The organism is Streptomyces xiaopingdaonensis (assembly GCF_000262345.1).
Taxonomy (GTDB): domain Bacteria; phylum Actinomycetota; class Actinomycetes; order Streptomycetales; family Streptomycetaceae; genus Streptomyces; species Streptomyces xiaopingdaonensis.
Genome location: NZ_AJTQ01000071.1, coordinates 1 through 47,635, shown reverse-complemented (window position 1 = coordinate 47,635; position 47,635 = coordinate 1). Strand labels below are relative to the sequence as shown.

42 protein-coding genes are annotated in these 47,635 nt (G+C 73.4%); 24 read left to right on the top strand and 18 right to left on the bottom strand.

Translation table 11 applies throughout. The annotated features are described in order from the left end of the window. Nucleotides 1-114: 114 nt before the first annotated feature. Nucleotides 115-1,065 carry a MerR family transcriptional regulator gene (locus UWG_RS0106090; RefSeq protein ID WP_016906314.1) on the bottom strand — a complete coding sequence of 317 codons (951 nt, stop codon included), beginning with the start codon at nucleotides 1,063-1,065 and terminating at the stop codon, nucleotides 115-117. Between the two features lie 246 nt (nucleotides 1,066-1,311). Next, nucleotides 1,312-3,165 (bottom strand): SDR family oxidoreductase, encoded by a 1,854-nt coding sequence (locus UWG_RS0106085; protein ID WP_016906313.1) that lies wholly within the window; start codon nucleotides 3,163-3,165, stop codon nucleotides 1,312-1,314. Nucleotides 3,166-3,639: 474 nt separating this feature from the next. Between UWG_RS0106085 and UWG_RS0106080 the strand changes: the two genes are divergently transcribed. Genes UWG_RS0106080 through UWG_RS0106065 form a run of 4 tightly spaced genes read left to right on the top strand, consistent with a single transcriptional unit; the run spans nucleotide 3,640 to nucleotide 7,255 of the window. Beyond that, entirely contained in the window at nucleotides 3,640-4,650 is a 1,011-nt protein-coding gene (locus UWG_RS0106080; protein WP_016906312.1) for an ABC transporter ATP-binding protein, read from the top strand. Then, nucleotides 4,647-5,600, top strand: a complete 954-nt coding sequence (locus UWG_RS0106075; RefSeq protein ID WP_420235614.1) for an ABC transporter permease subunit — start codon at nucleotides 4,647-4,649, stop codon at nucleotides 5,598-5,600. The genes UWG_RS0106080 and UWG_RS0106075 overlap by 4 nt, the downstream gene beginning before the upstream one ends. Continuing rightward, nucleotides 5,597-6,514: an ABC transporter ATP-binding protein gene (locus tag UWG_RS0106070; protein WP_016906310.1), complete on the top strand. Its 918-nt coding sequence runs from the start codon at nucleotides 5,597-5,599 to the stop codon at nucleotides 6,512-6,514. Before UWG_RS0106075 ends, UWG_RS0106070 begins: the two co-directional genes overlap by 4 nt. A gap of 15 nt (nucleotides 6,515-6,529) precedes the next feature. Continuing rightward, a complete protein-coding gene (locus UWG_RS0106065) occupies nucleotides 6,530-7,255 on the top strand; it encodes an ABC transporter permease (RefSeq protein ID WP_016906309.1) in 726 nt (241 codons plus the stop codon). 601 nt (nucleotides 7,256-7,856) lie between these two features. Here UWG_RS0106065 and UWG_RS0106060 read toward each other — a convergent pair. Beyond that, nucleotides 7,857-8,522, bottom strand: a complete 666-nt coding sequence (locus UWG_RS0106060; protein ID WP_016906308.1) for a GntR family transcriptional regulator — start codon at nucleotides 8,520-8,522, stop codon at nucleotides 7,857-7,859. 216 nt (nucleotides 8,523-8,738) lie between these two features. Between UWG_RS0106060 and UWG_RS29540 the strand changes: the two genes are divergently transcribed. Then, complete coding sequence (locus UWG_RS29540) at nucleotides 8,739-9,242, top strand: hypothetical protein (RefSeq protein WP_016906307.1); 504 nt, start codon at nucleotides 8,739-8,741, stop codon at nucleotides 9,240-9,242. Nucleotides 9,243-10,008: 766 nt separating this feature from the next. On the opposite strand, the gene UWG_RS33330 is transcribed toward UWG_RS29540, so the two are convergent. The 3 genes from UWG_RS33330 to UWG_RS0106030 all read right to left on the bottom strand — a co-directional run bounded on the left by UWG_RS33330 (nucleotide 10,009) and on the right by UWG_RS0106030 (nucleotide 12,201). Continuing rightward, entirely contained in the window at nucleotides 10,009-10,317 is a 309-nt protein-coding gene (locus UWG_RS33330) for an MFS transporter (RefSeq protein ID WP_193386414.1), read from the bottom strand. 472 nt (nucleotides 10,318-10,789) lie between these two features. Next, nucleotides 10,790-10,984 (bottom strand): hypothetical protein, encoded by a 195-nt coding sequence (locus tag UWG_RS34090; protein WP_029391207.1) that lies wholly within the window; start codon nucleotides 10,982-10,984, stop codon nucleotides 10,790-10,792. Between the two features lie 473 nt (nucleotides 10,985-11,457). Next, on the bottom strand, nucleotides 11,458-12,201 hold the full coding sequence (locus UWG_RS0106030; protein ID WP_016906304.1) for a FadR/GntR family transcriptional regulator: 744 nt from the start codon (nucleotides 12,199-12,201) through the stop codon (nucleotides 11,458-11,460). Nucleotides 12,202-12,403: 202 nt separating this feature from the next. On the opposite strand from UWG_RS0106030, the gene UWG_RS0106025 reads away from it, so the two are divergent. From UWG_RS0106025 to UWG_RS0106015, 3 genes are all read left to right on the top strand, one after another. Further along, entirely contained in the window at nucleotides 12,404-12,790 is a 387-nt protein-coding gene (locus UWG_RS0106025) for an ArsR/SmtB family transcription factor (protein ID WP_016906303.1), read from the top strand. Further along, nucleotides 12,774-15,695, top strand: coding sequence for a magnesium-translocating P-type ATPase (mgtA, locus tag UWG_RS0106020; protein ID WP_016906302.1), 2,922 nt, complete (start codon nucleotides 12,774-12,776; stop codon nucleotides 15,693-15,695). The genes UWG_RS0106025 and mgtA overlap by 17 nt, the downstream gene beginning before the upstream one ends. Before the next feature lie 217 nt (nucleotides 15,696-15,912). Continuing rightward, nucleotides 15,913-16,788, top strand: coding sequence for a hypothetical protein (locus tag UWG_RS0106015; protein ID WP_016906301.1), 876 nt, complete (start codon nucleotides 15,913-15,915; stop codon nucleotides 16,786-16,788). A gap of 577 nt (nucleotides 16,789-17,365) precedes the next feature. Here the strand turns inward: UWG_RS0106015 and UWG_RS0106010 are convergent. Next, nucleotides 17,366-17,827, bottom strand: a complete 462-nt coding sequence (locus UWG_RS0106010) for a VOC family protein (RefSeq protein ID WP_016906300.1) — start codon at nucleotides 17,825-17,827, stop codon at nucleotides 17,366-17,368. A 126-nt stretch (nucleotides 17,828-17,953) separates the two neighbouring features. Beyond that, a complete protein-coding gene (locus tag UWG_RS29530) occupies nucleotides 17,954-18,244 on the bottom strand; it encodes a hypothetical protein (protein WP_157838536.1) in 291 nt (96 codons plus the stop codon). A 162-nt stretch (nucleotides 18,245-18,406) separates the two neighbouring features. Between UWG_RS29530 and UWG_RS0106000 the strand changes: the two genes are divergently transcribed. Together UWG_RS0106000 and UWG_RS0105995 are read left to right on the top strand one after the other, a co-directional pair. Beyond that, on the top strand, nucleotides 18,407-18,622 hold the full coding sequence (locus UWG_RS0106000; protein ID WP_016906298.1) for a winged helix-turn-helix domain-containing protein: 216 nt from the start codon (nucleotides 18,407-18,409) through the stop codon (nucleotides 18,620-18,622). Nucleotides 18,623-19,060: 438 nt separating this feature from the next. After that, on the top strand, nucleotides 19,061-19,636 hold the full coding sequence (locus tag UWG_RS0105995) for a TerD family protein (RefSeq protein WP_016906297.1): 576 nt from the start codon (nucleotides 19,061-19,063) through the stop codon (nucleotides 19,634-19,636). A gap of 280 nt (nucleotides 19,637-19,916) precedes the next feature. On the opposite strand, the gene UWG_RS0105990 is transcribed toward UWG_RS0105995, so the two are convergent. Then, nucleotides 19,917-21,167 (bottom strand): helix-turn-helix domain-containing protein, encoded by a 1,251-nt coding sequence (locus tag UWG_RS0105990; protein ID WP_016906296.1) that lies wholly within the window; start codon nucleotides 21,165-21,167, stop codon nucleotides 19,917-19,919. Between the two features lie 151 nt (nucleotides 21,168-21,318). Here UWG_RS0105990 and UWG_RS0105985 point away from each other — a divergent pair, with 151 nt between their 5' ends. Further along, nucleotides 21,319-21,735, top strand: coding sequence for an ATP-binding protein (locus UWG_RS0105985; protein WP_029391206.1), 417 nt, complete (start codon nucleotides 21,319-21,321; stop codon nucleotides 21,733-21,735). A 537-nt stretch (nucleotides 21,736-22,272) separates the two neighbouring features. On the opposite strand, the gene UWG_RS0105980 is transcribed toward UWG_RS0105985, so the two are convergent. The 3 genes from UWG_RS0105980 to UWG_RS0105970 form a co-directional block, all read right to left on the bottom strand. Further along, nucleotides 22,273-24,123, bottom strand: coding sequence for a glycoside hydrolase family 15 protein (locus tag UWG_RS0105980; RefSeq protein ID WP_016906294.1), 1,851 nt, complete (start codon nucleotides 24,121-24,123; stop codon nucleotides 22,273-22,275). Between the two features lie 648 nt (nucleotides 24,124-24,771). After that, complete coding sequence (locus UWG_RS0105975; RefSeq protein ID WP_016906293.1) at nucleotides 24,772-27,096, bottom strand: glycoside hydrolase family 3 C-terminal domain-containing protein; 2,325 nt, start codon at nucleotides 27,094-27,096, stop codon at nucleotides 24,772-24,774. Nucleotides 27,097-27,164: 68 nt separating this feature from the next. Next, nucleotides 27,165-27,497, bottom strand: coding sequence for a hypothetical protein (locus UWG_RS0105970; protein ID WP_016906292.1), 333 nt, complete (start codon nucleotides 27,495-27,497; stop codon nucleotides 27,165-27,167). A gap of 227 nt (nucleotides 27,498-27,724) precedes the next feature. On the opposite strand from UWG_RS0105970, the gene UWG_RS0105965 reads away from it, so the two are divergent. After that, nucleotides 27,725-28,942: a carboxylate-amine ligase gene (locus tag UWG_RS0105965; protein ID WP_016906291.1), complete on the top strand. Its 1,218-nt coding sequence runs from the start codon at nucleotides 27,725-27,727 to the stop codon at nucleotides 28,940-28,942. On the opposite strand, the gene UWG_RS0105960 is transcribed toward UWG_RS0105965, so the two are convergent. Further along, nucleotides 28,939-30,171, bottom strand: coding sequence for an FUSC family protein (locus UWG_RS0105960; protein ID WP_016906290.1), 1,233 nt, complete (start codon nucleotides 30,169-30,171; stop codon nucleotides 28,939-28,941). The two genes, UWG_RS0105965 and UWG_RS0105960, sit on opposite strands and share 4 nt — an antisense overlap. Before the next feature lie 24 nt (nucleotides 30,172-30,195). Continuing rightward, nucleotides 30,196-31,089: a SigB/SigF/SigG family RNA polymerase sigma factor gene (locus tag UWG_RS0105955; protein WP_016906289.1), complete on the bottom strand. Its 894-nt coding sequence runs from the start codon at nucleotides 31,087-31,089 to the stop codon at nucleotides 30,196-30,198. A gap of 414 nt (nucleotides 31,090-31,503) precedes the next feature. On the opposite strand from UWG_RS0105955, the gene UWG_RS0105950 reads away from it, so the two are divergent. From UWG_RS0105950 to UWG_RS0105930, 5 genes are all read left to right on the top strand, one after another. Then, entirely contained in the window at nucleotides 31,504-31,782 is a 279-nt protein-coding gene (locus tag UWG_RS0105950; protein ID WP_016906288.1) for a DUF5133 domain-containing protein, read from the top strand. Nucleotides 31,783-31,849: 67 nt separating this feature from the next. Further along, nucleotides 31,850-32,326, top strand: a complete 477-nt coding sequence (locus UWG_RS0105945; RefSeq protein WP_016906287.1) for an inorganic diphosphatase — start codon at nucleotides 31,850-31,852, stop codon at nucleotides 32,324-32,326. 214 nt (nucleotides 32,327-32,540) lie between these two features. After that, nucleotides 32,541-33,326, top strand: a complete 786-nt coding sequence (locus UWG_RS0105940; protein WP_016906286.1) for a VOC family protein — start codon at nucleotides 32,541-32,543, stop codon at nucleotides 33,324-33,326. 245 nt (nucleotides 33,327-33,571) lie between these two features. After that, nucleotides 33,572-34,666 carry a M23 family metallopeptidase gene (locus UWG_RS0105935; protein WP_078495593.1) on the top strand — a complete coding sequence of 365 codons (1,095 nt, stop codon included), beginning with the start codon at nucleotides 33,572-33,574 and terminating at the stop codon, nucleotides 34,664-34,666. 150 nt (nucleotides 34,667-34,816) lie between these two features. Next, nucleotides 34,817-35,200, top strand: coding sequence for a VOC family protein (locus tag UWG_RS0105930; protein ID WP_016906284.1), 384 nt, complete (start codon nucleotides 34,817-34,819; stop codon nucleotides 35,198-35,200). Between the two features lie 7 nt (nucleotides 35,201-35,207). Here the strand turns inward: UWG_RS0105930 and UWG_RS0105925 are convergent, their stop codons facing one another. After that, nucleotides 35,208-35,621 carry a DUF7144 family membrane protein gene (locus tag UWG_RS0105925; RefSeq protein WP_016906283.1) on the bottom strand — a complete coding sequence of 138 codons (414 nt, stop codon included), beginning with the start codon at nucleotides 35,619-35,621 and terminating at the stop codon, nucleotides 35,208-35,210. Between the two features lie 309 nt (nucleotides 35,622-35,930). Here UWG_RS0105925 and UWG_RS0105920 point away from each other — a divergent pair, with 309 nt between their 5' ends. The 5 genes from UWG_RS0105920 to UWG_RS0105900 all read left to right on the top strand — a co-directional run bounded on the left by UWG_RS0105920 (nucleotide 35,931) and on the right by UWG_RS0105900 (nucleotide 39,658). Further along, nucleotides 35,931-36,635: a dienelactone hydrolase family protein gene (locus UWG_RS0105920; protein ID WP_016906282.1), complete on the top strand. Its 705-nt coding sequence runs from the start codon at nucleotides 35,931-35,933 to the stop codon at nucleotides 36,633-36,635. Nucleotides 36,636-36,692: 57 nt separating this feature from the next. Beyond that, the gene (locus UWG_RS0105915) at nucleotides 36,693-36,908 is read left to right on the top strand and encodes a hypothetical protein (RefSeq protein WP_016906281.1); all 216 of its coding nucleotides are present in this window, start codon (nucleotides 36,693-36,695) and stop codon (nucleotides 36,906-36,908) included. A gap of 86 nt (nucleotides 36,909-36,994) precedes the next feature. Continuing rightward, nucleotides 36,995-38,368 (top strand): cryptochrome/photolyase family protein, encoded by a 1,374-nt coding sequence (locus tag UWG_RS0105910; RefSeq protein ID WP_016906280.1) that lies wholly within the window; start codon nucleotides 36,995-36,997, stop codon nucleotides 38,366-38,368. 250 nt (nucleotides 38,369-38,618) lie between these two features. Next, nucleotides 38,619-38,759, top strand: a complete 141-nt coding sequence (locus UWG_RS32965; protein ID WP_016906279.1) for a hypothetical protein — start codon at nucleotides 38,619-38,621, stop codon at nucleotides 38,757-38,759. Further along, nucleotides 38,756-39,658, top strand: coding sequence for a universal stress protein (locus tag UWG_RS0105900; protein ID WP_016906278.1), 903 nt, complete (start codon nucleotides 38,756-38,758; stop codon nucleotides 39,656-39,658). The genes UWG_RS32965 and UWG_RS0105900 overlap by 4 nt, the downstream gene beginning before the upstream one ends. Nucleotides 39,659-39,811: 153 nt before the next feature. On the opposite strand, the gene UWG_RS0105895 is transcribed toward UWG_RS0105900, so the two are convergent. Continuing rightward, entirely contained in the window at nucleotides 39,812-41,176 is a 1,365-nt protein-coding gene (locus UWG_RS0105895) for an NAD(P)/FAD-dependent oxidoreductase (protein WP_016906277.1), read from the bottom strand. 93 nt (nucleotides 41,177-41,269) lie between these two features. Next, nucleotides 41,270-42,793: a threonine/serine exporter family protein gene (locus UWG_RS0105890; RefSeq protein WP_016906276.1), complete on the bottom strand. Its 1,524-nt coding sequence runs from the start codon at nucleotides 42,791-42,793 to the stop codon at nucleotides 41,270-41,272. Between the two features lie 115 nt (nucleotides 42,794-42,908). Here UWG_RS0105890 and UWG_RS0105885 point away from each other — a divergent pair, with 115 nt between their 5' ends. Continuing rightward, complete coding sequence (locus UWG_RS0105885; protein ID WP_016906275.1) at nucleotides 42,909-43,760, top strand: VIT1/CCC1 transporter family protein; 852 nt, start codon at nucleotides 42,909-42,911, stop codon at nucleotides 43,758-43,760. A gap of 12 nt (nucleotides 43,761-43,772) precedes the next feature. On the opposite strand, the gene UWG_RS0105880 is transcribed toward UWG_RS0105885, so the two are convergent. Further along, the gene (locus UWG_RS0105880) at nucleotides 43,773-45,821 is read right to left on the bottom strand and encodes a PhoX family protein (RefSeq protein WP_029391204.1); all 2,049 of its coding nucleotides are present in this window, start codon (nucleotides 45,819-45,821) and stop codon (nucleotides 43,773-43,775) included. A gap of 198 nt (nucleotides 45,822-46,019) precedes the next feature. Between UWG_RS0105880 and metG the strand changes: the two genes are divergently transcribed. Further along, nucleotides 46,020-47,635, top strand: a 1,616-nt coding sequence (gene metG, locus UWG_RS0105875; protein WP_016906273.1) for a methionine--tRNA ligase, incomplete at its 3' end; no start/stop codon positions are given.

Sequence of the window (47,635 nt, the reverse complement as noted above, 5' to 3'; positions counted from 1 at the left end):
CAGCGGGCGGGCGCGTGCGGCACGACGCGGGGCAGCGGGCGGGCGCGGTGCGGCACGACGCGGGGCAGCGGGCGGGTGCGGTGCGACCGACGAACGCGTACCGCGTGCCGGCTGCTAGCCGTCCGCGGGCTGCGACGCCCGGGACGAGGCGTCGACTTCCGGGCCGCTGGCCGTGAGGTGGTCCATCGTGCGTGCGTTGACCTCGCGTTCGGCTGCCGCCGTGAGGAACTCCCCGACGTGTTTCTCACCGACGAGGCGGCCGACCGCCTCCACGGTGCCCGCCGGCAGGCGCACGGGAACGAGACGCTCCCCGCTCGGGGAGGGTGCCGCGGCGGCCGACCGCAAGTGGTCGCGGAGGTTGCGGGCGGCGAGAAGACGCATGGCGCGGGCGAGTTCGGCTTCCACCGCCTGCTGGGCGAGCGGGCGGAGGCGCCGCACGAGTTCGGCGGCCTCGGCAGCGTCCTCCTCCCCCGGGCGGCCCGCCAGGTAGCGGATGAAGACGTGCTCGTTGGTGAAGTCGAGGAACCGGGCCGCGATGTGTTCCATCTGGCCTCGCAGTTCCCGCAGATGCTCGGTGACGGCGAGCAACGGGACACCGGCACGGTGGAGTTCGGCGGCGACGGCAAGCTCCTGCGGGCTCGGCACGAGGAAGTCGCCGGGTGCCTCGGGGACCGGTACGAGCACCCCGAGGGCGACCGCCTCCTCGACGGCCTCGTCGTGTCGGCCTCCCTCGAAGAGCGCGTCGAGTTCGGCACGCGAGACCCTGCCGGAGACTTCGTCGGTCCACGGCCCCTCGACCTCGGCGACCAGGCCGAGCACTCCCCCGAGGCCCCGGCCCTCGTCCCAGGCGCTGAGCAGCTCCTTTATCGACGCCAGCGTGTATCCGCGCTCCAGGAGGTCCGCTATCTGGTGCAGCCGCGCGAGGTGGGTGTCGTCGTAGACGTTGGCCCGACCGCGGCGCTCCGGCCTGGGGAGAAGACCGCGATCCTGGTAGGCCCTTATGGTCCGCACGGTGGCGCCGCTGCGTTGCGACAGGTCCTCTATGCGGTACTCGGTCTCCGCCATCGGGTCTCCCTTCTCCTCACGGGCCGTCCTCACGGGCTGGTGCAACCAGTCTCCACAACAAGCGCGTCGGCGCGTCCGGTGGCTGCCGCCCGACAGCCCTCGTGGTCGTCGACGACGGACCGCACCTGGCGGCCTTGCAGCCGGCCACCGACCGCCGCTCGTGGCGGGCGGACAGCCACGGCGGCCGTCCCACCGGGGCTCCGACCATCCGCCGGCCCGGGGTGGAGGCAAGCCGGCGTGTGCCTTTCAGGCCCGCTCCCTCCCCGTGCGCTCAAACCCCTTGGCCAGGCCCTGCTTGGAGGCTCCGATCGGTGGATTCACCCTCGCGAACGCACGCAGCGATCTGGGCAACACCTTCGAGAGGAAGCGGGCGCTCCGGGCCTCCGGGGTCACGGCCACCACCGCCTGGTTGCGGACGACCGCGCGCACCACGGCCCGCGCCACCTTCTCCGGTGGGTAGTTGCGTATGCGGTACAGGCGGGAAGTGCGTCGGCGGAGGGTCTCCTCCTCCCTTTCGTCCGAGCCGACGAAGTGAGCGGTGCCGGCTATCCCCGTGCTGACGATGCCCGGACATATGGCGGAGACTCCGATGTCCTGGCCGGCCAGCTCGGCCCGTAGGCACTCGGAGAGCATGAGCACGGCGGCCTTCGAGGTGGCGTACGCGGGAAGGGCGCGCGAGGGCTGGAAGGCCGCGGCCGAGGCGGTGTTGACGATGTGTCCGCCCTGTCCGCGCTCCGCCATCTGCCGACCGAAGAGCCGGCAGCCGTGGATGACGCCCCACAGGTTGACGTCCAGAGTGCGCTGCCACTCCTCGACTTCCGTGTCGAGGAAGGAGCCCGTGACCCCGATGCCGGCGTTGTTGACGAGTACGTCGACGGTGCCGTACTCCTGCGCGACCTTCTCCGCGAGCTCCTCCATCGCCTGTGCGTCGGACACGTCGACGTTCTCCGACCAGGCTCGGGGAGCGCCGATCAGTCTGGCCGCGTCGGCGGCCCGCGCAGCACCCTCGGCGTCCCGGTCGACGGCGACGACGCGCGCGCCCGCCTCCGCGAACGAGAAGAGAGTGGCGCGCCCGATCCCGCTCGCGGCACCGGTGACGAGCACAAGCTGCCCGGCGAACCTGTCGGCGTGCGGGCTGCGCGGCTCCTCGGCGGGCTCCGACGTCCGGCCGCGATGCCGGGCGTCGACGAACTCCTCGATCCAGGAGGCGAGTTGGTCCGGCCTGGTGCGGGGGGCCCAGTGCCTCGTAGGCAGGGTGCGGCGCGTCAGCGAGGGTGCCCACTCGTCGAGGTCGTCGTAGACGTGCCGGCTGAGGAAGATGTCGCCTGTGGGGGTGATCAGTTGCACCGGGGCGTGGGCGTAGCAGTCCTGGCGGGGGCGGCGGAGCCTGGTGCGGATGTTGTCCCGGTAGAGCCAGGCTCCGTGCGAGGCGTCGCGCGGGAGCGAAGGCGTCGGGTACGGGCCGGCGGGGACCTTCTCAAGACGCTTGAGGATCTTGGGCCAACCCTTGCCGAGCGCTCCACGCCAGGCGATTTCGGGGAGTGCGGGGGTGTGGAGCAGGTAGACGTACCAGGATTTCGCGCTCTGGCCGAGGAGTTGGGCCGCCCGACGCGGGGTGGGGCGCGTGGCGCGGCGCTTCATCCAGTGGCCGAGGTGGTCGAGCGAGGGCCCTGAGACAGAGGTGAAGCTCGCGATACGCCCCGACGCCCGCTCCGCTGTGGCGAACTCCCATGCCTGCACCGATCCCCAGTCGTGGCCGACGAGGTGGACGGGCTCGCCCGGGCTCACCGCGTCGGCGACCGCGAGGAAGTCGTCGGTGAGCTTCTCCAGGGTGAAGCCGCCGCGGAGCGGCTTGGGAGCGGTGGAGCGGCCGCAGCCCCTGACGTCGTAGAGGACCACGTGGAACCGCTCCTGCAACCGCTCGGACACGAGTGACCAGACCTCTTTGCTGTCCGGGTAGCCGTGCACCAGGACGATCGTCGGCCGCCTCGGATCGCCGAGCTCGGCCACGCACAGCTCCACGTCGCCGCTGCTCACCCGGCGTTCGCGCGCTCCCTTCAGCAGGACGGCGCCCTCGGGGCGCCTCGTCGCCTTCCGCACTCTCCCCACCTCGCTCTCTCGCGGGGCACCGCCCCGCACCGCTGACCGGTCGCTCGCCCTTCCCGTCGCCCCGCGCGGCCCCGCGCCGGTGCACACATCCGGCCTGGCCCGCTACGCGCCGCGGGGCACGGCCCCGGCCGAGGAGCTGCCCCTCACCGACCAGGAGCCACGCTCGAACTACGTTGCCGCCGGGCCGACTTGGCCCGACCACCGCACAGCCGCGACGTTGACACCGATGAATGTGACAACGCCGTCTGAGAGAGTCAAGGGAGGCGCCACAGCCTGTGGATAACTCCGCCACTCCTGGGCGTGAACCTTCGGAACGGCGGAGCGGACCGCTCCGGGCGGCGCTCCTCGCTTCGTCGCAGGTCCCGTAGGGGCGGGTACGACCTACGGCGGAGAAAGGGCTTGCGGGACCGGTCCGTTCGTCGGACGCCACACGGTTCCGAGGCGGTTAGCGTCGTCGATGTGAATGTGATTGCGACAGACGGCCTCGGCAAGCGGTTCCCCGAAGTGACCGCGCTGGACCGGCTGACCGTCGGCATCGCACCGGGAGTAACCGGCCTGGTGGGCGCCAACGGCGCCGGCAAGTCCACCCTGATCAAGATCCTTCTGGGTCTCTCGCCCGCGACCACGGGAAGCGCCACCGTCCTCGGACTGGACGTGGCGCGAGAGGGCCGAGCGATCAGGGAACGTGTCGGCTACATGCCGGAGCACGACTGCCTGCCCCCGGACGTCACCGCCACCGAGTTCGTCGTCCATCTGGCACGGATGTCCGGGCTGCCGCCGGACGACGCGCGCGAGCGCACCGCCGACATCCTGCGCCACGTCGGCCTCCACGAGGAGCGGTACCGCGCCATGGGGGGCTATTCGACGGGCATGAAGCAGCGCGTCAAACTCGCGCAGGCCCTCGTGCACGATCCGCAGCTCGTCCTGCTCGACGAGCCGACCAACGGCCTCGACCCCGTCGGCCGGGACGAGATGCTGGCGCTGATCCGGCGGGTGCACGCGGAGTTCGGCATCTCGGTGCTGGTCACGTCGCATCTGCTGGGGGAGTTGGAGCGGACCTGCGACCAGATCGTCGTCATCGACGGCGGCCGGCTTCTCCGCGCCTCCGCCACCCGGGAGTTCACTCGCGAGGCAGCGGCACTCACCGTCGAGGTCACCGACACCGACGCCCATCCCGACGGCACCGAGACGCTGCACACCGCGCTCGGGGCGGCCGGTCTCAGTGTCACGCGCGGGGGTTCCTCGGCACCGGGCTCGCCCCGGCTGCTCACCGTCGAGGCGGACGCCGAGGGCGCCGTCCAGGACACCGTGCGCGACACGGTCGCCGAACTCGGCCTGGGGCTCGTCCGCATGGAACAGCGCCGGCACCGCATCTCCGAGGTCTTCACCGAAGGGGAGGCAACCGAGGGGACGGAGGCCGTCCCGCCGCAGAACGCGCCGGCAACCACCGAGACAGCTGCCGGGAGGCGACGTTGAACACCCCGAACACGCCACCTGACGCACGAGCGGCGGGCACCGGCGCCCCTGCCGGAGTGGCGCCCGGCACGGGCGACTCCGCGGCCTCGATCCACGACATCGGCTACCGCAACTACACGGGCCGGCGCCTCGGCGGCGGCTACATACTCCGCTCGCTGCTGGTGCAGACGCTCCGCGGTGTCTACGGCCTCGGCAGGTCGGCGAAGTCGAAGGTCCTGCCGATGTGCCTCTTCGCCGTGATGGTGCTGCCGGCGGCCATCGTCGTCGCCGTGACCGTGGTCACCGAAGCGTCCGACCTGCCGTTGAGCCAGTCCGAGTACGTCCTGACGATGCAGCCGGTCATCGGGATCTTCCTCGCCGCGGCCGCACCGCAGGCGATCTCGCTCGACCTGCGCCACCGCACCACACCGCTGTACTTCTCCCGACCGCTGGAGCGCAGCGAGTACGTCACCGCGAAGTACGGTGCGCTCGCCGCCGCGCTCTTCGTCTTCACCGCCGTGCCGGCGGTCGTGCTCTACGCGGGCGCCCTGCTGGCGAAGCTCGACTTCGCCGATCAGACCGGCAACTTCGCCCTCGGCCTGGTGATGTGCGCGCTCTTCTCCGTCCTCCACGCCGGGATAGCGGCCGCCATCGCGGCGCACACTCCGCGCAGGGGCTTCGGCGTCGCGGGCGTGATCGTCGCCTTCACCGTGCCGTACTTCCTCGTCAGCGCGCTCCAGGGGATCGCCTGGGACCAGGACGCGTTGGGGGTCACCGGCTGGATTGGCCTCGCCTCGCCGGGGAGCCTGATGGACGGCATCCAGGCCACCTTCCTGGGCGGCGGGTCGACCTTCCCTGGCGGCCGGACGCCGCCGCTCGGCGAAGGCGCGGTCTACCTGCTGCTCACCGCCGCGTTGATAGCAGGAAGCTACTTCCTTCTGCTGCGCCGCTACCGAAAGGCCGGACTGTGACCACCCTGCACATCGAAGGCGCCTCGCGCTGGTTCGGCAACGTCGTCGCCGTCAACGACGTCACCTTCGACGTCTCGCCCGGCGTCACAGGTCTGCTGGGCCCGAACGGCGCAGGCAAGTCGACACTGATCAACATGATGGCGGGCTTCCTCGCGCCGTCCAACGGCTCGGTGACGCTCGACGGCGCCGCGGTCTGGCGGAACGAGCAGGCGTACTCGCACCTCGGGCTCGTTCCCGAGGCCGAGGGGATGTACGACTTCCTCACGGGGCAGGAATTCGTCCTCGCCAACGCGGAGCTCCACGGGCTCGCCGACCCCGGCGCTGCCACCCACCGGGCGCTCGCCACCGTCGACATGGAGCACGCGCAGGACCGCCGTATCTCGACCTACAGCAAGGGCATGCGCCAGCGGGTCAAGATGGCGTCCGCGCTCGTCCACGAGCCGTCCGTGCTGCTGCTCGACGAGCCGTTCAACGGCATGGACCCGCGTCAGCGCATGCACCTCATGGAGCTGCTCAGGCAGATGGGCGAGCAGGGCCGGACGGTGCTCTTCTCCTCGCACATTTTGGAGGAGGTGGAGCAACTCGCCTCGCACATCGAGGTGATCGTCGCCGGCCGGCACGCAGCGAGCGGCGACTTCCGCCGCATCCGCCGGCTGATGACCGACCGCCCCCATCGCTACCTGGTCCGCTCCGACGACAACCGTGCACTCGCCGCGGCGCTCATAGCGGACGCGTGCACCTCGGGCATCGAGTTCGACGAGGCGGAGAACGCTCTGCGCATCCAGGCCGTCGACTTCGGCCGGTTCACGGCCGTGCTGCCGAAGCTCGCCGCGGAGCGGGGCATCAGGCTCCACACGGTCTCGCCCTCGGACGAGTCCCTGGAGAGCGTCTTCTCGTACCTCGTCGCGGCCTGAAGGGACTAAGCAGCGATGTTCGACCCCACCGTCGCCCGGCTCACCTACCGAGGGCTCCTCGGACGCCGCCGGGTGTTCCTGCTCAGCGGGCTGCCACTGCTCCTGCTGGTGATCGCGGCGCTGGTGCGCGCCACCGTCGGCGCGGACGACGCCGTCACCGCCAATCTCCTCACGGGCTTCGGCGTCGCCACGATGGTGCCGCTGATCGGCGTGATCGCCGGAACCGGCGCAATCGCACCGGAGATCGAGGACGGCTCCGTTCTTTACCTCCTGGCGAAACCGCTGAAGCGACCGACGATCATCGTCAGCAAGCTGATCGTGGCGATAGGCGTCTCGGTCGTCTTCACGGCGGTGCCGATGCTCCTCGCGGGCTTCGTACTCAACGGCAACAGCGGGCAGTTGGCCGTGGCGTTCGCCGTCGCCTCCGCCCTCGCCTCGGTCGCCTACAGCGCGCTCTTCCTGCTGCTCGGCACCGTGACCAGGCACGCCGTCGTCATCGGCCTCGTGTACGCGCTCATCTGGGAGGCGCTCGTCGGGAGCGTCGTGCCGGGGGCGCGCGTGCTCAGCGTCCAGCAGTGGGGGCTCTCCCTCGCCGAGCGGATCGCCGCCGACGGTACGGGGGTCAGCTCCAGCGTCGGCCCCGTCGCCGGTGTCGTGCTGCTCGTGGTCGTGACGGTACTCGGCGGCTGGTTCGCAGGTCGCAAGCTGCGGACGCTGAGCCCTCAGGCCGGGGAGGCGTAAGGGCCGCGCGCCCGTCGACCAACGGCCGGGCGCGGGCGGCCCCTTCGGGCCCGCGTCCGGCGGAACGCCGCACGGCCGCCGCCGGGGGAGCCGCGCCGACGGCCGAACGCCTCGGGCGCGGCTCAATCCGTCGAGGCGCGAGGCGAGTTGAGCCGCAGCGCACAAAGAGAGCCACCGGCCGCGCGGCAACAAGGCGAAAGGCGACGAGCCCGATCACGTCGTACGGGGACTCGGTCCAGCGCCGACGCGCCGGGAAAGCCACGCCGCCGCTGCCGTCCCGGGGGAGAGCGGAACCCTCGGTCCCGGCCCAAGACGCCGGTGTCCCAGGCGAGTTAGACCGCACTACACGACGAAAGCCGTCTCCACACGGGGAAACCAGCAAGGCGACAAGTACGCGCCGGCTGCTTCGGTCGCACCTCCCGGACTTCCGCACGTTCGGCCAGGCCGACCCGGACGCAATCACCCACGCTCGACCATCACTCGCGCAGGACTCATGGCTGTCGCACTCCCTGCGCCGACCTCCCGAAAAGCGTGATGCGCTGACCACTTGAGTTCGCCGCTCCCCACCGGCAGGACTTCCGCGCCGGCCACCGCGTACGGACTACGCTCCCTGTTCCTCGTCGAAGACGCGGAGAAAGGGCCGGTTCGATCCGATGATGTGCTCCTCGATCACGCGGGCGCTCTCCTCGGCGTCCCCGGTGCGGAGTACCTCGACGAGAGCCCGGTGGTCCTGCAGGAACTGTTCCAGAGCGCCCGTGCGGCCGGTCTGGAGCGCCAGATGCATACGGATGCGCATGTGGATGGCCTCCCACATGGTCCGGACGGCCTCGGAATCCGCAGCGCCCACGATCAGTGCGTGGAACCGGATGTCGGCGTCGTTGAAGGCTTCCACGTTCTCGCCGGCCACCGCCTGCTGCATGTCGTCCAGCACCCGGTCGAAGCGCTCGAAGTAGGCCGCGTCATAGCTTTCCAGGGCGGTGCGCAGAGCGAACTGCTCCACCTGTACGCGCACCGGCAGCAGAAGGTCCTCGACCTCCTCCCTGGAGACCGACGCCACCTCCGAGCCCTTGTAAGGGACGGAGACGATCAGCCCCTGGAGCTCCAGGACGAGCATCGCCTCGCGCACCACCGAACGGCTGATGCCGTACTCGTCGGCGAACATCTGCTCAGTCAGACGCGTCTTGGCTCTGAGCTCGCCGGAGAGGATCTTCGACCGGATCTCCGCCGCGAGCCGGTCTTTCATCGAGACCTGGACCAACTTGGCCATGCGGTGACCTCCTAGGGTTGAGTTGATTATCCACCGTCGATTGTCGACAATGACGCCCGGTCGACCGCTGCCGTCGCGGCGGGAACCGGGGCCCGGTGCCCACCGGCCCGGAGGGCGACAAGGCGGCTTCCCCGAGTGTGGGGCAGGAGCGGCAGACGGCTTCCCGGCCACGGCCAGGCGAACGCCCTGCGGGGATCATCACGAGGAGGAACCGAGATGCAAATAGCCTGGAAGTTCGGACAACTGGCGATCACGGCTGAGGAGATCGACTTCGTGGACCCGGCCGAGACGGGTCCGGACGTGCGGGAGCGGGGGTTGCGGATCGAGTTCCGCGTCGCGGATGAACATCGGGAAGGCAGCATCTACGCTTCTGACCGCTGGACGGTGCAGCCGGCGTTCTGCCGTCTCGACCTGCTGGAGTCCGGGCCGGGGCGCGGCGACCGCGTTCACTGGCACCCGGCCGTCGAGGACGGCGAGCCCGGAGACCGCGTATTCGACTCCGCCCTGACGGCCGACCCCGTCGCCTGGATACGGGAACAGCTCCAGGACCTCCCTGCCTTCCTTCGGCGTACCGGCAAGCCGGACCTTGCAGTCGACTGGGAAAGCCTGGACGCCGAACGGGACGGCATCATCGACTGGCTCCAGCACGCGCACAGCCGCTCGCGGCGCCCGTGGCCCGCCGCTTCCCATGACGAGCGGGGACTCGCCCTGAAGTCCTGAAAAACCGCCCTGCCAAGGCCTCATACGGACCATCCGCCCGGACGGATGGTTGTGGCCGCCCTACCTGCCGGGCGTGGCAGTCGTCACGCGCGTCCCCGAGGGACGCACCATCCGCCGGACGATCGCCGGTCTCGTCGCCGGAAGTTGCGCCGGCATCATGTTCTTCTTCGGCGCCCTCTCCAGCTATGCCCTCCACCAGACCACCGGCGGGGGGCAACGCGCCCAAGCCGCCGAGCGAGCGGGGCGACGACTCCGCCGTCGCGCAACTCCTGAAGAGCATGCCGGGCGGGCGTGTACCGGCCGTCGTCCACTTCGCATTGTCCTCGCCACCCACCTCGACACCACCTCGTTCAGCGTGGCGGCGGTCTCCGCGAACAACCTGCCCAGCGACGCCAATCCGCCCGCGTACTGCGGCTGTTCCTGGTCGCACGGAGCCGGACGCGTACTCATCAGCGGTGTCGAACCACCATCGGACCCGCAGCGGCGAGCGAGGTGGGAAGCTCCGCCGGACTTGTCCAACGCGCTTGCGACAGCCGCCCGTCGAGGCCGCGGACGCCGGTAGTCCGGCCCCGACGTCCGGCTCGGCACGGTGGCCGGACACTCCCGCACTCCGACCAGCTCGCCCGCCGGGGGCCACGCACGCCGCAGCCGTCACCGCCTCACTCGCCGACGGCCACCGTCCGGTCCATCCCCGCGCCCAGCCCGAAGAGCCCGAGGGTCACGCACACGCCCAGCATCAGCATGATCGGCACCCGCCAGCCGCCGGTCAGCTCATGGACGGCGCCGAGCGACAACGGGCCTGCCGCGGCGAGGAGATAGCCCAGGTCCGGGACATGCCGGAGAGCCGCGCCGTGGTGGCGGAGTCCGCCGAGCGAAGCACCATGAGGGTGAGAGCGAGCCCCAGCGCCCCGCCCTGCCCCGTCCCGATCAGTCCGGCCCGCACCCACGCGCCGCCGGACGGCGAGACCAGCAGGCCGGTCACCCCGGCTGCCATCAGCGACGACACCACGACGCCGAGGAGCCGTCGGTCCCGCATCCGGCCGGCGAGCGTCGGAACGAGGAAGGTGCCCAGCATCTGCATCAGCGTGGAGAAGGGAAGACAAGACCGGCAGTCCGCCCCGACGTGCCGTCGTCGGTGAGGATCGTCGGCATCCAGGCCATGGCGAGGCAGACCATCATCGACTGGAAGCCCATGAAGAGCGTGACCTGCCCAGACGAGCCAACTGCGCCCGAGCGTGCGCCCGTTGCCCCGGGCCGCCGGTGCCGGCCCCGGGACTCCGCTCGCACCGGCCTCGACGCGACCACACCGCATGACGGCGCCGCTGGGAGCGGAGCCGCCCCCGTCCGCCGTGACCCGCCGGAGACGCCACCGGCCCGCGCCCGTCGCCCACCACCCCGTCGACCACGCCGCGCGACGGCGACCCGGACCGGCCGCAGGAGCGCGGCGACCGCAGCAAGGAAGGCCCAGGAGAGGAGCGAGCCGCGCCACCCGCCGAGCAGCCGTCCGAGCGGCACCGCGAGCGCCGCCGAGACCGTTGCGCCGAGGATCATGCGCGTCGGGAGACGGCGGTCATGCCGGCCTCGCGGTCGGGGAACTCGCGCTTGATCAGCCCCGGCATCAGCACGTTGAGCAGGGCGATGCTCGCCCCGACGAGCGCGCACCCGCCGAAGAGCGCCGCCATCTCCGGCGCCACGGCGCAGCGCGACGCCCCGTCGAGGAGCACGAGCGACCCGGCGAGCACCGCCTCCGTGCCGAGCCTCCGCTCCAGCCACGGCGCGCGCGGAGGCGAGCCCCGTGGCGAGTACGGGAAGCGTGGTCACCAGGCTCGCGACGGTCGCCGTCATCCCGAAGCTGTCGGAGATCTCCCCCAGCACGGGCGCGACGCCGCCGAGCGCGGCCCGCAGGTCGAGGAAGGCGAGCACCACACCGACGAGGAGCAACAGGCCCCCTCGGAAGGGCGTTGGCCCTGCGCCGACGGGCGGGCGCCCGGCCGGCCGCGCGTCGTCCGGCGTTCGGTGGCGGGCAGCGCACTCGGGCCTCCGCCCGGTATCGGGGGGTGACGCCGTCGCGTGCGCGGCGCCGGTCGCTCTCTCCGCGCTGTCCGCCTCTGTCGCCATGTGCGTGCGGTCCTCTCCTCCACGTCGTACGGATGGCGGCCGGACGGGCGTCAGCCGCACCGGAGTTCCGGGCCCGTCGACCGGGCCGCGGGCCGCTTCACGCCGCTGGGCCGCCGTCGAGCAGCTCGTCCACGACCCGCCGCGGCTCCTCCAGCACGGCCCGCATCGCCCGCTCCGCACGCTCGGGGTCTCCGGCCTCGATCGCCTCCAGCACCGCCGCGTGGTCGCGCGGTGCCAGGGGGAGCGTCTGTTCGTCGCGGAGCGACGGACGGCGGGTCTCGCGGAGCGAGGTGAGGAGGGCGTCGCGCACGGAGCCGCTCAGCCACCGGTACGTGGCGCTGAGCGCGACGTTGTGCGCCGACTCGACGAGTGCGACGTGGAACGCGGTGTCCTGCTCGGCGAAGAGTTCGTACTGCCCCGCCCGGGGGCGCTGTTCACCGTCGACGTGCGTCCCCAGCGTCTCGAGCGCCTCCCGCATCCGCGCGATGTCGGCCGGCTGCCGGCGTGCGGCGGCCAGCCGTGCGGCCTCGGTCTCCAGCGCGATCCGGAGCTCCAACACGTCGCGTACACCGGCTCGTTGGACGCTCCGCATCACCTCGCCCGCGTCGGAGGCCGAGACGACGAAGGTGCCCTCGCCTTGCCGCGACCGCAGCATCCCGGCGTGGACGAGGACGCGTACGGCCTCCCTGACGGTGTTCCTGCCGACCTCGAGCTGTTCGGCGAGGGCGTGCTCGGTGGGTATGCGCTCGCCCACCTTCCATTCCCCGTCGGCGAGTTGGTCGCGTAGCTGAGCGACGACCGTATCGACGAGGGACTGCCGTCCCGCGGCACGCAGTACCACCCGGACTCCTCTCACGCAGCAGCGAGCCGCCCCGGCGGGCGCTCCCTCCGATTGCCCAGTCATCCTACGATTCCCGGCCAGCTCCCCCGATGCCTACACTGAGCGTCACCAGGGCGGGGCAGCGGTCCGGGAGAGACTTCCGGGGGCAACGGCGCCGAGGCAGCAGCCGCAGCGTCGCCGGTCCGGGAGAGGTGGGGTTTCGGTGGCGGCGCAGAACGGCGGCTTCGACGAACCGACGAGCACCCCGCACGGCGACCCGTCCAGCGAAGTGCTCGCCGAGGCGGCGGCCGCTTTCGGGCTCCTCGCCTCCCCCGCCCGCCTCCACCTCGTCTGGGCGCTCGCCCAGCACGAGTCCGATGTGAGCCATCTCGCACAGCGCGTCGGCGGCACCCTCCCCGCCGTCAGCCAGCACCTCGCCAAACTGAAGCTCGCCGGGCTCGTACGCTCCAGACGCGAGGGGCGCCGAGTGGTGTACCTCGTCGACGACCCGGACGTCGTGACACTCGTCCGCTGGCTCGTCGGGCGGCTGAGCGAACGCGGCGGCCACGGAACCGAAGCGCCGGGGACCGCGCATGGCCTCGGAGCCTGACCACCGCACCAGGCCGAACCAGCGCCTCCCGGGCCGCCGGACGGGCCCCGCGCCGCGCTCCCTGCCCGTCTCCTACGGAGCCACGGGCCCGCCGCGGACGGCACCGGACCCCGCAACGGCCGGCACCTCCCTCGAAACCCTCCGCCACCTGGGCACAGGACCGCGCGGTCTCCACGAGGCCGAAGCGGAGGGGCGGTTGGCGCACTGGGGCGAGAACGCGCTCCCCGACCGCGGGACCCCGTCGTGGCCGCGGCGGCTGCTGCTGGCGCTGCGCGACCCCTTCGCCGCGGTGCTGCTCACGCTCGCCGTCGTCTCGGCAGCGGTCGCCTCGTGGGGGACGGCGTGCACCATCTCGCTGCTGGTGCTCGTCGGGTCGGGGCTGCGGGCAGCGGGCGAGCACCGCGCCGACCGCTCGACGTCGAGGCTGCGCGAACTCCTCGCCGCCACCGCCACCGTGCAGCGCCGGGCCGCGGAGGGCGCGCCGTCCGCCGTACGGGAGCTCCCCGTCGACGAGCTCGTGCCCGGCGACGTCGTCCGCCTCGCTCCCGGCGACGCGGTCCCCGCCGACCTCCGCCTGCTGCGCGCCTCCGGGCTCACGGTGCGGCAGTCGGCGCTGACGGGCGAGTCGGCGCCGGTCCCCAAGTACCCGGTCGAGGAGCCCGACCGGGACCTCGGGCCGTTCGAGGGGCCGCACCTGTGCTTCCAGGGCAGCAGCGTCGCCGCCGGTACGGGGCGGGCCGTCGTCGTGGCGACGGGGGCGCGCACCCGCTTCGCCTCCGCCTACCGCCGGCAGCGGCGGCGGGGCGGCGGGGCCTTCGACCGGGCGGTCAGCCAAGTCGCGTGGATGCTCATGCGGTTCATGCTGCTGCTGCCGCCCGCCGCCCTCCTCGTCGACGCGCTGCTGCGCGGACGGGGCCTCGCGACGCTGCCGTTCGCGGTCGCCGTGGCCGTCGCGCTGACGCCCGAGATGCTCCCCGTCGTCGTCTCGACGGCGCTGTCGCGGGGCGCGGCGCGGCTCGCCGGGGACGGCGAGGTGCTCGTCAAGCGCCTGCCCGCGCTCCACGACCTCGGTGCGGCCGAGGTCCTCTGCACCGACAAGACCGGCACGCTCACGCAGGGCCGCCCCGTCCTCGACTGCTCGGTGGACGGTACGGGCACCGCCGAACCGCTCGTCGCCCACTGGGCCGCCGTCAACAGCCTGTGGACGCTCCAACTGGCCGACGCGCCCCACCCGGACGCACTCGACGAGGCACTGCTGGAGGCGGCGGAGGAGACCGTCGCCGATCCCGCCTCACCATGGGCGTACGAGGGCGTCGACGCGCTGCCGCTCGACCCGGCGCACCGCAGCGCCTGCGCCGTGGTGCGCACACCGCAGCGCGCCGGCTTCCACACGCTCGTCAGCAAGGGCGCCCCGGAGCAGATCCTGGAGCGCTGCACGGGCCTGCGCCTCCCGGACGGCACCGAGCGCCCTCTCGACGAGCAGGAGCGCAGCCGACTCCTGCGCCGTGCCGCCGACTTCGGGGACGACGGGCTGCGCGTCCTCGCCGTGGCGGCAGCGGAGCGCCCGGCACGGACGACGCGGTACACCCGGGCCGACGAGAGCGGTCTGACCCTCCTCGGCTACGTCGGCCTCCGCGACGCACCCGACCCCTCGGCCGCGGAGGCGCTCGCCGAGCTCGCATCCCTCGGCGTCTCCGTGAAGCTCCTCACCGGCGATCACCCCGGCACCGCGGCGCGAGCGGCACGCGATCTCGGCCTCGCCGCGCACGGGCCCGCGCACCCCGCGACACAGGAGTTCGGCCCTCCAGGCGTCCGCACCCCGGTTCTCACCGGCGACGCGACGGACCGCCTCGACGACGCCCAACTCGCCGACGCCGCCGAGCGAACCGACGTCTTCGCGCGGTGCACGCCGGAGCAGAAGGCCCGCGTCGTCACCGCGCTGCGCGCCCGGGGGCGCACCACGGCGTACCTGGGGGACGGCGTCAACGACCTGCCCGCGCTCCAGTCGGCGGACGTCGGCCTCGCCCCGCGCGACGCGGCGCCCGTGGCGCGCGAGGCGGCGGACATCGTGGTGGCCGTCGGCGCGGCGAAGGACCTCACCGCCGTCACCGGGGCCGTCACGGTGGGCAGGCGGTGCGGGGCCAACCTCGGTGCCTATTTGAGGGCCGTCCTCTCCTCCAACCTCGGCAACGTGCTGGCGATGCTCGTCGCCGGGCTCCTGCTGCCGTTCCTGCCCATGTTCCCCGCGCAGGTCCTCGTCCAGAACCTCTGCTTCGACGCCGCCCAGCTCGCCTTCGCGTTCGACCGGCCGGCCCCCGTGTCGCTGCGGAGGCCCACGGCGCTGCGCCCGCGCGAACTCCTCGGCTTCGTCGCGGGTTTCGGCCTGCTCAACGCTGTCGCCGACCTCGCGACCTTCGCGGTGCTCGCGCTCGCCGTGCACGGGGCGCTGGGACCTGGCGGGCAGGACGAGTTCCACGCCGGCTGGTTCACGGAGAACCTGCTCACCCAGGCGCTCGTCATCCTCCTGCTGCGTACGGGGCGCGCGCCGTACGCGCCGGGGTGCGGTGCCGTGCCGCGCCCCGTGCTCGCGGCCGTCGCCGGACTCGCCTGCGTCGGCGTGGTGCTGCCGCTCTCGCCGCTCGCCCCGCCGCTCGGCATGACGGGTCTGCCGCCGCTGTACTACGCGCTGCTCGTCCCGGTGCTCGGGCTCTACGCCGCCGCTCTCGTCGTGGCCCGGCGCCGGTACGAAAGACGGCGTGAACTCGCCGCGTACAGTGAGGGATTCGGCCACCCCGCACACGGGGACGTCGCAGAGCGCGACGCCGCACGAGTCGCGGGCAGGGCGGTGCCCTCTCGCTTCGCCGCAGGTGAGGAAGGGACGCGGACGGGTAGGGATGTCGCGTGAAGGCGACGAGTCGGCAATCCACCCGACCGAGCGTGACCAACTCGCTTTAGGGATTGCGCAATCCGGGAAATAGAATGGCGAGTGCAGCACCGTTCACGCTCGCCTGCCGGAGCGGCTCCCCGCCGGCCGGTCGAGGAGGCGGAGCGGTGCACGCACCGCCGCCCGCAGCAAGGCCGCCGGGCGTACGCACGCCGTTCCACTGCAACCGGGGGTGTCCATGGACCGCGCCAACCGTCTCAAGGCGGAGGACAGGCCGGAGTTCGAGAGGGTACTCGACGAGGCGATCGGCTCCGATGAGATCGAATCCCTCCTCGACGCTCCCGAAACCCGCCTGGACGCCCGCAGGCTGCGCGCCCGCGCGCTCCGCGCGACCGACTCCGTGGCAGCACCGGCCGCCCCCGAGTACCGCGCCTACCTCGCCCGCAGGCGCCCCCGCCCGGCCCGCTCCGGCATCCCCCGCCGCAGACACCCCGACGAGCCGCACGCCCCCTGGACGACCCGCGCCGTCCTCCAGGCGCTCGGCGCCATCGTCCCCTCGCTCGCCGCCATCGCCGCGCTGGTCTTCCTCGCGGGCGGCTACGGCCTCCGGATACTCAGCGAACCCCCGCCGCTCGCCGACGGGTTGGTCACGGCGGGCTGGACGACTCTGGTGGTGGCGCTCGTCGCGCTGCTCGCGGCCCTCGTGGGCGTCGCCGTCGGGGCGCTGCGAAACCGTCCGCTCCACCGGCACGGCCCCGTCTCCCCCGAGGCGGCGCAGGCGGAAGACGAGGCACGCGAAGCGTGGCTCACCGCTCTCCGGGACCGCGGCGTCCTCCCGTACCTGCGCAAGCAGCTCAGGCCCGGCGGCGGCCAGCGCTCCAACACCGGTGATGCGCCCGCTCGTTCGGCGCCCTCCGCGGGCGTTACGCTCCCGCCGCAGCGCGGCACCGGCACCGGCACCGGCACCGGCACCGGCACCGACGAAACGGAGGACGACGGCACCGAGGACGGCCCCGGGTACGCCGCTCCCGACTTCTCCAGCCCCGACTTCGCCACCCCCGGCTTCCGCAGCCTGCGGAGCGCCCCGGGGGACTCGGAGCGGACGTCGGACTGAGACGGGACGACCGGGCGGCGGGGCGGGGACGTGGTTGTTTCCCGTGAGTTGGCGCGCGGCGACGCAGTCACGGCGGGCGTGCTCGCGTCATCGGCGGTCTCGCGCGGCCCCGTCGAGGCCGGCGTCCCGCGCCCGGCATGCGGCTTTCGGCATCCCGCGTCCGGCGCCCCACGTCTCCCGTTCCCATGTCCGGCGTCCGGCGTCCGGCACCCGACGTCCTACGTCCCGCGACCTGCGTCCCGCATCCAGTCCGGCGCCCGATGCTTGGCGCCCGGCATTCCACGTCCGGCACCAGCGTCCGGCGCCCCGTGTCCGGCATGCGGCTTGCCCGACACCCTCGGCGTCCATGCCCGGCGCCCTCTCGGCGTCCCGTGTACCGCACCGGCGGCCGGCACCCAATGCTCGCCCCGGCATTCCACGTCCGGCACCACGCGCCACGCACCCGTCGCCGGGCGTCTCCACGCCCGATGTCCGAGGCACCGCATCCAACACCGCAGCAGCAACCCGCGCTGGCCACTTGAACGTTGTGCCCCTCCGCCTGATCTCGCACGACCGCCCTCGACCCGGCGGCGCTGCTTCAGTGCACGCAGAACTCGTTGCCTTCCGGGTCCGTCATCACCGTCCAGCTCCCCGCCGGTTCCTCGACGTGCGCCTCGACGCGGGCGCCGAGGGCGCGGAGGCGCTGCACCTCCGGATCGCGGGCGCCTTCGGGGCCGTGCAGGTCGATGTGGAGACGGTTCTTCGCCGTCTCCTCCGGCAGTGGGACGCGGTTGAAGAGCAGGCGGCGGCCGAGTCCTGTGCCGCTCTCCGGGTCGTGCGGGTCGGCGGGATGGCGCACCGCGGCGGCGTCCCGCCAGGCGTCGCGCTCCCGGTGGCGGAGCACCAGTTCCGGGGTGATCGCGCCGAGCCCCAGGAGCTTGCCGATGAGGACGCTGTGGTCCTCGAACGTGTAGTGGAGTGCGGCGGCCCAGAACTCGGCCTGCGCGTGCGGGTCGTGGGCGTCGACGACGAGCTTCCAGTGCACGGGTTCCGGAGTCATGCGCACAGTTATAGGTCCCGGCACTGACACCGACGCCGCATCCGGGGAACGCGCAGCTATGGAAGCGGGTGCTCCGCCGCCGCTGCCCGGCGCCCAACGATGCGCACCCGTCGCCGGTTTGCGCGCCTACTCCTCCATTCCCAGGCGTTCGCCGCGCAGCTCAGCAACGTACAACGCATCCTGTAGCGACTGGTACAGCGTCTTGGCCAGGTAGCGGACCTCGATGGGCTCCGCGGCTCCCCTCGCGAGGACCGTGTCCGCGAATTGCAGCGTAGTTCTCGCGTTCTCGGTGAGCGTGGACTCAGCATTGTCCGCGAGTGCAGCAAGCATGCCGTCTTGGTCGTCGGAGACGAAGAACGCCGGTCCGCCGTTCGGCGTGCGCCACGGCGCGCGGCGCATGTCGCGAGGGTTGGACACGTCGATCGCTCCTCTTCAGCGGTTGGCCATGCCCCGGGCCGGTCACACGGTCGCGGGGGTTCTCCACGAGCCACCCACTCTATACCGCCACACTCCACTGTATGCCACACTACGGGACCACCTGTAGCGGCGTGCGGCGGCAGAGGGCCGCACTCTGGCACTGTGACAGAGATTCAGTACGAGTACGTCAAGGTCGCTGACGCCGTGGCGGAGGAGATCCGCACCGGCCGACTCCCGAAGGGTGCGCGGCTACCCAACGAGCGGGACATGGGCGCTCAGTACGGCGTGGCACCCGGCACGGTCCGCCGGGCGGTGCGGGAACTGCGTGACCGGGGATTGGTGGCCACGCTCCCCAACAAAGGGACGTTCGTCGTCTGACGGTTCGTACCTCCGCCGGCCAGGGCATGTAGCACCGCAGAACCGCAAGTGAGAAGCGTTCGGGTCTTCACCACCAAACTCCCCGAAGGGCTCGGCTCTCGCCGCGACCCGAGCATCGAGGGCGCGGAGGGGCTTCGCCTCCGATTCGCATTGCCTTCGAGGCCTTGCACGTCTGTGTGCGACGGCGCGTACTTCTCTCCGACAGGCCCCAGCTCGTCGAGCCGAACTACCCCGCGCACTCAACGAGTTCGGCGCAGGGTCGCCACAAAGCCCCGCGCGGAGCGGAACCCGCCGGTCAGTCGCAGTTAAGTGATTGCGCAATCTTGGAACTCCGCGCGCGCCCGGCCCGTTCACCACGCAGCAGCACACCACCCCGCGTATCACCCGCACCGCACGCGGGACGGTCCGCGGCGGCAGAGAAGCAGTGGAGGTATTCCCATGGGTGTGACCCTGTCCAAGGGCGGCAACGTCTCGCTGAGCAAGGAGGCCCCCGGGCTCACCGCCGTCATGGTGGGCCTCGGCTGGGAGGTCCGCACCACCACGGGTGCCGACTACGACCTCGACGCCTCCGCACTCCTCTGCGACGCGGCCGGCAAGGTCCCCAGCGATCAGCACTTCGTCTTCTTCAACAACCTGCGCAGCCCCGAGGGTTCGGTGGTGCACTCCGGCGACGACCTCACCGGCGGCAGCGGCGGGGACGACGAGCAGATCCAGGTCGACCTCTCCCAGGTGCCCGCCGAGGTCGAGAAGGTCGTCTTCCCCGTCTCGATCTACGACGCCGAGGAGCGGAACCAGAGCTTCGGCCAGGTCCGCAACGCCTTCATCCGCGTCGTCAACAGCGCCGACGGCTCCGAACTCGCCCGCTACGACCTCACCGAGGACGCCGCGACGGAGACCGCGATGGTCTTCGGCGAGCTCTACCGCCACGGCGCCGAGTGGAAGTTCCGCGCCGTCGGCCAAGGCTACGCCTCCGGACTCGCGGGCATCGCCCAGGACTTCGGCGTCAACGTCTGAACCGGCCCGCGCGGCCCGGCGACACCGTTCGGGCCGCGCCGCGGTACGGCCCGCCTGCGCCTCCAGCGAGGCCGGGTGCTCCACGACGACGCGGCGCAACGACTCGCCCGGTCCGCCAACTCGTCGTTGCTCGGGCGCTGTTGCTCCGCTCCTGCGCCTCTCCGGTCATCGTCCTGCGTGGATCAGAGTCGCGGTGTCGCGTGGCGGAGAGCGCAGAGAGGTTGGGTGACCTCTTGCGGACGCTGTACGCCAATGAGACGTGGGCGAGGGAGCTGTGCAACTACGTGAGCAACAAGTGCCCGTAGTCAGCCAGCACTTCGCGCGCCTCGGGTACGTTCTCGTGCCGCTTCAGTCGGTGCAGGACCGTACGGGCCCTCTCCGCCGTGCGCTCCGAGGAAATATCCCCGGACGTGTCGATGACGCGGCGGGCCTCTTCGGCGGCCTGCTCGGGCTCGTTGGCGTCGGCCAGTGCCACGGCCAGCCACGAGCGGTACAGCGCGACCTCCCGGGCGTGCGTGGCGTCGTACCGTCCCAGCACGTGCTGAAGCAGCGGCACCGCACGCAGCGGGCGGCGCAGTTCGGTGAACACCCGGGCGTCCATGACCTCCAGCTCTTCGCGGTTCACCCAGTACGCCCACGTCGGCGCCGGAGGGCCGTCCGTGGTGTCCAGGGCGGCGTGCGCCTCCCCGAGCGCCCGTAGAGCCGGTTGCGTCTCCCCGGCACGCGTATGCGCCCACGCCACGCGATCGAGGAACAGGGCGCGTGTCGTGGCCGGAGCGTCCGGCCCGGCCTCCGCAACGGCTGCCTTCGTCCACTCCAGACCCTCCCGCTCCCGGCCGCTGTTGGTCAGATGGTAGCCGAGGCTGCCCGCGAGCTGTGCAACCAGCGGCGCATCCCCGGCCTGGCGGGCGGCCGAGAGGCCGAGCCGGTAGGTGTGCTCCGCTTCCTCGCCCCGACCGGCGTCCGAGGCGATCCACCCGGCGATCTGCCCCAACTCCCCGACCTGCACCAGCAGGCCACGCCCCGTCTCCTCGGAATGCTCGGACTCGCGGTACAGCCGGACGGCGGCGCGCAGCTCACGGAATGCGGGGGCGATCAGGTCCCCGCCGGACAGCACGTCGTCCGCGAGCCGGAGGCCGTGCACGCGAGCCGCCAGGCCCTCCACGGTGGTGGCACCGACCCGACGGCCGCGGGGAGCCGCCAGGGGCTCCAGCGCGTCCCCGTCGGGCAGTAGGTCCGCGAGGGTGGCCGCGATCCGGGGCAGTCCGGCCTGAGCGTCCCCCCGGGCGTACGCGGCTGCTTGCTCCAGCTCACGCAGCGGCACGCCGAGTACCCGCGCGAAGGTGGGCAGCCACACATCCGGGATGCGCTCCCCGCGCTCCCACCGGGAGACCTCGTTCCGCGTGAGTGACTGGGCGCCGGACACGGCGCAGAGCACGGCGGCGAACTGCCGTTGCGAGCGGTCGGAGTGCCGCCGCAGACCGGCGAGGTAGGCGCCGAACTCACGGCGTCGGTCGGCGGTGTCGCTCATGGTGCCCCCCCTTCTGTATTCAGTGTGGCCCCTCCCTGGCCCCCGGTTGGCTCCTCCGCATGATCACGCCCCCCGGTTACCTGAACGCGAAGCGCCCCGGCGACCGCGCGAACGGCCCCGGGGCTGGCCGATCTGAAGGAAGCAGACCGACATGCCGCAACCTACAACCCCGGCCCGTCAGACCGGGCGCGCCAGGTACAGCGAGACCCTGCCCCGCCAGCCGGAAAGTGCCGCGACCGCGCGGCGCCTGCTTCATGCAGCCTGTGCTGTCTGGGGGTTGAACGACTTGGCCGAGGACGGGGCGCTGATCGTCTCCGAGCTGGTGGCCAACGCCGTACAGCACGCCCGCCGGGAGTCCATCCGAGTCGTCATCGACCACCGCGACGCCGCACGGGTGCGGGTCGGCGTCGCGGACCTCTCCCGGGCGCGGCCGGTGGAGCACGAGGCGGACGGCAGCGAAGAGGGCGGGCGCGGCCTGCGTCTCGTCGCGGCGCTGGCCGCCGACTGGGGCACGGATGAGCGACGCTGGGGCAAGATCGTGTGGGCGGACCTGGAGGGGCGCGGGTGAGGAAAGAGCCCCTGGGCCGCAGTGCGGCTCGCGCCCATCTGCCGCAGTTGATCGGTCTGTTCGGTACGTACGGGTGCCTGCGGTTCCGCACGGCCCCTGCTGAACCGAACCCGCCCGCCGTCGGCGGAGAGCCCGAGGACAACGCGCAGCACTGACTGCTCCACAGCGCGGCGAAGCCCCGGCTCGGTGGTGTTCACCGGCCGGGGCTTCTCAGCATGCACTGAGCGGCGCCCGCTGCGTGCAACCGCGCAAGTCAGAAGCGATGGCGCAGGTCTCTCTGCGTGGGCAGCGCGTGAGCGGCAGCCCCGGAACCAGCCGGAGCGGCCCGGAACGAGCCGGACACTCCGCCGCAGTGGCCTGCGGCGGAGCAGACTGACGCGGTACTGCCCGGAAGGGCTCGGACCGGGCCGGAAAAGGTCCTCGGGACTCCGTCTCCGCCGGTTGCACCTCCTCAACTCCGCAAGGTCCACCGGCGGTCGTGACCAACCGCCGCCCCCACCGACTCCCGGTCGCCCTCCGCCGCACACGACGGCGCGGTCAGGCGCAGGGCCCCCGGAGAGGACGGCTGAGGGTCCCCTCCGCCTGGCCGATGGCGTGGGCCGCGTTGATGAGGCCGATGTGGCTGAACGCCTGCGGGTAGTTGCCCAGAAGGGACCCGGTGCCGGCGTCGACCTGTTCGGCGAGGAGGCCGAGGTCGTTGGCGTAGGAGGCGGCGCGTTCGAAAACAGTGCGGGCCTCTTCGAGACGGCCGGCGAGCGCCTGGGCCTGGGCGAGCCAGAACGTGCAGAGAAGGAAGCTGCCCTCGCTGCCCTCCAGGCCGTCGACGGGTGCCGCACTGCGGTACCTGCGTACGAGCCCTGAACCCGCGTCCGTGAGGTGTGCGGCGACGGCGTCGATCGTGGCGAGAGCGCGCTCGTCGGTCGGGGGCAGGAAGCCGGAGATCGGCAGCATCAGCGTGGAGGCGTCGAGGTCCTCCGAGCCGAAGTACTGCGTGAACGCGCCGGTCCGGGTGTTCCAGCCGTGCTCGAGGATCGCCTCCCGGATCTCCTCGCGGTCGCGCTTCCAGCCCTCGACGCGATGGCGCGCGCCGATGCGGTCGGCGAGGCGGAGGGCACGGTCGAGGGCGACCCAGCACATGAGCTTGGAGTGGACGAAGTGCTGTGCGGGGCCGCGCACTTCCCAGATCCCGTGGTCGGGCGTGCGCCACTCCTCGGCGGCCGTGTCGGCGAGCGAGACGAGGAAGGCGTGCTGCGCGGCGTCGTCCGGGTCGAGCCGGTCGGCGAAGCGTTCGGCGCAGGCGAGGAGTTCGCCGTAGGAGTCGAGCTGCGCCTGCGTCCAGGCGGCGTTCCCCACTCGTACGGGCACGCTGCCGCGCCACCCGGCGAGGTGCGGCAACTCCCGCTCCGTCAGGTCGCGTTCGCCGCCGATGCCGTACATGATCTGGAGGTGGGTGCGCGGCCAGTCGGTGGCCGCCGCGTCGGTCATGAAGGCGAAGAAGTGGGCCACCTCGTCGAGGCACGCCGAGGAGCCGAGGGCGTCCATGCTGAGCGCCGCGTCCCGCACCCAGCTGTACCGGTAGTCCCAGTTCCGCACGCCGCCGACCTCCTCGGGCAGGGAGGTGGTCGCCGCCGCGACGATCGCGCCCGTCGGTTGGTAGGAGAGCGCCTGGAGGACGCGTCCCGAGTCGAGCACCTCGCGGCGCCACGGTCCTTGGTAGTCCTGGTGGAGGCGGGACCAGGAGCGCCAGGCCGTCGCCGTCGCGGCGAGGCGCTCGCCGATCTCGCGCTGGCCGAGCAGGCGCGGCAGCGGGCCGTCGAGGCTTCCGGCGTGCAGCGCGAGCCGGACCGTCTCGCCCTCGGAGAGCGCGAGCACGGTGCCGGCGGCCCCGTCGCCCGTGTCCAGCGCGACGGGGCTGCTCAGCGCGAGCGCCGCGGGGCCGCCGCGCGCCCGCAACCCTCCGTCGAACGCCCGCAGGACGGGGACGACGCGGCCGTACTCGGGACGCGGCCGGTACTCGACGCGGACCTCGGCGGAGCCCTTGGTGCACCGGACGGACCGGATGAGGAGGTGCTCCGCGCCCTCGCCGAGCCGGTGCGGGTCCCCGCTGGCGCCGAGTGCGAGCGCGTCGGTGAGCTCGACGGTGCCGGTCTCCGTGGTGAACTCCGTGCGCAGCACCATCGTTCCCGGCAAGTAGCGGCGTGCGGTGTGCAGGGTGTGCTCGGGGCGTACGAGCCAGTGGCCCGCGGAGTCGTCGAGGAGCCGGGCGAAGAGTGCGGGGCTGTCGAAGCGGGGGAGGCAGAGCCAGTCGACGCTGCCCTCCCTGCTGACGAGCGCGGCGCCGTGCCGGTCGGAGAGGAGGCCGTACTCCTCGATCGGGGTGTCGCTCACCGGGTGCCCGCCTCTCGCTCGCTGCCTGCCCCAACCCCCCGGCTACGCGGGCGCGTTGCCACGGCGCGGGGGCGCCTTCCCCCGACACCCTCCCGCGTGCGGCGCCGGGCGCGGGCCGCTGCCGTACCAGCGGGCTCCGGGATCACCCGTTCGTACGGTTCCGGTGCGCGCCGCCGAGCGGACTCCGGCGCACGTCGCCCCAGCGCGGCAGGACGCCCCGGCGCGCGAGGGCAGGCAGGCGCGGCGGGCGTGCAAGTACACCGCAGCGGAGCCGAGTTGGTCCCGTTCCTGCACACCGCTTGCCGTACGCCGCCGCGCCCGAACCACCGAGGCAGGCAAGCGCGGCCCCACGCGGCCGCCACACGGGCCCCGTCGGCACGAGGCGACGGCCGCCCCGGCAGGCCCCGCCCGCACAAGTCCGCCGAGCCCCCCAACCGCCGGGCACCACCCGCGGACGATGCGAGCCCGGCCGACGCTCCCACCGCGCACAACTCCCGCCGACAGGAGCGAGACGGCGCCGAGAACCGACCCACCACCGCACACGAACCGGTCGACCGGAGGCGACGGCACCCGGCACCGGGCCTGCCCGCGGAGCGCGTCGCACGGCGGAACGCCTCCAACCGCCGGACGCCGTCCCCGACTTCCGCCCTACCGTCCCTCATTCGCCTCCCCGAGGAGCTGCTCCAACCGTTCCAGGTCCAGCGTCGCGCCGAAGAACGAGGGGAGCCTGCCGACGGGAAAGGAGGCCGCCATCTGCTGCATCGTCGGGTCGTCGAGGAGCCCCGAGACCGCCTCCTCGCCCACGGCGGAGGCGGCGGCCCTGCGGAACGCCGGGCCCGCGACGGGGTGTGCGAGCAGTTCGCCGAGGGTGGAGTGGAGGCCGAGCGGGAGGTCGGCGTCGTCGCCCGCCAGCTCGGTGCGGGTGCTCAGCCGCAGGTCGCGGCTGGAGGCGCCGACGTCGACCGTGTGGCGGCCGCCCTCGACGAGCCACCTGCCCACCCGCGTGTCCCAGTACGCGAGGTCGGCGCGCCGCACCCGCAGCTCCACCTCCCGTTCCTCGCCCGGTTCCAGGTGGACGGAGGCGAAGGCTTTCAGCTCGCGCGGCGGACGCGCCACGCGGGAGTCCGGGCGGCCGACGTAGACCTGGACGACCTCCCGACCGGCCCGCCGCCCGGTGTTGGCGACGGCGCACCGCACGAGGAGCCCGTCCGCGTCCTGCGCGACGGCGAGGTCGCGGTACCCGAAGGTGGTGTAGGAGAGCCCGTGCCCGAAGGGGAAGGCGACGTCCGCCTGGCGCGCGTCGTACCAGCGGTATCCGACGAAGACGCCCTCGCCGTACCGGACGCGGCCCAGTTCGCCGGGGAAGTCGAGGTACGCGGGGGTGTCCTGGAGGCGGTGCGGAAGGGTCTCGGTGAGCCGCGCCGAGGGGTTGACGTCGCCGTAGAGGACGTCGACGGTCGCGGAGCCGCCCGCCTGCCCCAGCAGCCAGCCCTCCAGCAGGGCGGGCACCGCGTCGGCGAACCCGGAGACCTCGACGGCGCCACCGTTGGAGAGCACGGCGACGGTGCGCGGGTTGACCTCCAGGACGGCGTCGAGCAGCCGGAGTTGGGGTTCGGGCAGCCGCATGTGCGCCCTGTCGTACCCCTCCGACTCCGCCTCCGCGGGCAGCCCGAGGAAGACGACGGCGGTGTGCGCGGACGCGGCGGCCGTGACGGCGTTGGCGAGCAGCTTCCCCTCGTCGCTCTCGTCGCCCTCCAGCGGGAAGCCGGGGGCGAAGTCGACCTGCTCGGAGCCGAGGCGCCGGACGAACTCGTCGAGCGCCGAGTCGACCCGTGTGGGGTTGATGTGCGAGCTGCCGCCGCCCTGGTAGCGCGGGGTCCGTGCGAACTCGCCCAGCACGGCGAGGCGTTGGCCGTCCTCGGCGAGGGGGAGCAGTCCGCCCTCGTTCTTCAGCAGCACGATGCTGCGCGCCGCCGCCTCCCTGGCGAGGGCGTGGTGCGCCTGCGCGTCGTACGCCGCTCCGGAGTCCGCCGCCGCGTGCGCCCGGCGCACGAGCCGCACGACGCGCCCCGCGGAGCGGTCGAGCGCGGACTCCTCCAACTCGCCGCTGCGGACGGCCTCCACGAGCTGCGCGTCGGTGCGGCCCCCGCTCGACGGCATCTCCAGGTCGAGCCCGGCCGCCAGGCCGGCGACCCGGTCGTCGACGGCGCCCCAGTCGGAGACGACGAGCCCGTCGAACCCCCACTCCTCGCGCAGCACCTGTGTGAGGAGCCACGCGTGCTGCGAGGCGTAGACGCCGTTGAGCCGGTTGTAGGAGCACATCACCGTCCACGGCTGCGCCTCGGCGACCACCCGCGCGAACCCGCGCAAGTAGATCTCGCGCAGCGGGCGTTCGTCGACCTCGGCGCTGATCCGCAGACGGTCGTGCTCCTGGTTGTTGGCCGCGAAGTGCTTCAGCGAGGCCCCCACGCCGCGGCTCTGCACCCCGCGCACGAACGCGGCGCCGAGGGCGCCCGAGACGAGCGGATCCTCCGAGTAGTACTCGAAGTTCCGCCCGCACAGCGGCGAGCGCTTGATGTTGATCCCGGGGCCGAGCACCACGTGCACGCCCTCGGCGCGCGCCTCGTCGGCGACGGCCGCACCGACGCGCTCCAACAGCCCGGTGTCGAGCGAGGAGCCGACGCCGACCGCGGGCGGGAAGCAGGTGGCGGGGACGCTGCCGCCCGCGCCGAGGTGCTCGCCCTGCTCCGGCTGCTTCCGCAGCCCGTGCGGCCCGTCGCTCAACGCGGCGCGGGGGACGAGCAACTCGCCGCCGGGACGGGCTATCTCCTCCGTGTGCCAGAAGTCGGCCCCGCTCGTCAGCGACGCCTTCTCGGCGAGCGTCAGCCGGGAGACGACCTCCTCCGGCGGCTCGCCCGGCTCGGGGACTGCGGACGTGTCGAGGTGCGCACCGTTGCAGTTCACGTCGGTCATACCCCGCTGGATACCCCGTCGCCGGACCCCGCGTACAGACCGCGTCGCGCGGCCGCGCCCGCCATCGGCTACTTCCGCTTGCGGCCCAGCGCCTTTTCGAGCTGCGCCTTGTTCATCCGGGAGCGCCCCTCGACGCCGCGCTGCTTCGCCTCGTTGTAGAGCTGATCGCGGGTCGGGCTGACGGGCCCGCGGTGCGAACGCTCGCCGCCGCGTTGGGGCGCGGGCTTGTCCCGTGTGGAGGTGCGGCTGCGCCGGCGGGACTCGCCGGTCTGCGCCCGCTCCTTGTTGACGGTACGCGCGGCGATCTCCTCGGCCCTGCCCTCGGAAGTGCCGCGCTCCCGCTGGCCCTTCTTGATGTGCTCGTACTGCCGCTCCCGCTTGCTGCTGGCTCCGGCCGGCATGGCGTCTCTCCTCACGTACGACTGCCGCGGGTAACCGCTCGCACCGCCGCGCGTGCCACGGGGACGCGGGCGGCAAACGCGTTCACTCCGGCACGTTCCCGAAGATGCCGGACGGCCCGACCTTTGCGATCGTTGCGGGGAGCGGCGCATCGCCTGGCGCCGGGACGTCCGCCGGCCGGCGCGCGCCCGGGCCGGCAGCGGTGCCGGCCGGCTCCCTGGGAGGTCAGATGGCGAACGCGGCTGCACCGACGGTCGGCGTCGAGGAGGAGTTCTTCCTCGTCGACGCGGCGACCGGGCGCCTCGCGCCGTGCGCCGACCGGGTGCTGGCCCGCGTCCCCGACGGCCCGGAGTTCGCGCGCCGATCGGGCCGGCCGCTCCCCGAGTTCAAGTTCGAGCTGCTCACCACGCAGTTGGAGACGGCCTCCTCGATCTGCGGCAGCCTCGCGGAGGTCGCGGAGGACCTCCTCCTCGCCCGCCGGATGCTCGCGGACGCGGCGGCCGAAGAGGGCTCCCGCCTCGTCGCCACCGCGACCCCGTGGCTCCGCTCCCGCCCCTCCCCGCTCGCGCCCGGCGACCGCTACCGCCGCATCGCGGAGACGTACGCGAGGACGGCGGGCGACTACGAGTGCAACGGCTGCCACGTCCACGTCGCCGTCGGGGAGCGCGAACGCGCCGTCGCCGTCCTCAACCACCTCCGCCCCTGGCTCCCGATGCTCCTCGCCCTCTCCTCCAACTCCCCCTTCCGCAGCGGCACCGACACCGGGTACGGAAGCTGGCGGGCGATCGAGCAGACGCGGTTCCCCGCTGCGGGGATGCCGCCGTACGCGGCCTCGGCCGAGGCGTACGACGCCTGGATCGACCGCCTCGTCGCGTGCGGTGCGCGCATCGACGAGCGGCACAGCATGTGGCTCGCGCGCGTCTCCAACCGCTTCCCGACGGTGGAGCTGCGCGCCTCCGATAGCGCGCTGACCGTCGAGGACGCGGTGCTCCAGGCGGCGTTGGCGCGCGGCCTGGTCGTCACGGCACTCCGGGACCTCGAACGGGGCCGCGAGGCCGTGCCTTTCGACCCGCAGGTCGGCAACACGGCGGTGTGGTCGGCGGCCAGGCACGGCCTGCGCGGCTGGGCCGTCGACGTCTACGCGCAGCGCCAGGTCCCGGCGAGGCGCCTCCTCGACGCCCTCGTCCGCCACACTTCCGACGCGCTGGAGGACGCAGGGGATCTGGCGGCCGTCCAGCGGATGCTCACCGCGGTCGTCTCCGAGGGGACGGGCGCGGAGCGCCAGCGCGCCGCGGTCGGCGGCGGGGGCAGCGTCGACCCGGTGCGGGGGCACAGGCGGCTCACCGACTTCCTCGTCCACCGGACGCTGAGCCCGCCGGTGCGCGTGACCGGCGGAGGCTCCGCCGCGCCGCGCGGGAGTTCGGTGCGGCGGACCGGCGGCAGCTAGCTGCCCGACGGGTGCACGGCGCCCTCCTGCCGCGCGCGGGAGAACTCGTCGACGAGCCGGTCGGCGTCGGTGAGGAGCACGCCGTACGTCGGCCAGGCGGAGGGGTCCTCCGAGCTGTCGGGCGTCGAGCGGTGCAGCTCGGCGAGGAGTTCGCGGGCCCGCGTGAGCGCGTCCTCGTAGGTGTCCTCGGCCTGCTCGGCCTGCTCGCCGTCGTGCGACGAGCCGTCGCCTTCCCGGCTCTGCTGCTGCTCGCAGAGCGCCTGGGGTGCGCCTGCCAGCGCGTCGAGGAAGTCGGCGTACCGGGAGAGGAACTCCTCGCTCGGCAGCCGCGCTTCGTCGTCGTCCATGATCCGCAGGAGCGCGTAGCTGATGCTGCGCAGGTGCTCGCCGCCGCGCGCCAGCGCCTCGACGAGCGAGCGGTAGCCGCTGAACCGCTTCGGCACCGAGCCCCTGAGGAACCGCCGCGGGTTGTAGAGCACGCTCTCCGCACCGCTCTCCACGGCGCTGCGCGCCCCCGCGACGGTGCGGTCCAACTCCCGTGCGCGGTCGAGCCAGTCGCCGACGCGCCTGCGCTCGGGCACACCGTCCCGCAGCCCGCCCGCGACGTCGCTCAGCAGGCTGTCGAAGGCGGTGGAGAGCTGCCGGACGCCCGCGGCCGCCGTGTTGTACCGCAGCGGCGGCAGGATGAGCAGCGAGACGAGGAGGCCCACGCCGGCGCCGAGCAACGTCGTCCCCGCGATCTGCCAGACCGACGCCGAACCGCTCTGGAGCAGCGCGTTGTACGCGAAGACGGCGGCGACGGAGACCTGGACGCCCTGCGTCCCCAGCCGCCGCCACCGCCCGATCACCAGCGCGACGAGGAGCATCAGCGAGAACGTCAGGAGGTTGGGGCCGAGGAGCGGCTGCGCCGCTCCCGCCGCGAAGACGCCGAGCAGCAGGGCACCGACGTACTGCACCGACTGCCAGATCGTCCGGTACGCCGAGGACTGCACCACGAGCAGCGCGGTGAACGGCGCGTACGTCGGCTGCGGCGAACCCACCACGTACTGCGCCAGCGCCCAGGCGACGATCCCCGCGATCGCGCTCTTGACGAGGAGCAGCAGCGTCTCGCGTTCGGGTCCCGCCCTGTTCCGCACCCGCTGCAACCTGTCGCCGAGGCGGGCCGCACGCTCCCGTACGTAACGCACGGGTCCCCCCTGGCCGTTCTTGTACTGCTTGGGCTCGCTCATCCTTCCCTTCCCGGCGACCGCCGCTCAGGCGGCTGCCGCGGCCGGCCCGTGGCGGCCGGCGCCCTCCTCCGCGTCCGCCGGCTGCGGACGCGCGTCCGACTCGATCTCCTCACGCACCTGTCTGCACGCGTGGCTGAGCAGCCGCGAGACGTGCATCTGCGAGATGCCGAGCAGGTTCGCTATGCGCGACTGCGTCATGTCGCAGAAGAATCGCAGGTAGAGGATGTGCTGCTCGCGCTCGGGCAAGTGGCACAGGCAGGGGCGCACCGCTTCGCGGTCGACGACGCGGTCGAAGCCGTGCTCCTCGGTGCCGAGGGTCTCCAGCAGGGTGCAGCCCTCGTCCTCCGCGTTGCCCGTGGAGAGTTCGGCCTCCAGCGAGAGCGAGCTGTAGCTGCGCATCGCTTCGAGGCCGAGCTGTACGTCCTCCTCGCCGAGACCGGTCTCGGCGGCGAGTTCGGCGACGGTGGGCGAGCCGTGCCCCGGGCGGCTCGCGAACTCCTGGAGGGCGGTGCGCACGCGGTTGCGGAGCGTCTGCACCCTCCTGGGTACGTGCAGGTCCCATCCGTTGTCGCGGAAGTGCCGCTTCACCTCGCCGACGATCGTGGGGATCGCGTACGACTCGAAGGCGTGCCCCCGCGCCGGGTCGTACCGCTCGACGGCCTTCACCAGGCCGAGCGCGGCGACCTGTTCGAGGTCCTCCAGGTTCTCGCCGCGGTCCCGGTAGCGGCGGGCGAGCCGGTGTGCCATGGGCAGCCAGGCGGCCGCGACCTCCTGCCGGATGCGCTCGCGGTCGGCTCCCTCGGGGAGCGCCGCGATGCGCTGGAAAGCCTCGGCGGTGTCCGGTACGTCCCGCCGCCTGCGAGTGGCTGTGCGCGGCTCCCGTGCGGGTGCCGCACTGCTGGTCGGATCGGTTTCCATTCCACGCTCACCCCCGGATCGGCTCGGGGCCGACTGGGCTGGTCGTGTCCGTACGTCGTCCACAGCCCACCATCGCAGAGTGGGAGGTTTACGGCATCCGATGGACGGCGGCTCCGCCGGTGACACGGGGCACACCTACGCGCGGGCGCCGAGGCGGCGTACGGCGAACACCGCTCGCGGACCAACGCGCCTCCGCTGGAGGGCCGTTGGCGGTGCCTCCATGGAAGGGTCCGCCCGAAAAGGCATCTTTGCCCGAGTTGGTGCACACTGGAGTGGCATGTGCCGCACCCGCCCCGCGGGAGCCGGCCGCGGCGGAGCGGCGGGCCCCGGCACGCGCACCCGACCACGGCGGGTCGAGGACGACGCCGCCGCGTACGGCCGGCCCGCCCGGCGCCCGGAAAACGGTGGTGGACGATGCTGAAGGCGCACCCTGCGGTTCTGCGCGAACTCGTGGGCAGATACCTCGCGATGGAGATCCTCTCCCGCGAGGCGCACACCCCGCACCGGCTCGCCCGACGCCTCGAGGACACCGCCTACACCCTGTGCGTCCTCACCGGCACCCGTCGCGTCGAGGACGCGCTCAGGGAGGCAGCGCTCCGGGTGCGCGGCGAGGCCGCACCGCGCGAACTCCCGGCGCCCGCCCGGCACTCCGCGCCCCACCGGAAGCGGAGGACGACCGTGCTGGCGGCCTGACCGCCGGCGCACCGCATGCCCGACGCGCGCCCCGTCCGTGCGCGGAGCGGCAGGCAAGGAGCACGGCATGGAGTTCGACGTCGTGGTGGAGATCCCGCAGGGCTCCCGGAACAAGTACGAGATGGACCACGGCAACGGCCGGATCAGGCTCGACCGGATGCTCTTCACCTCCACCCGCTACCCGGCCGACTACGGGTTCATCGAGGGCACCCTCGGCCGCGACGGCGACCCGCTCGACGCGCTCGTCCTCTGCGACCCGACCTTCCCCGGCTGCGTCATCAGGGCCCGCGCGATCGGCATGTACCTCATGCGGGACGAGCACGGGCCCGACGAGAAGGTCCTCTGCGTACCGGCGGGCGACCCGCGCCACGCGCACCGCCAGGACATCGGCGACGTCTCGGAGTTCGACAAGTTGGAGATCACCCACTTCTTCCAGGTCTACAAGGATCTGGAGCCGGGCAAGTCGGTCGAGGGCTCGCACTGGGTGGGCAGGGCGGAGGCGCTCCGCGAGATCGAGGCGTCCCGCGCCCGCGCCCTGCGCTGACCGACCGTCTCCGTCCCGGCACGCTGCGCACCTCGCCCAACCGGCCGTCGCCGGCCGCTGGTTGACGCCCCGTCCCGCGCCGACGACCGCGCGCCCGCCGTCCCGCCACCGCGCGCCCCGCGCCCGGGCGCGGCACCCTGGAAGGCGTGGGGTCCACCGCCTTGCGGGGCGGGGGCCACCGCCCCGGCGTCCGACAGCTTCCCCGGAGGGCTCAGTGATCACCACAGACTTCCACGACGGCTCGCCGTGCTGGCTCGACCTCGGCGCCGCGGACCCGGCGGCGACGATCGGCTTCTACGCCGCCGTCCTCGGCTGGGAACAGCGTTCCGCAGGCCCCGACAGCGGCGGGTACACCTTCTGCACCCTCGAAGGCCGCATCGTCGCCGCCGTCGGCCCCGAGTCCCCCGGCACGCCGCCGCGGTGGACGGTGTACTTCGAGACGCCCGACGCCGACTCCACGGCCCGCTCCGTCCGACTCGCCGGCGGCACGGTGCGGGGCGGCCCGATGGACGTCGGTGCGCAGGGCAGGCTCGTCCACCTCACCGACCCGCTCGGCGCCGAGTTCGCCGCCTGGCAGCCGGGCACCAGGGCGGGGCTGGAAGCGGTCGACCTGCCGGGGACGCTCTGCTGGCTGGAGCTGTGCACCTCGTCGGCGCGCGACTCCGTCGAGTTCTACCGCACCCTCTTCGAGTGGGACGTCCAGCGCACCTCCATGCCGGGCGACGAGAACGGCAGGTACACGCTCATCGGTACCGGCGGCACGGAACGGATGCACGGCGGCATCGTCGAACTCAGCGGCGAGCAGCTCGCCGCGATGGGCGGCACCCCCTACTGGCACCCGGTCTTCGCCGTCTCCGACGCCGACGCCGCGAGCGAGGCCGTCGGCGCGAGCGGCGGGCAGGTCTCGATGGGGCCGCTCGACGCGCCCGGCGTCGGGCGCCTGGCCGTCTGCCGCGACCCGTGGGACGCCGAGTTCGTCCTGCTGCGCCCGGAGGGCTAGGGCACCAACGCGCGGCACGGCACGCCATGTTGACTTCCCGGCCCTCCCTGATCGGCGGCGCTCGAACGTGCCAACCCGTCGGCCCGCGCACGCCCCCTGCGCCGGCTCCCCCGTACAGCCCCGTCACACTCCGCTGACCAGTCACGACGCCTCGTGCCCGGCGCGCACGAGCGGCGCCGCACGCCTCGGCCGACCGGCGCAAGGGCGCGCTGCGGCCGGGCTGCGCCGCTCCCAGGATCGGACGCGTGAGACGACCCATCGTGCAGAAGATCCCCGCGGCCAAGGCGGCAACGGCCTCTCTGCTGGCCTCCGTTGCCGTGCTCGCCGTACCCGCGCCCGCGCACGCTGATCCGGGGCACGGGAGCGGACGCAGCCTGCCCGCCCGCGTGGAGGCCCTCTACACACGCGCCTCCGAGGCCGCGCAGGCCCACGAGAAGGCGAAGCGCAAGGCGGCGCGGCAGCGCGCGGAGCTGCGGAAGCTGCGCGCCGCCGAGCGGCGCAACCGCGCACACCGCCTCCGCCTCAACGACCTCGTGGGTGCGGCGGCACGCGCCCAGTACCGCAGCGGCCCCCTCACCGCGGGCGCCACCCTCCTCAGCTCCGAGAGCCCGGACGCGCTCATGTACCGCCTCAGCGTCAAGCGCCAGGGCGACCACGCGCTCGGGCACCTCCTCACGGCAGCGCGTGAGGCCGGCGCGCACTACGAGCGCGAACGCGTCGCGGAGGAGCGCGCGTTGAAGTCGCTGAAGCGCACCCAGGCGCGTCGCGCCGCGCTCCGCGCGGGCGTCGAGCGGAAGCTGCGCCGGGTCGAGGAGGAGGTACGCGCCGCGCAGACGAAGCGCGGCGACGCGAAGAACGGCGGGCACCGCCCCGCGGGCGGGCCCGCGCCCGGCAAGTGCGCGTACGGCGGCGACGGTCGGGCGCACCGCGCCGACACCGCGTGGACGCTCCCCACCTCGCGCTACTGGCTCTCCGCCGGCTTCGGCGGCCAGGGGGCGCACTGGGCGAACCGGCACACGGGGCAGGACTTCGCCGTCTCCCAGGGGACATCCGTCAGGGCCGTCGGCGCCGGCACGGTCGTCCGGGTCGCCTGCGGCGACGGGTTCGGCAACCAGGTCGTCGTCGGCCACCCCAACGGCTACTACACGCAGTACGCGCACCTCTCCGAGACCCGCGTACGGGAGGGCCAAGGGGTCGCGGCGGGCGAGGAGCTCGGCCTCTCGGGCGAGACCGGCAACGCGCAAGGCCCGCACCTCCACTTCGAGGTGCGCCTCACGGAGTCGATGGGCTCGGCGATCGACCCGCTCCCGTGGCTCCGGCAGCACGGGGTCAACCCGTAGGGAAACGGGCTGAGTCGGAGCCCGCCGCACGCCCTACGTCGCCGGTCGCACGGGCCTCCTCCGACAGTCCCCTTCCTCGCGTTCGCACGCCCCGGACGGCACCGGGCGCCTATCGTCGTGCCGAACGACCGCACCCGTGGAAGGACGCCCATGACCGTGCACTCCTCCGTGGAGCTCAACCACACCATCGTCCACTCCAGGGACCGCAGCGAGTCCGCGCACTTCCTCGCCGACATCCTCGGCCTCGAAGTCGGCCCGCAGAGCGGCCCGTTCCTCCCGGTCGGCACCGCGAACGGGGTCACGCTCGACTTCGCCGACACCCCCGCGGAGGAGATCAAGGAGCAGCACTACGCGTTCCTCGTCAGCGAGGAGCAGTTCGACGTCTCCTTCGCACGGCTGGAGGAGCGCGGCGTGACGTACTACGCGGACCCGTTCCGGCGCCGTCCGGGCGAGATCAACCAGGGCGGAGGCCGCCGCGGCGTCTACTTCCTCGACCCCTCGGGCCACTCCATGGAGCTCCTCACCGGCGCGTAAGACCGCCTCACACCCCGGTGGCCCGGCGGTCGGGCACGGTCAGCGCGTAGACGACGAGCAGGCTGAGGCCGACGCTGATCAGCGACCAGAGAGGGTGCGCCGAGAGGTAGAGCAGATGGCCGAGGAGGGAGAGCAGCGCGAAGAAGACGCCGGTGATCCTCGCCCACCACGCGCCCCACAGCACGCCGAGCCCGGTCACCACGAGCACGATGCCGACGATCATCCAGATCCAGCCCCACGCCGTGAAGTTGAAGATCAGCAGATCGTGCGAGGTACCGATGAAGTAGTTGCTCTTCCACAGCGCGGCGCACGCCACGAAGATGTCGGAGAGCCCCGCCACGAGGACGAGCAGTCCCCCGAAGGCGAGCCACCCCGAGGTCGTCGGCTTCTCCTCGGACGGGGTGATCTCGGGTGGGGTCATCGTCGTCTCCCTCTCGCCCTCGGTGGTCGGCGGACGGGCAAGCGCGGTCCGTCCGCCGGGTGTTCGCCCCCTCCGGCCTCGTCTGCCATGGGGCCACACCCGCACGGAGCGCGCGCTGCCGCCCGGACCGAACGGGTGAGCGCCCGCGCGTACCGGCACCGGCGCACCGCCCGTACGATGCGGGTTCCCGGCCGCGCTCGCCCGGTGCCGTGCGCCGTCGTCCCCGTACTCCCCGGCGGACGACGGACGCGCACGGTCCCGAGCGCGGCGAGGGCAGCCCTAGACCGCAACGCACCGAGAGGCCGGCCCATGTCGTCCACGCCCGAACCGCCGCTGCGCCAGAACCTCCGCTTCACCGCAGGCGAGAACGAGATCTACGGCTACCTCGCGCTGCCGCCCTCCGGCTCGGGCCCCGGCGTGATCGTGATCCAGGAGTGGTGGGGGCTCACCGACCAGATCGCCGCCGTCGCCGACCGCCTCGCCGCCTCCGGCTACGTGGCGCTCGCGCCCGACCTCTACGGCGGCCGCACCACCCACGACAGCGCCGACGCGTTCCGGATGCTCCAGGAGCTCCCCCGCGAGGAGGGCGTACGCAAGCTCCTCGGCGCCGTCGACCACCTGCTCGGCCACGAGGCCGTCCGCGGTGACGCGCTCGGCGCCGTCGGGTTCTGCATGGGCGGCGGCTTCGTCCTCTCCCTCGCCGCGGCGGCGGGCGACCGGATCGCCGCCGCCGTGCCGTACTACGGGATCGTCACGGGCGAGGACGTCGACTTCGGGACCGTCCGCGCCGCGGTCCTCGGCCACTACGGGGACCGCGACGAGACCATCCCGCGCGAGCTGCCGGACCAGGTGGCGGAGGAGATCCGCACGGCGGCGGGCGTCCCCGTCGAGATCCACCACTACGACGCGGGCCACGCCTTCGCCAACGACGAGGACCACCTGGGCACCTACGACCCCGAGTTGGCCCGCACGGCGTGGGAGCGCACCCTCGCCTTCCTCGGCGAGAAGCTCTGAGTCGGCGGCGGCGCCTCCCGAGGTGCGCGGAGGCGCCGCCGGGCGCACCGTGGAGACATGGCAGCACCGATCGTCGTCCGGCCTCCGGACGCCACGGGCGGACGCCACGTCCTCGCCCGCGGTGAGCCCCTGGGCACCGCCTGGGGGATGGTCGACGTGATCGAGTTCCTCCGCCGCGCCGGACTCGACATCGCCACCGTCGACCTCTACGACGAGTCCCTCATCGACTGGCAGGGCGGCGGCCCCGAGGTGTGGGGACGAGAAGCGAGCTGACGGCCTGCGTGTCCGCCCGGCTTCCGCGCCCCGCGGGGGCACGATGGCGCGCAGCCGGCCACCGACTCGGCGTCTGGAGCCTCCTGTTGCGCACCACGCTCGTCCTCTTCACCTCCGACCTGAGGGTCCACGACAACCCGGCGCTCCACGCCGCGTCCCGCGGCGCCGACGCCGTGGTCCCGCTCTTCGTCCGCGACGACGGCGTCTCGGCGGCCGGCTTCGCCGCACCCAACCGCCTCGCCTTCCTCGCCGACTCGCTCCGCGACCTCGATGCGGCGCTCCGGGCCCGCGGGGGGCGGCTGGTGGTGCGCAGCGGGCCCGTCGTCGACGAGGTGTGCCGTGCGGTCGACGAGACCGGCGCCGCCGAGGTCCACCTCGCCGCGGGCGTCAGCGGGTACGCGCAGGCGAGGGAGCGCGGGCTCGCCTCCGCGCTCGACGGGACGGCCTCGCTCCACGTCCACGACGCGGCGGTGACGGCCGTACCCGCGGGCGAGGTCGTCCCGAAGGGCGGCGACCACTACGCCGTCTTCACGCCCTACTTCAGACGCTGGCGCTCCGCGCACCGGCGCACGCCGCTGCCTCCGCCGCGCTCCCTCCGCACCCCCGGCCTCCGCGGCGGCCCGCTGCCCGAGCGCCCCGAAGGGTGCGCGCCCCGACTCCCGGACGGCGGCGAGGAGGCGGCCCGCTCGCGCGTCACCGCCTGGCTGCGCGGCCCCGTCGAGCGGTACGCGGAGCTCGGCGACTCGCTCGCCGCGGACGCCACCTCGCGGCTCTCGCCGCACCTGCACTTCGGCACCGTCTCCGCCGTCGAACTCGCGCACAAGGTCGAGCGCCGGCTCCCCCAGGAGGGCGCGGAGGCGTTCCTCAGGCAGCTCGCCTGGCGGGACTTCCACCACCAGGTCCTCGCCGCGCGTCCCGCCGCCTCCTGGCACAACTACCGCGAGAAGGACGACCGTTGGCGCCGCGGCAAGGCCGCGGAGAAGGAGGCCGCTGCGTGGCGCGCCGGACGCACGGGCTACCCCGTGATCGACGCGGCGATGCGGCAGCTCGCGCAGGAGGGCTGGATGCACAACCGCGCCCGCCTGCTGACGGCGAGCTTCCTCACCAAGACGCTGTACCACGACTGGCGTTCGGGCGCCGCCCACTTCCTCGCCCACCTCGTCGACGGCGACGTCGCCAACAACCAGCTCAACTGGCAGTGGGCGGCCGGCACCGGCACCGACACCCGCCCCAACCGCGTCCTCAACCCGCTCACCCAGGCCCGCAGGCTCGACCCCGACGGCGCCTATGTACGGCGGTGGGTACCCGAGCTGTCCCGGGTGGAGGGCCGCGCGGCGCACCGGCCCTGGGAGCTCTCCGCGGCGGAGCGCGAAGAGCTGGGCGCGCAGGAGTACCCCGAGCGGATCGTCGACCTCGGCGAGGGGCAGGAGCGCTTCCGCGCTGCTCGCGGGCTGGAGTGAGCGCCGCGGCGTCCAACCCCCGCGCAGGTCCGCGGCGTTGGGCTGGAACGCGCGCCCCTCGCACCGTCGGCGCTTCCGACACGCACCCCGCGCACCGGCGCCCCGCGCGCCCCCTGTGCCCTACTGGTGGCAGCCCGTCCCGGGCCCTACGGCGGCCCTGTCGGCCCAACCTGCGGCTCGGGCGGGGAGACACCCTGGGGAGTGCGCCACGAAGCGGGCGCGAGCAGCCCGCGAGAGCGAGGAGGTACCGATGGTCGAGAGCGTCAGGCCCGGTGAGCCGGTGCGCGCACGGCGCCGCACGGCGGCGTGGCAGGAGGAGCGTCGCGCGCCGGCGCGGCAGCAGGTGCGCGGCGCCGCCGGCGCACGCGCGGCCTGGGGAGGCAGGCCGTGAACGCGCCCGTCGTCGCCGGTACGGACGGGTCCGAGTCCAGCCTCCGGGCCGTCGAACTCGCCGCGCGCGAGGCACGCCTCCGCGGCCGCCCGCTGCGGGTGGTCCACGCGTTCACCTGGCCGATGACGCGCGTACCGCTCGGCGCCTCCCCCCTCGGGCCGCCCGACGGCGGCCTCCGCAACGAGGCGGAGGCGAACGTCGCGGAGGCGCTCGCCCGCGCCCGCGCCGCCGAGCCCCGACTCGACGTCGACGGTGAGCTGGTGACGGGCGAACCGCTCGCCGTGCTCGCCGCCGAGTCGCGCGCGGCCGACCTCGTCGTCGTCGGCAGCCGCGGGCTCGGCGGCTTCACGGGGCTGCTCGTCGGCTCCGTCGCCGTGCACCTCGCGGCGCACGGCGAGTGCCCCGTGCTCGTCGTACGCGGCAGGGAGGAGGCGCAGGGCCCCGTGCTGCTCGCCGTCGACGGCGCGCCGGACGGCGCCGCCGCGCTGGAGTTCGGGTTCGCCGAGGCGCAGCGCCGCGGCCTCCCCCTCCAGGCCCTGCACTCCTGGAACGACTACTACTACCCGACGGCGCTCGCGCCGGGCACGATGATGCCGGTCGCCTTCGACCAGGAGGTCCACGACGCGCTGGAGACCGAGGCGCACCGACTGCTCACCGAGGCGCTCGCCGGGCCCCGCGAGAGGTACCCGGACGTCCGCGTCGACGCGCAGCTCGACCGGTTGCAAATCCGCCCCGCCCTGATCGAGGCGAGCCGGCGAGCCGGGCTGCTCGTCGTCGGCGCCCGGGGACGGGGCGGCTTCGCCGGACTCCTCCTCGGCTCGGTGAGCCAGGCGATGCTCCACCACGCCGACTGCCCCGTCGCCGTGGTACGCCCGGGCGCCGAGGAGCCGCAGGACTGACGCGCCCGGGCGCCGCCCCTCGCGGTGCGCGGACGGCCCGCACCGGCGGCGGCTCCGCCGGGCCGCCGCTGCCGGGGGAGGCGGCCGAACTCCGCCGCCGCGCCGGCCTGTCCGGGACGCGGCACCGCGCGCCGAGCCGGGCCGGGGCCGGCCTCAGGCCGCCGCCGGCTGCTCCGGGCGGGTGCGGGCCCGCATCTCGTCGGGCGTCAGGTAGTCGCCGGTCCGCTCGAAGTCGCCGAGCGTGACGGGGCGGTGGTTGAGGAAGCCGATGCGGACGAAGTCGTCGCCCGTCGTCGCGTTGAGCGCCCAGTTGGCGGCCGTGCGCAGCCGTGCCGTGCCGGTGCGGAGCGACAGGAGGTGGTACGAACGCGTCACCAACTGCGCGGACATGCCCGAGAGTTCGAAGCCCATCGGGTTGGCGACCGCGTCGCGCCCGGCGAGGTCGACCACGAGGCCGAGGTCCCTGTGCCGGTACGGCGTCGTCGGCTCGCCGTGGAGCCTGGCGACGAGGTTCTGCGCCGCGTGCTTGCCCTGCCGGCTCGCGTGCTGCGCGGTCGGCGGGCAGACGGCGCCCTCCTCGTCCTGCTCCAGGTCGGGGACGGCCGCCGCGTCGCCTACCGCCATCACGCCCTCGCGTCCCGGCACGGTGAGGTCCGAGTCGACGACGAGCCGCCCGCGCGAGGTCTCCGCCTCCAGCGTCTCCATCAGCGGGCTCGCGACGACCCCGGCCGTCCAGATCAGCGTCCGGCTCGGCAGCACGCGGTTGTCGGTGAGCGTCACCGACTTGTCGTCGACCGAGGCGACCGAGACGCCGAGCGACACCTGCGTACCCCGCATCCGCAGGATGCGCAGGGCGTGGTTGCCGAGCTCCTCGCCGAGTTCGGGCATCAGCTTCGGTGCGACGTCGAGCAGGTGCCAGCGGATCTGGCTGGGGTCGATGTTCTGGTAGCGCTTGGCCGCGTTGTTGGTGAGCCGCTGGAGCCCCGCGACGGTCTCCGTCCCCGCGTACCCGCCGCCGACCACGACGAACTGGAGCCGCGAGGCCCGCTCCTCGGGGTCGTTGCTGCAGTTGGCCAGGTCGAGTTGGGCGATCACGTGGTCGCGGACGTACGCGGCCTCGGCGAGGGTCTTCATGCCGCGCGCGTGCTCGTCGAGCCCCGGGATGTCGAACCGCCGGGTGACGCTGCCGGGGGTGAGCACGATGTGGTCGTAGTCGAGGTTGACGAGCTCGCCTGTGATCATCCGCGTGACGCAGACCTTGGCCTCGGTGTCCACGCCGACGGCGAACCCGGGCACGAGCTGGGTCCGCCGCAGGACGCGCCGCAGGGGCGGCGCGAGCGACTGCGGGGTGAGCACTCCGCTCGCCAACTGCGGCAGCAGCGGCAGGTAGAGCTGGTAGTTGGTCGGCGTGACCAGGGAGATCTCGGCTTCGTACGGAGCGAGTCGGCGCTCGAGGGCGCGCGCGCACTCCACACCGGCGAAGCCGCCTCCGACGACAAGAATCTTCGTACGTTCCATGGCTGCACCCGCAACGGTGGACTCGGGGGTTACCGGTCAGATCTTCCGTTTGCCCTGAAAAGGCTCGCACGCCTGCCGACCGGCTGCCACCGGTCAGCCGGCACGCGGAGCCTCGCGTCCCGCCTTTCCCGCAGCCCCGGCGTTATGCACTCCGTCCGCCGCCGACTCGTGCTCCCCTCCCGGCGCGTCGGCACCGTCCGGGCGCGTCCGCGCAGGACCGTCCGGCGGTCCCAACTCCAGCCTCGTGTGCCGCAGCGCGCCCGCCCCGACGAGGACGCCGAGCGCGACCGCCACCACCGTCACGACCGTGCCCGTCAGGATCGCCAGGCTCCCGGGCCGGTGCTCGACGAGCAGGTCGGAGATGCCGCGCAGCCCCGTGGAGCCCGGCACGAGGAGCCAGAAGCACGGCAGGAAGACGACCTGGTCGGGGACGTGGGAGCGGCGCCCCACCCACGAGGCGAGCAGCGGCAGCGCGGCGCCCGCTGCGAAGGCGCCGAGGACGCTGCTCACCGCCAGCGACCCGAGCACCCGCACGCCGTGCTCGGCGAGCAGCGCACCGAGCAGCCACCCCAACACCCCCGCGTGCGCCGACTGGTAGAGCACGAACCCGACGCCGAGGAGCAGCACCCCGCACCATCCGGCCCACGCGCCGAGCGTCTCGGGTGCAGGGCCGCCCGGGCCGCGCTGCGCCACCAGGTCCGTCCCCACGAAGATCCCGAAGGCGAGGAGCAGCAGTTGGTTGAACGCCCCCGCGAGCCGGCCGATCCCGGAGAGCACCGCGCCCCACGCGACCTCCAGCGCACCCATCGTCAGGGCCGCGCCCGGGAGGAAGGCGATGAGCGGCGGCACGAAGAGCCGCGCGGGCTGCTCGTGGAGCAGCGGCCCCGCCCACCGCAGCGAGACGCCCGTGACGAGCGCCGCCGCGAGCACCGGGAGCGCCGGGCGCAGCAACGCGAATCGCAGGCCGGCGAGGCGCAGCGCCCCGACGAAGGCACCGAGGACGAGGTAGCCGAGGAGCGCGGGCGGCGAGGCGTGCTGGACGGCGCCGAGGCCGGCGGTGAGGAGCATGTGGCCGCCGACCGTGGTGGCCGGGCTGTACCGCTGCGGCATCGCGCGCATCGCCGTCAGCTCGGCCCGCACCTCGTCGAAGGGGACGACCTGCGCCCGCATCCGGGCGAGCAGCGCCTCCAGCGCCTCGATCTGATCGAGCCGCAGGTCGCCGCCGTCCACGGGCGCGAAGTCGAGCTCGCCCTCGCTTCCCCTGCGCCCTCCGCCGACCCGGACGAAGAGCCCCGTCGGCACGATGAAGCAGCGCGCGGGCACGCCGTAGCGCGCCGCGACGTCGCGGAGACCCGCCTCGGCCTGCTCCGTCCTGATGCCGGCACGCAGCATCTCGACGCCGACCTCGCAGAGCAGCCCGGCGAGCTCCCTCGCCCACTCCCGCTGGTCGTCCTCGGACGCCGCCGGGACGGTGATCGTGCGCCCGCGCCGGCGCCAGAGGCGGAGGGACGGCATGTGCCCGGCGGGCGAGGCGGCACCGAGCGCCCGGCGCACGGTGGCGGCGGGCTCCGCGCGCCGCCTCCTCAGCAGGCGCCGTACCGGCAGGTGCCCGCGCATCAGACTTGCGCTCCCGCCGTACGCACCGCAGCCATGTCCCTACTCTAGGCTTACGCCCCGAAAAGAGAATTTCGCCCGGAACCCACCCGACCCAACGGCGTCCCCCGGAGGTGCGGTGACCCACAGCCCCCCGCCGGACCCCGAAGACCCCGACGAGCCCCAGCCCTCCCCCGAACCCGACCCGGGCGTCCACGGCTGGCACCAGCTCGCCCCCGACTGGGACCCGGCGACCCGCACCGCGGACGCCGACGCGCACGCCGCCGCCACCCTCGACGAGGCGAACCGCACCGCGCAGCGCGTCTCGCACGGCGGCATCAGGGCGGCGGTGCTCGGCGTCAACGACGGCCTCGTCACCAACCTCTGCCTGATCCTCGGCATCGCGGGCGCCTCCGCCGACTCCGCGACCGTGCGCCTCGCCGGGCTCGCCAGCCTCCTCGCCGGGGCGCTCTCCATGGCGGCGGGGGAGTGGGTGTCGGTGCGCAGCCAGGTGGAGGTCGCCGAGTCGATGGAGCGGGCGCTCCACCGCGCCTGGCTGCTCTCTCCGCCGACGGTCCTCGGCAGGCTCTCGGCTCGGATGCAGGGCGGCGGGCTCGACCGCCCCACGGCGCAGCGCGCCAGCCGCAGCCTCCTCGCCGCCGGGATGCGCACCCGCAACTCGCAGGTCTGGGTCCTCTACGGCGTCACGCCCGGCGACGTCGGCTCGCCCCTCGTCGCCGCCGTCTACTCGCTGCTGCTCTTCGTCGTCGGCGCTTTCGTCCCGCTGCTGCCGTGGTTCCTCACCTCCGGGGGCGCTGCGCTCGCGGGCTCGATGGTGCTGACGGGGCTCGCGTCGCTCGGCGTCGGCGGGGTGCTGGGTTGGCAGGCGGGGCGGGCGGTGTGGACGGCCGTGCGGCAACTGCTCATCGTGACCGCCGCCTCCGCGGTCACGTACCTCATCGGCGAGTTGGCCGGCACGACCGTCGCCTGACGCGCCGCCGCCTCAGACCCCGATGCGCCCGCCGCCCTCCGGCCACACCGCGACGACCGCGGGACGCACGAGGGCGCCGGGCCCGTCGGGCCAGCTCGAAGCCGGCTCCTCCACGCTCGCCCCGTCGGACTCTCCCGGATGCTGCACGCAGACGAGCACCCGGCGCTCCTGCACGACGGGACCGCACGTCTCCGCGCCCGCCGGCACCGTGAGGAACTGGCGCACCTCGCCGCGGCGCGCGCCCTCCACCGCGACGCCGAAGAGGCCGTCGTGCGAGCCGAGCGCGTTGCCGTCGGTGGAGATCCACAGGTTGCCGTACGGGTCGAAGGCGACGTTGTCGGGGCAGGAGATCGGGCTCACCTGCTCCTTCGGGAAGCCGGCGAAGTACGTCGACGGGTCCTCCGGGTCGCCGCAGACGAGGAAGAGCCGCCAGGAGAAGCGGCGGGCAGCCGCGTCGCCGCGGGCCTCGGCGAACTCCAGGACCTGGCCGTGCTTGTTGCCGCCGCGCGGGTTCGCCTCGTCGGCCGGGTGCCCGTCGGCCGCTCCGCGCGAGCTGTTGTTGGTGAGCGCGACGTAGACGCGGCCGGTCCGCGGGCTCGCCTCGATGTCCTCGGGGCGGTCCATCTTCGTCGCGCCGACCCTGTCGGCCGCGAGGCGCGTGAAGACGTAGACCTCCTCGGCCGTCATCCCCGCAACGTGCGAGGTGTCGCCCGTGGCCAGGGGTATCCAGCGTCCCGTGCCGTCGAACTCGCCGTCCTCGGGGAGGGCTCCGGTGCCGTCGATCTCCTCCGGCGGGCTGTTTCCCTCCAGGCGCGCGACGTAGAGCGTGCCCTCGTCGAGGAGGGTCATGTTGTGCTCGTGGGCCGCGGCGGTGCGGCCGCGGTGCATCCGGCGGGAGGAGACGAACTTGTAGAAGTAGTCGAACTTCTGGTCGTCGCCGAGGTAGACGACGGGCCGGCCGTCCTCGGTGAGACGGGGCTGCGCCGCCTCGTGCTTGAAGCGGCCGAGCGCCGTGCGCTTCCGCGGCGCCGACTCCGGGTCGTACGGGTCGAGTTCGACGACCCAGCCGAACCGGTTCGCCTCGTTCGGCTCCCGGGTGAGGTCGAAGCGGCTGTCGAACCGCTCCCACTTGCGCTGCGTCTCGCCGCCGGCCATTCCGTACCGCTCGAGGCGGGCGCGGGTCCGCTCGTCCGCGACGCGCTCGCCGTGGGCGAAGTACTGGTCGACGTTCTCCTCGCCGGAGAGCACCGTGCCCCACGGAGTGGTGCCGCCCGAACAGTTGTTGAGGGTGCCGAGGACGGTGCGGCCCTCCGGATCGGCCGAGGTGCGCAGCAGCTCGCCGCCGGCCGCGGGCCCCGTGACGGTGAACGGCGTCCGCGCCGTGATCCGCCGGTTCACCCGGTGCCTGCGCACCGGACGCAGCCCGCCGCCGCGCCGCTCCTCCTCGACGATCACGACGGAGAGCCCGTGCGCGGCCCACGCGATCTCCGCCTGCGCGCGCGACGGCTTCTCCGGGTCGTACCCGGCGAACATCAACTCCTCGTTGGTGTACTCGTGGTTGGCGACGAGGAGCTGCCGCCCGGGCTCGTCGAAGGGGAGCAGCTCGGCGAAGTCGTTGTTGTAGCCGAACTGCCCCTCCTGCGCCCGCGCCGACTGCCGCCCGGGGGCGAACTCCGGCGCCCCGCGCAGGATCGGGTCCCCCCACCGCACGACGACGGCCTGCGCGTACCCGTCCGGCACCGTCACGGCGTCCGCCGTGTTCGGCGCGACGGGCGCGAACCGCAGCCCCTTCGCCGGCTTCCCGCGCGCGCCGGCGCCGCGCCCCGCCGCCTCGACCGGCGCCGCCCCCGGTCCCGCCCCGCCCACGACCGCGACGGCACCGGCGACGGCACCGGTGCGCAGCACGGAGCGGCGGGAGACGGCGCGGGCGACGAACTCTCCGAGGTAGCCGTTGTCCGTCCGGTTCGGCGTCTCGTGGAAGCAGGCGTCCCCGCACCGGTAGCGGCAGGTCATCGCCGACCTTCCGCCGTGCGATCCCAGGATCGGCAGCTCTCTGCGCATCGTTCCCCTCCGTGCTCCGCGGGCGCGGGCGTTGTTCGTCGTCGGGCGTCGTCGGATACGGCGGCGACGCTAGGCAGGCGCCGCCGCACCCCGGCGACCGCGGCGTGAACCGGGGGTGAACCGCTCGCGTCCACAGGGGGCGCTCACGCTGCGTCACGGGGAGGAAACCGGTGGCGCGAGGCCGATAGGATTTCGCACATGGCGGCCACAGGAGCAGAGAAGAGCACCGCGCAGGGCGCGTACCAGGACGGCACGAAGGCGTACTACGTCACCACGCCGATCTACTACGTCAACGACGCCCCGCATCTCGGCCACGCCTACACGACCGTCGCGGGCGACGTCCTCTCGCGCTGGCACCGGCAGCGCGGCGAGAAGGTGTGGTACCTCACCGGCACCGACGAGCACGGTCAGAAGATCATGCGCACGGCCGAGGCCAACGACGTCTCCCCGCAGGCGTGGTGCGACCGGCTCGTCGAGGAGTCCTGGAAACCGCTCTGGGAGCATCTCGGCATCGCCAACGACGACTTCATCCGCACCACGGAGAAGCGCCACACCGACCGCGTCCGCGAGTTCGTCCAGGACCTCTACGACCGCGGCGAGATCTACCAGGGCGGCTACGAGGGCCCGTACTGCGTCCCCTGCGAGGAGTACAAGACCTACGGCGAACTCCTCGAAGGCGAGGGCGAGTTCGAGGGGCAGGAGCTCTGCCCCATCCACCGCAGGCCGGTGGAGATGCTCTCCGAGGAGAACTACTTCTTCAAGCTCTCCGAGTACGGCCCGAAGCTCCTTGCGCACTACGAGGCGCACCCCGAGTTCATCCAGCCCGAGTCGGCGCGCAACGAGGTCGTGCAGTTCGTCCGCCAGGGCTTGGAGGACCTCTCGATCTCCCGCTCCACCTTCGACTGGGGCGTCAAGGTCCCGTGGGACGACAAGCACGTCATCTACGTCTGGATCGACGCCCTCCTCAACTACGCCACCGCCGTCGGATACGGCGCCGACCAGCGGAAGTTCGACGAGACCTTCCCCGCCCAGGTGCATCTCGTCGGCAAGGACATCCTCCGCTTCCACGCGGTGATCTGGCCGGCGATGCTCATGGCCAACGGCCTCCCGCTGCCGGAGCGCGTGGTCGCCAACGGCTGGCTCATGGTCGGCGGCGAGAAGATGTCCAAGTCCAACCTGACCGGCATCTCCCCGCAGCAGCTCACCGAGCACTTCGGCATCGACGCCTACCGCTGGTACTTCCTCCGCGCCATCGCCTACGGCCAGGACGGCTCCTTCTCCTGGGAGGACTTCGCGGCGCGCTACACCAGCGAGCTCGCCAACGACTACGGCAACCTCGCCTCCCGCGTCGCCGCCATGGTGGGCAAGTACTTCGGCGGGGTCCTGCCGGAGTCGACCGCCGAGGGCGAAGCCGAAGAGGCGATCACGTCGGGCCTGGCGAAGGCCGCTTCGGAGGCGGACCGCCGGATCGGCGAGGAGCTCGACTTCGCGGGCGGCATCGGCGCCGTCTTCGAGTTCATCAAGCAGGTCAACGGCTACCTCACCGAGCAGCAGCCCTGGAAGGTCGCCAAGGAGGAGGGCGAGGAGGCGCGGGCCCGCCTCGCGACGATCCTCTGGACGGCCGCCGAGTCCCTCCGCGCCGTCGCCGTCCTCCTCAACCCGGTGATGCCGGAGACGAGCGAGAAGCTCTGGTCGTCGCTCGGCGCCGAGTCCGCACTCGGCCCCCTCGCGGAGCAGCGCATCGACACCGTCGCCGACTGGGGCCGTCTGCCCGCGGGCGCGACGGTCACCAAGGGCGCGGTCCTCTTCCCGCG

Excerpts from the sequence above, each read along its gene's own strand:
- UWG_RS0106090 (WP_016906314.1), bottom strand. The coding sequence starts at position 1,065 with ATGGCGGAGACCGAGTACCGCATAGAGGACCTGTCGCAACGCAGCGGC.
- UWG_RS0106065 (WP_016906309.1), top strand. The coding sequence starts at position 6,530 with ATGTTCGACCCCACCGTCGCCCGGCTCACCTACCGAGGGCTCCTCGGA.
- UWG_RS0106060 (WP_016906308.1), bottom strand. The coding sequence starts at position 8,522 with ATGGCCAAGTTGGTCCAGGTCTCGATGAAAGACCGGCTCGCGGCGGAG.
- UWG_RS29540 (WP_016906307.1), top strand. The coding sequence starts at position 8,739 with ATGCAAATAGCCTGGAAGTTCGGACAACTGGCGATCACGGCTGAGGAG.
- UWG_RS33330 (WP_193386414.1), bottom strand. The coding sequence starts at position 10,317 with ATGCTGGGCACCTTCCTCGTTCCGACGCTCGCCGGCCGGATGCGGGAC.
- mgtA (WP_016906302.1), top strand. The coding sequence starts at position 12,774 with ATGGCCTCGGAGCCTGACCACCGCACCAGGCCGAACCAGCGCCTCCCG.
- UWG_RS0106015 (WP_016906301.1), top strand. The coding sequence starts at position 15,913 with ATGGACCGCGCCAACCGTCTCAAGGCGGAGGACAGGCCGGAGTTCGAG.
- UWG_RS0106010 (WP_016906300.1), bottom strand. The coding sequence starts at position 17,827 with ATGACTCCGGAACCCGTGCACTGGAAGCTCGTCGTCGACGCCCACGAC.
- UWG_RS0105995 (WP_016906297.1), top strand. The coding sequence starts at position 19,061 with ATGGGTGTGACCCTGTCCAAGGGCGGCAACGTCTCGCTGAGCAAGGAG.
- UWG_RS0105990 (WP_016906296.1), bottom strand. The coding sequence starts at position 21,167 with ATGAGCGACACCGCCGACCGACGCCGTGAGTTCGGCGCCTACCTCGCC.
- UWG_RS0105985 (WP_029391206.1), top strand. The coding sequence starts at position 21,319 with ATGCCGCAACCTACAACCCCGGCCCGTCAGACCGGGCGCGCCAGGTAC.
- UWG_RS0105975 (WP_016906293.1), bottom strand. The coding sequence starts at position 27,096 with ATGACCGACGTGAACTGCAACGGTGCGCACCTCGACACGTCCGCAGTC.
- UWG_RS0105970 (WP_016906292.1), bottom strand. The coding sequence starts at position 27,497 with ATGCCGGCCGGAGCCAGCAGCAAGCGGGAGCGGCAGTACGAGCACATC.
- UWG_RS0105965 (WP_016906291.1), top strand. The coding sequence starts at position 27,725 with ATGGCGAACGCGGCTGCACCGACGGTCGGCGTCGAGGAGGAGTTCTTC.
- UWG_RS0105960 (WP_016906290.1), bottom strand. The coding sequence starts at position 30,171 with ATGAGCGAGCCCAAGCAGTACAAGAACGGCCAGGGGGGACCCGTGCGT.
- UWG_RS0105955 (WP_016906289.1), bottom strand. The coding sequence starts at position 31,089 with ATGGAAACCGATCCGACCAGCAGTGCGGCACCCGCACGGGAGCCGCGC.
- UWG_RS0105950 (WP_016906288.1), top strand. The coding sequence starts at position 31,504 with ATGCTGAAGGCGCACCCTGCGGTTCTGCGCGAACTCGTGGGCAGATAC.
- UWG_RS0105945 (WP_016906287.1), top strand. The coding sequence starts at position 31,850 with ATGGAGTTCGACGTCGTGGTGGAGATCCCGCAGGGCTCCCGGAACAAG.
- UWG_RS0105930 (WP_016906284.1), top strand. The coding sequence starts at position 34,817 with ATGACCGTGCACTCCTCCGTGGAGCTCAACCACACCATCGTCCACTCC.
- UWG_RS0105925 (WP_016906283.1), bottom strand. The coding sequence starts at position 35,621 with ATGACCCCACCCGAGATCACCCCGTCCGAGGAGAAGCCGACGACCTCG.
- UWG_RS0105920 (WP_016906282.1), top strand. The coding sequence starts at position 35,931 with ATGTCGTCCACGCCCGAACCGCCGCTGCGCCAGAACCTCCGCTTCACC.
- UWG_RS0105915 (WP_016906281.1), top strand. The coding sequence starts at position 36,693 with ATGGCAGCACCGATCGTCGTCCGGCCTCCGGACGCCACGGGCGGACGC.
- UWG_RS32965 (WP_016906279.1), top strand. The coding sequence starts at position 38,619 with ATGGTCGAGAGCGTCAGGCCCGGTGAGCCGGTGCGCGCACGGCGCCGC.
- UWG_RS0105895 (WP_016906277.1), bottom strand. The coding sequence starts at position 41,176 with ATGGAACGTACGAAGATTCTTGTCGTCGGAGGCGGCTTCGCCGGTGTG.
- UWG_RS0105890 (WP_016906276.1), bottom strand. The coding sequence starts at position 42,793 with ATGCGCGGGCACCTGCCGGTACGGCGCCTGCTGAGGAGGCGGCGCGCG.
- UWG_RS0105880 (WP_029391204.1), bottom strand. The coding sequence starts at position 45,821 with ATGCGCAGAGAGCTGCCGATCCTGGGATCGCACGGCGGAAGGTCGGCG.